Here is a 57,042-nt window from a genome sequence, read left to right as displayed (position 1 = left end):
ACCCCAGCAGTCTATGGGCGGAAATTCGAAGCATGCGACTGTTGCGCCAAGTACACCCGGTACAACCGCGAACGTTCACAAGGGAAAGAACATCAGCAGCGCCACACCGGGGGTTAGGGGGAGCTATGGCCGTCGTATGAGTCACGGAGCAAACCTCCGCGGGAACGTCTGGCTAATTCTTCAATGAGAATGTCGCTGGGGAATTGAGCCAGTCGGACCGCCGGGACTTCTTTTCCCGGAACTCCTGCTGGCTTTCCGCCCTGGGCCAGTCTGTTTAGCTCCATCCGCTTATCGTCTGGGATGGTATCTCCTCGCTCCCAGCGCCGAAGGCAAGCAACACTGGCACCGAGGGCCGCGGCTAAGTCCTGTTTCGTGAGTCCTGTTTGTTCAACAAGCCGTTGAACGGCGCTCTTTTCCATGCCCTACAGACTACGGCTCGCCGGGAAACCGTTTCATGACCGTTGAGCAGAGAACCGTCATGTCCTAAAGGACCTTCAACATTTCTTCGAGCGTTTTCAAGATTTTGGTAAGGGCCATATTATGGGCCGATTGCTCATTTTGCGTCCTAAATAGCTCTGACAGCAGTCCCTTTGTCTCTGCCGACCCGGCTTCATGGATGGCCTTGATTGAGTAGGTCAAGCGCCGTTGACGAACCTCGTCCTGGTCCGCGGTACCGGCGGGAAGATGAAGTCGTGCCTCAGACAGTTCCATCGGAATCTTGCCCACGAGGTCGATTAGACCGGCGCGAAGGCGTGCCCTTTTTCGGGAGGAGAGCTTGGGCAGCTCACGAAGAATGGATTCTGCAAGCTCATCCTGTCCCTCTGGGCCAGCATAGCGTCGTGGAAATGCGTCTGTTCGAAAGACTTCGTCGTGGTCATAAAGCAGCTGGGCACGGTATGAGTTGAGTACCCCGCGAATAACAGCGCCGGCTTCATAACGTTCTTTGGCTCTGATACCGAGAACTGCGATGCGCCCGGCGGTGGCCATGCCTCCGAGGGCCCCGCCGAAGAGGCCAAAGATGACGCTAATAATCACACGGCCATCAGATGAAAACCAATCCACCGCAACTCCTTCTCATGTCCCGCCACCCCGGGACTTTGGCTCAAACATAGCTTGAAGTTCAATGCGGTCCCTTCTGCCGTCCTGCCGGCGTGGCCCAGCCGGAGCCGGCTAAATCTGTAGCCCAAGTAAAACGTAGAGAACCTACTGTTGCTATTGGACCCCGAATATCTGTCACAACTATGGAAATCCTCGATCGTCAGTTTCCGAGTACGGGATTACTCAACGGCAAGCTATTGAACAGGCCATCGCAGCACACTGGGGAAAGCAATAATCATAGTTATTCTTGCGGTGCCTTCGTTTCTGGTGAATAAAAATTGCTCAATCCCCACGGTTCGGAAACTGGAATCTCTCCTGCTCCGCTATTCCAATCTCCTAACCAAACTTGAATGAGCTGATCATCCTGTGGTTGAAGTCTAATCTCATAGCCTTGGGCGTTATCTTCATTAAACTTCTGATCAACTTTATCGGCGTTTGCTATTACTACATTTGGGTGAAACATGGTTGCAGCCCCAAGATTGTATGAACTGCCGAGTATATTGACCTTCAGTCGTATGAAATTGCTTGTGTACGGTCCTCCCTGGTGCAAGAGCCGCTCTAAGCCACCACCCTTTAGCCCTGAGAGTACTGCTGTAAGGCTCGTTCCTGGTGGCATGACCGTTCTCTTTCCCTGTAACAGTAACCGCGCGATTCGAATATAGGCTCGATTTTTTGCAGTTACCTCTGTTGGCAAGCTAAAGGAAGTATCGGTTAGCTTTCCTTGTAGAAAGAGTAGATCCGATAAAAGTTCTCTGGTGTAAATGTCTACCTCTGAAGAAGCTTTCAATTCGCTCCCCAGCTTTACTCTTCCCTTCTTCTTTCCGTTCCAGTAGAACTCGAGTGTGGCCCCAGGCTGCATAGAATCCAACAGCTTGATCGCTTGTTCTGCATCTGTGACGTTCGGTTCATCAAGGGTAAAATTTAGGACTATGGAGCCGGGGTCGCTTAGGTCTGAGGTTGTAGGCGTGGAGATGATAGCCGTAGCAATGTTGGCGAAGCGAGCTTTTGCGGAGTGCCCCATCCTTCCCTGAGCTCTTTCCAGAATTTTTCCGGGAAACCTGCCAACTGCGCAACCATGCTCATCGAGAACGTTAATTGTTATGGGTTCCTCTTTTTCTAAGATTGTATTTACCGGCTGAATCTCCAAAAAAAGGTGCTCGAGTTTGGGGAATGGCTGGATCCAAGCCGGTCCCGTTCGTTTGAATGCTGCAGCGGATCCCGGAAGCCTGATCGGCGCGAAAGCCCCGTAGTTTATTGAGTGAGCTATTTGCTCATGAATATGCTGATCTTCCGGCCCAAGACTTATAGTAATAGTTTCGCGGATGGGCTCCCTTTCTATCGCGTCATGTCGCTTGGGACGGTATGACTCTGTTAACTCTCCGTCTTGAACGCTGACTTCTGTAGCCCAGTACTGGCTACGGGTTTGGAGCTCTTCAACCATTCCCTTGAACAGGGTCTGAGCATCACCCGAGCTGGCCAGTGCAGCTCTTTGTTGGCCAAACTGGCTGAGTACGGCAACTACGCCGTCATGGAGGGCGGCCTTCTCAATTTCAGGGTGTGCCGCGAGACCCCTATCCAGATGCGCCTGTCCCCACATATGAATCTTGACTTGCTTGCCGTCTCCGAGCTTTCGAACCCATGCCAACTCGTTCTTATGGGGATTGGAGGGCATGATGAGAATCCAAGTTCGTGGCTTGTGTTTGTCCCACGCCATGTTGAACGACTTCTTGATCTGGCGTTGTCTAGTATCACGATGACCCCCGGTGAAACCGCCCGGGAAAAACTTCAACTGAAAAATTATGTCTGGATCGTCCGCTTCATCACGAACTACCACGTCAATACCGCCGTCCCCACCCTCACCACGAAGTACTTCCACGTACCTCGGCTCGACCTAGAACATGGCAACAAGAAGTGCTTCCACGACTCGATCGAAGTCGTGACGTTTCACCGTCTCCCAGTCAATTCGGTAGCGGTGCAAGTCTCCACCGAGGCTCATGAACTGGAGTCTGACATGGATATAGGCGCAAAATCCTGTGAGAGCAAGAAGTTCAAGGAGGCATGCTCACATCTCATCCGGGGCATCTACGTTGCCTGGTTCGTAGGTTTCTTCTCACTCGGCTTAAGAGTGCCGTCCTGCTGGTAGAGCCATCGAGGCGTGTTCTCACTGATCACATAAGGAACGCCATCATTCTGCAACGGCTGAAACTCGCCTAAGGTGTTCACCACTAGTGTCTGTCCATACCGGACAATTGAGGATCCGGTAGCGAAGGTAATTCGACCAGAACTTGCTACTGTCGGGATGCCGTTGAGCTGACCGGTGATATCGAGGGCGCCCGAGACTGTCGCGTTGCCGTTGAGCTGCCCAGAAAGATAGACGTATGCGTCGATTTCGACCGTTAGACGGCCGTTCATTTGTCCAGACAGATACAGTCGCGCACCTGAACGGACAACTCCGCCTCCGTTGGCTTGGCCGCTGAAGAGCAGATCATTTGTCACGTCAAGGAGTGCACGGAGTTGGCGAGCGTCATTCATCTAAAAAGGATACGGGGCGTCAGCAACCGGACTGCATTTGCCGTTTACCATTGCAAGCTCAGATCGACCGGCTGCGGTGATAAAGGTGTTCTTGGGGTGTACTCCAAGCTGACGTCAGGGTCCAGATTTTTCACATGTCAGATTAGGGTCGTTATTCAGTTAGTTTGACAGGCACCTGCGCGGGTCTCAGATTTCAGTCTGACACTACGGGCAGGAATTGGGATGACTGGGCAGCGAATCGGATACATCAGGGTCAACACCCTGGATCAGAACACCCAACGGCAGCTCGAAGGGGTGCAGTTGGATCGGCTCTTTACGGATAAGGCCTCGGGGAAGGACGTGAAGCGTCCCCGGCTCGTGAAGCTGGTGAAGTTCATTCGTGAGGCTGACACCTTGGTGGTGCACAGCATGGACCGTCTCGCCAGGAACCTTGATGATCTCCGGGCCCTGGTGCAGAAGCTCACTGCCAAGGGAGTGCGGATTGAGTTCGTGAAGGAGAACCTGAGCTTCACGGGAGGACTCACCGATGGCTAACCTGATGCTCTCAGTGATGGGCGCCTTCGCTGAGTTCGAGCGAGCGTTGATAGGGGAGCGGCAGCGAGAAGGCATTGCCCTGGCCAAGAGCAAGGGCGTCTACCGCGGCCGGGCCAAAGCACTCTCACCCGAACAGGCCGATACCCTACGAATGCGGGCCGCCGCGGGGGAACAGAAGGCCGCCCTCGCCCGAGAATTCGGGATCAGCCGGGAAACGCTCTACCAGTATCTCCGAGCCAGTGCGTGAGCGATCTTCCACTCATCAATCACGCCCAACACCCCTTAGCAACCTAGTGGGGCGGCCGCGACCATCGGCACAATGGCGTGGGCTGATATGGATCTCGAAGGCTATTGTTATGCCATCGTCCACGCTGCTCTGGGTTGGATGGGCAGTAGTGACGGATCTATGAAAATCGAAAATGGGGGGACATGAAGGCTTACCTACCTGGCATCTTGGCGGCCATTCTCATGACAGGAATCGCCGCCTGTGGAAATGGAGAGTCGGCGCCTGCACCGGCTACGTCCGCTTCCACCGCAGCCAAAGCCACCCCGACACCGAAGCCGCCCAAAATCGTGCCTGAAGTAGCCGGTAAGCCCTACCCGGACGCCAGCAAAGCTTTGACCAGCACCGGATTTCGCACAACGGTTCCAATAGGCCCGGACGGTAAGAAGTGGGTGACCCTGAACCCAGGGAATGATGTTCTGGCTGTCTCCTCCGACCCAACGGCAGGAACTACTTCAAATGAAGAATCCGCTCGGATCACAGTGGACCGCAGTGAAGAAGATCAGCGGGCCATGAACATAGCCAAGGCCCAAGCGTTGATGCTGGAGTCACGGTATGAGTACAAGTGTGGCGACTATGACCCCAATGCCCCTAAGTTCAAGTCCTACAAAGATGTTTGGGCGAGCAAATACTATGCAGGTTCCGCGACCTGCACTGTGAACATTGACCGCAAGCATACATCAACGAAACAACCCCTAGTACCCACGGAACAGTCCCTGGTAGACCTGATCGGCGCCAAGGGCGGGGATATCAGCTTGCCAACTGCGACTGTTGGCAAAATCATGCTGATGTGTGCCAAGGTCTCTCCGAATTTTGCTGACGAGGTCACGGCCAGGATGGACTGGCGGAGAGCTGACATTGAAGGCGCCCTGTCCGTGTGCCCGGATGCTCCACATGCTGGGGTGCTGAGGGAGGCCTTGACTTCCGTGAAGGTGGGGCCGGGAACGAAAGTTGTAGGAGCAACCATGGAGGCCGGAACCTACCGGACCAAGCCGGGGGCAAAGGACTGCTACTGGTCACGGACCACCGGGGGCGGCGACATTATTGCGAACGACTTTGTTGGGTTCGCCCCCGACGGAGTTGCAGTCACCGTATACGCGGGGGAGGGCTTCCAATCAGAACGCTGTGGCGTCTGGACCAAAGTCGGGTAGTGAAACTGTGCAGGCTGATTCCTGCAAACATCCCTCAAGCGGCGTGGCCAGACGTTTCGGCTTTCAGGGCTTGTTAGCATCTGACTACCTCAAAGAGGTTGTTTGAAGTCGCGGCCAGAGCCCAACGCACAGCGGCTGAAGAGTCGCGCTTGGCTGCCAGGGAATTGGCGGCCAGTGGACTTACTGTTCGTGATGTGGGCGCTGTGCTGGGCGTTTCGCATCAGCGCGCTCACCAGTTGATGAAATAGCAGGGCATCTCGGTTCTACCCCTCGTCCACATGGGCACGGCAAAAGCCATCCGCTCCGCTGCTTTTCCCGCACACATGGGGACGACGGGACCCACCTGACCGGCTGCACACAACCGCCAGGTCACCGGTAGCCGGCATGTCACCATAGCGGCCGGCGATCATGCACACCCTCGACCTCGATTGTGGGAGTTTTGCAACGCAGCCGTTCGATCCAAATTCATTCACGCCTCCGTTGGGGGAGCAGAGAGAGTGGTTGCAGTGGGAAAAGGTAGTCGTCTGCGTAAGAAGGAAGTGCCTAACGGCGCTGCGGTTTACTGGCATGGTGGTGCTGCCGGCAGGGCTGTTGGTGAGGCGTTGATCCCAGGTGTGCAGGTTCCCGGTTACCGACACGTGGTGGCTGCGTTCACTCCCCAGGGCTTTGCAGAATATCGGCCAGACTTTGCTTACATCACCACTGATCGTGACCTTGCATTCGACTATGCAGTTGAGTACTACAAGCTGGGTTTGGGGCCTTCCTCTCTCTACAAGGTTGTTCCCCTGGGCAAATCGACGCATGATCCTGACTACCCGACGGGCGTTTCCTTTCGATGCAAAGGCTCCAGAGTAGTCGCTGTTGAGCTGGACGAATTTACTGTTTTGACAAAGGAAACGGGAGCGGCGCTCAGGTATCGTACCTGGGACGATAATTCCCCGTTGTTCGACAACGACGGCTACCCCTTGCCAAACAAAGTGCAGAAGCACTTTGGAGTGACAGCCGAGGACCTCAGAAATCTCGGATATGGTGCTGACTTCTCAGCAATTCATCAACGATGCATGGAACTGGTTGGGATTCGGAATCCGGGCATCACTCAAGCAGATATAGACAGGGTGATAGCAAAGGGCTAGCGGACGGGTGCTCCCGTCTTTTTTGGGTTACTGCCGGCCTACTGCGTTGGGGTGAATGTCGAAGCCGAAGATGGTCCCGGCTTCGCCAAGGGCATGATTCCGCCCACAGACAGCAACCATCGTCCACAAGCGCTCAACAGTGTCCGCGATGCGTTGGTTGATGGATGAATAAAGCTGGTCCCACAGCACGTTGTTTGAGGAGTCATTCATGGCCGCGGCATATGCCGCGGCTATCTCCGGTTCATCGGTTACCGCGTCTTCAATTCGCTGCCAATAATCTTCGGGGCTATCCCAAGGTTGGGGAGCGTCACCAAGCCTGTCGAGATGGTAAAAGCGCCCAGACTGACCGTATCTGCCGAGAGTGGCAATGAGTGGAATGACGGCGCCATCAGTCTGAACATCTGCCAGCAGACCGCGTACGTATTCAGTTCCGGTGGCCGTCCGATTCGAAAGGTCAGCCATGACGTACGTGTGCATATCGGCCAGGTTATGGCCGAAGGCCCTCATCTCACCCTTGGTAGGCCAGGACTGGTTAGCGTCCAGTGCCGAGAGTCCGAGCGTGAGCTTGTAGAGCTTTTCCACACCGATGGAAAGCATGGTCAAAATCGGGTCCCGCGTTGTGTCAAGGAACGCTGCGGTACGAATGACGCGCGTTCCATATGCCAGCAAGTTTCTGGTCGATGTCATCTCTTCTATGAAAGCGAACGCCTGCTGGTCGTCTAAGTGAGCTATCGACATGAGGTCACCTTACCGGCGGGCAGAAGAGACCCACGTTGTTCCAATTCGACGGTTTTCGCGATCCGGGGAAACAGTGCTGATTGCTATTCCTGCAGGAGCCCCTGATCGCGGAGTAGCTGGGCGGGCATTTCGTACTCGTGCCGTATCAGGTGCCGGACGAACTTGTCCAGGCCCGTGGCTTCCGCTTCTGTGACATCGTCGTAGTCTTCAGGGTGGGCTCCTTCGTTGCCCAGTTGGTTGAGATGGTCAGCCCAATCCCAGAGTGAACGGTGAAGATCGCCGTCATTCTTCATGTGTTTGAGGGCAGATTTCAGGTGCCTCTCGTTTTGAGCTTTGGCGCTGCCCTTGTCCTTGACAAAGAGGTGCAGAGCGGAGCGGAACATGACTGCGGCCGCACGGAATGCCCCCACAGTGAGGGACCGCATTCCTTCGTCATAGGCCGAGGCCACACTTTCGTTGACTTGAGGATCCAGGATGCCAGCACCAGGGGCTGGCCACCACGTCAGGCCGTTTCCGAGGTTGTTCGTAACAACGGCAGTGCCTTTTTTGCAGCCTTGACAGGTCAGGGCTGTCACAGCGCGGTCGGCAAAATTCGAGCCCCAGGACAGGACAACCTGTTGGCCCACAACAAAGTTGGAGACCCGTCCGCACCATGGACAAGGCCCCGTGGGATCAAAGGGCGTCGGAAGGGTGTCTGGATTCGAATCGGCCATCCTCCAATCTCCCCAGAACGGCTTGGAACGCTTCTCTCTCCACACCCCAATACCCGGCACCGGATGCACGTCAATAAGGGCAGCCATGTTTGTGGTCATGACAAGCGGCTAAGCGCCGAGCTTGGCCCTAGCACGGCGATGACGGGTGCCGGCCTGCTGTTGGCCTCAGTGTGAGGGTATATGTTTCCCTTGAACTAGGACGGACTGTGTACCAGCGCGGCAGTATGGATTGCGGGGTCGGTTACCGCCGGTGCCGTAGGAGTGCTTGTGCTGGGAGCTGCCTTTTTCGAAGCCGGGACAGCTGTTGTGTTGTTCTTTTGATCACGCGGTTCAGATAGCTAGCCCGAGTTACGGCCTCGGATGAAGTTAATTAGTCCTCGCCCCCCGCGTGCCATTGCAGTATCCGGACCTTTGGATCCGCGAGTGGGGCTTCTGGTGCAGCCGTCCCGGTACCGTGAGCAAAGCCCGGACAGCGATATTCACCGCCAGGCAACTTCACCACCAGGTTCTCTTCATCAGAGGTGGTTTCTTCGCCTTTGCGAGGCCCGTCAGCGAACCAGTATGAGTAAGTCATACTGCGAACGCTATCGGGTCCACCATCATTGCATTTGGTACCCAGTCCTTGCTGACGAGGCAATCGAGGATGTGCGCGCATCAAAATGCCGGTAGAGCGTTGAGCGCCAGGACTAGTTGGTTCATGGTGTCGTCTTTGGCGGTCGCGTCGATCTTGAAGGGGTCGGCCGGCGTCTTTGGGCCAATACCCAGGGCGTCGAGCTCGTGAACGATATTCAGGGTGTCCCGCACAGTCAGGCCGGAGCGGTCGAGCGTATGAACCACCAGCACAGCTCCGTCCCTGGCATACTTCAACGCTTTGGTGAGCCCTTGCAGCTCCGGATTTTTCGTCCAGGTGGATATACCGGGGATCGACGCCCGGCAGCCGCCAGGGCGTCCACCTGCCGGCTTAGATCCTGTTTCACGGTCGAGACGCGAGCGTAGCCGATATTCATTCCCGCCCCGTATCTAAATCCTGTTCCGCGCAGAGCTTTGTGGTAGGTGTTTTGGCATTGATTTTGAGACAGTCAAGTTACGCGGCATTTCACGGGACCAGGCAGCGGGGGAGCGTCCCACCAGGATCGTCCTAGTTCCATGGAAATGGAACACAGATGCGTGCCGGCTGGATCAGGCCACTCCGTTATGTTTAAGGACCAGGTCCCGCACGAAGTACTCCAAAGGCCAGATGAGTTCACGAATGGTTTCGGCAGCGGGACGCTCCAAGCTTCCGTGCACGAGGGCGCTTCGCGCGTTGTAGCAGTCTCGGAAGAACCGCTTTGGTGACTTTTCCCCATACGGCTGGCTTCCTAGAACGGCCGCAAGCCGTTTAGCCGCCGAGTTGATTGATTCCTTCTTCAACCCATTAAGTGTTTGTGCCAGTGATTGCCGGTCACCCTCAGGGAGCGACAGGGAAGCGAGATGATCGATCAGCCCCTCAATCGCGTTCATCTGTTCAGCTGAACGGTTTCCGGTCTCGATTAATGCTTCGACAGCAATCATCAACATTAGAAAACGTGAGTCGTCGGACGGCATGAAATGCGAAGCGGCGTACATTTCGCACGCTAGGAGACTGCGCTTATCAGGGTCTGCTTCTTGACCGTAGGTTTCCCGCGCGTGTGCAGCGATAGCATCGCCATTTTTGAATCCGATGCCGTTGGCTTCGGCTCGGACGAAAACTGGCGGAGGGCTTTGGGGGACTACTTGGAGTCCTGTGATGTCGGGGTAGGCCTGTGCGTCGGGGTTAGCAGGCTTGACCCATTCCAGTACTGCCTGCGTAAAGAAGTTCGGCGCGCTGCGTTCGCTGAACTCGATGCCTACGAGTTCAGAGATCGTTCCAAGGGTGAGTGCACTGATCCAGCGCTTTCCCTCGGCCTCTGCTTCTGCCTCCCTTGTATAGCCCTCTCCCCGCATTTCTAGTTGGTCGGCATCATTCACCAACTGCCCTTCAACACGAGACCTTAGAAAGACCCGCACTTCATTGGTTTCACCCAGTATCAGTTCAGTGACCTGGGCGCCGATTCGAGTATTTGGGCCGACTTTGAACCGAACGCGGAACATGTACGTCATGACCAAAACCTAGTCCTCATTCGTGAGGATTTGGATTATCTGGGCGAGGTTGCTGCGCCGCGAATGCGTTTGTGTCGCGCAGGGTGGCAGGCAAGCGTGGATGGATCTGAACGCCGGGGAACGGTCCGCCGTGCAGGCCCCGGAAGCGGTCCAGGCCGCCGCGCAGCGGTGGGCGATCATGGAACAAAGCCCCGACTATCAGGACCATGTATTGGGCCAGGTTCAGGCTAACTCTCCCCAGGCTAAGGAACAGTTGGTCAAGGACTGGCTGGCTGCCGGTTCACCCCAGGTCCGTCCCTTTGACCCGGAGTTCCTTGCAGCGCAAAACGGTTCGAGAACCGGGAGCCCGCCCGTGCTGAGGAACGCGAACGCCAGGCAGAGCAGCGCCGCCAGGAGTACCTAACGCGTCAGGGACGCACCCCGGAACAGGCCCTCGCCCAGCCAAATACGGCCGGGTCCACGGAGGCCAGGAAAGACGCCGAGGGCTATAAGGCGGTGGCCGTGGCCGAGTATGCACGTTCGGACCAGGCCAAGGATGAATCCGCCCGGGTGGCCCGCAGCGGCCCCGGAGCCTTGGAAGAGGAGTGGTACCGGGACGAGTTCCTGACCCGTCACCCCGAGGTTGTTGACGCGGATGTGAAAGCTGACGCCACCGCTCACCAAGGGGCGGCACACGAACGATCAGGGAACGTCGCAGCCGACAGAGCAACAGCTGCCTACGGCACTGCGGAGCACCGGGAAGCACTGGAAAGCCAGCTGGTCACTGCTGGTGTCCCCGAACAGGCCGTCAGAGCCCGTATGCAGGGCGAGAAGATCCAGAAGTACCCCATCACGCACGCCGCCGCCGGCAAGGGAGCCAAAGCCGGGAAAACCCGCGGATCCAGCCACAACCAGGCACAAGTCCGGACGAAGAATCAGTCCAAAGGACGCTAATAGTTGAACCACAGGTAGGTTCGAATGATGAATTTTTACTCAGACGGAAGAGCGTGATGACGGAAGAAAAGTGGGTGCCCCTTGGCGTCGAATCGGACGATGAGGTGGCAGCCTATGACGCACTCCATGATGGCGTCCCGGAATGGATGAGGAGTGCTTACTGGGCGTGGGTCATGTCGAGCCTCGGCAAGCAGCGACGGTACAGCGATGGCAGTGGAAGCGTTCAAAGCCTCAACATCGACTTAACAACCGAACTTGCTCAAACACTTCAAATTCCTCTTCCGCCGCTTTCGGACACTATGCGTCCTTCTCCGGAAAGGGCCAAACATCTACGTTTTCAGGCTCTGAAGGTGCTTGAAAACTACACGCATCCACTTCGTATTGCGGACTACATCCTTGCCCACCAGAAGCAGGTTAACGTTGAAAGTTTGGAGGGCATTCTCAAACGTTGCAAGTCTCTATACGAGGTTGGCGAGCGATTCGGACGGCCCGGTCTGGTACGGCGAGTTCCGCTTGGAGTCAAGATCAACGCTGATGCCGTGATGAGGGACTCAGGGCAAAGCGGTATACGTCTCGCTCAGGCTTGGGAATCCTTATACGGGATCACACCTGATGCCAGCCGTGCGTATGCCCTTGCAATAAAGGCTGTGGAAGATATTGCCGTTCCTCTCGTCGCCCCGTCTAACGGTAGAGCGACCTTGGGGACTTTGATTAGGCAGATGGAGGACCAGGGAGATTGGGGCCTTCCTATGGCTCGCGAACCACAAACCGCGACGTCGTCGGTTGCGTTACTCACGATGATGAAACTGCTTTGGCATGGCCAGCATGACCGTCACGGGGGGCAACCCTCGGCGCCTGGCAATGTCAGCTTTGAAGAAGCTCAAGTAGCTGTGTCGCTGGCGGCAAATCTTGTGCAACTGTTCGCGGCCGATCTCGTTGCCCGGGCGCAGCCGTAAAACATCCATAGATATCAAAAACATGTGCAATGAGGCCCGCAAACCAGGTGGTATGCGGGCCTCATTTTCGCGTAGGTGTCAGTCTTGCGCGGGGATGTCGCCGAGGGCGGTGACCATGATGCGGCGGCCCACGGTGGGCCTGGTTCTGAGCTTCAGCTCGAATCCATGCGTAATGCTCTGCAACAGCTCGTAAGGGTCTACATCGTGGAGCCTGAAATCTGTTACCGGGATGTGGCCGTACTCGTTGATCAAGTATTCGAAGATGTTGCTCGTGTTTTGGGGAACGGTATCTTTGTCCACGGCGACAACGTTTATGGCATGTCCGTTTTCGCCGCCACCGATGTCTATACCAACGACCAGCCATCTATCTTGATCTATGCCGGCAAGGGTGAACCCGCTCGTGCCCGTGATCTTCTTGTCCATTTGCGCGGTCCCCTGGAAATCGGGAAAGCTTACTTCTGCATCTCGCCATTCGTACGGTTCCATTTCGCCTCCCGGCATAGCCCCATTGCGGTGAACCCGCCAATGACCAGATTACTGATTTTGCAGAAGTGAAGGGTCATAGGTCCACCGGGTTAGAGAGGAGCGCATTGATGTTCGCACAGCGTCCGCCCCAACTTTCCCGTCTTGGACATCCCTCCACGCCTCGAATAAATCCCGTGTGTCAATGAGTGCACCAGACGCGTCGGTAACCGGTCTTAGGTCATCGTCGTTTGGGATCGCAACGGGGCGGGTGGACGGTGGTTTTCCCCGCCACGTATTCACGATGTGCCATACGGTTGAGGGGTAGTCGCCGGTTTCTTTCGTGAACGCAGCAACGGGGCGTCCAGTGATTTGGGAGACGTCATTTACCTTGGCGCCTTTGGTGTACCCCTTTACTTCGGCCAGGCAATGCCAGTCGGGTTCGGAGGGGTCGTCCACGCGGAGGTCTTCAAGTTTCGCACCGGTTTTTTCGTCATGGTGATCATCCATGTCCTGAGCGCTGAACCCCAGATCCTGGAGTGCTTCCAGGACAGCTGCTGTCAGTGCATCACCGTCGGCGGTGAGCAGTCGCCCAGGTCCTGCCTCGGCCCTTTGGACAGCAAGATTCAGATCACCGTTCAGAGCCTGTTCCCGAGCGTGGAACTCAAACATTGCCCTCTCGCGCTCATCCTTGACCGTTTGTATGGCGCGGATGAAGCCGCCGACCTCCGGAGGAGACCATCGTTCGCTGGTCTTCCACTCAGCTTCCGGGGGCACACTAACCGGATCGATCTCAGCCACCAGATCGAGAAATAGCCGTAACCACTCAGCGGGTTCCCGCGTGATTTCCGGCAAGGCCACTTGCAGGCCGCCCTTGCTGCCATCACGCCGGTTGCGATAAGCGTAGACAAACTTTTCCTTGCCCAGATGGAGCAAGGGGGAACACTGTCCGCGCAAATCGTCTGTGTCCACGTGTTGCCACTCACGATCCTCAACGAACAAGACTTGCCAGATGTTTTTTGGACCCTCAGGGATGTGGGGGATCACGGTTTTTTTCAGTAGTGCAGCGATTGGCGATTGGACACCAGAACTAATTGTCACCTCGTTAGCGAGGGTCTCAGTCTTTCGGTCAAAAAGGTACTTATCTGAGGGCGTACCCATAATGGCCCCGAAAGAGAGAACGTGAAGATGCTTTGCACGCGTCCCAGCATCGTATGCAAAAGTAACCAGGATGTCGTACTCAGTCTCATGCACATCTTCGTTTACATTAATGATTTTGTAACTGGGTACCAATCGAACGAGTTCATCGATTTTCTCTTTGGGGACTGCTTCGAAAAGTACCCGTGGCTTCGGCTGGGCGTTGAAAGTGTTCACCTTGAAACACTATCCGGACGGCTGAAGCTTTAGGTCCGCTACGCCCGCTACGGAACGGTGGTTGCGTCGAGGTTGTTGCCTTCGGGGAGTGGGTCGGTGGGGTAGCGGGTCATTTGGTGGTCGTGGTTTGAGCGGCATTCGGAGAGGGGTCCGCCTTCGGTCATGATCCGGTCGAAGTGGCGGTCTGCGTGGTCGAGCATCCAGGTGCTCATGGCTCCGCCGCCTTCGGCGTAGGCGACTTCGTAGGCCTGCCATAGGGCGGTTAGGCGCATCATGACGGATTCGTGGTTCCACCATTGCCGGCACCATCGGATGGCTGTGGTGCCGCGTTGGGCGAGTACGCCGGGGCTTGAATCGTAGTGCTCATACAGGGGCCCGTAGACCCCTTCATAGAAGTCATAGACGGTACGGAAAGCAGGCTCAGGAGCCTCCTCGGATTCCTCCACAATAACGGCGGGTTCAGGGGCAGGGACTGGCGCGGGAGTACCACTGGCACTGGTGGCCGGCGGCTCGGCAGCCGCGTCCTGCCCTGGGTCGGTGCCATCGAAGAGCAGACCGATTCCCGGAAGGTGATCTTCCGGGAACTGGCCGTCCTGTGCAATGGCGTCGGTCATGCCGGCACCGGGGTGGTGTCAGGGTTGCGGCGGATTGGCTCGGCTTCGGTGACCGCGTTATGGATGGTCGTTTCGGCCTGGGGGTCGCGGGAGCGAAGGGACGCTTCGAGGGCTTCTTTGTGTTTGGTCCACATCCAGGGGGTGGACTTGACCAGGGCCGCCCGGTTCTGGCCGGTGAGCAGGATGCCCCTTCCCTTGGGCAAGGCGGCGAGCTCGGCCACATCGAAGATGCGGTCCCGGTGTTCTTGTGCCGGGCCGCGGGGTGCGTTTTTGGATCCGGGTGAACCGGGGGTGGTGTAGTAGTAATCCCCAACCGCTTCTGAGGTTTTGGACAGGAACGGGCCGGGCTTGTTCCCGCCGAGGTACAGGACCCAGTTGGCTGCTTGGTAGAGCGCTTCCATGCCTTTTTCGCCCCACACGGATTCGCCTTGGGAGTAGGACTGCAAGATGGTGGCCACGAGGATTCCACGGGAGCCAAAGTGGGAGTATTCCTTGGGGAGTTTGGACCAGCGGCAGACATTGGCCGCTTCGTCCAGGATGGCCGAGAGCGGGACCGGCATCCGTCCGCCGGGGCATTCGGTGGCGTACTCGACGGCGGCTTCCAGGACGGCCACGGCCATGGCCGTGACCAGGGCGCGGCCGCCGCCGGCTGAGTCCTTGGACAGTGAATAGAGCGTGTCTTTGCCCCGGACGAACTCTGCCGGGTTGAAGTGCCGGCGTCCCCGGTACACCGAGCCGGGAACCCCCGTAGAAGGCGACTTCGTCACCTTCTACGGGGTTGACCCACCGCGCGATTGCGTGGCTTGTCAGGCATTCGGTCATGATCTGGGCGGTGGAGAACACACCGGAGCGTTCGGGCAGGGAGTCCGGGGAGAAGATGCTGGCCAGCTGGTTCAGGACTTCGACGTGGCGGGTTTCGTTCAGGATCGCGATCGATTCGGGTTCGCGCACGTCCCGGTCTGAAATCCATTCCTGCACCGTGGACAGGGGCAGGCCCTTCACCGCGGCTGCGAGGAAGAACCCGCGCAGCAGCTGCGTGGCGCGGAGTTCGAAGAACTGGAATCCCTTCTCGCCCACGGCTTCCATTTCGGCTTTGGCGAACGTGTCAGCGAGGGTCCAGGCGCTGGCCGCGTCGTGGACCATTGAGAGGGAATTCCACCACCAGGTGGGTGCTTCCCCGACAATCCGCTGGGGATCAAAAACCCAGATGTCCCCGCCGTTCCCCGCCCGCACATCACGGGTGGCGTCGGTGAGGAACCGTTTGTTCTCGGTGACCATGACCGCACCGGGAGCTTCGAGGATGAACGGGACAGCGTAGGAGGCGGATTTGCCGGCGCGGGGGCCTGCGAAGATCAGGCCGACCAGTTCAGCGTTCGCGTACAGCGGCTGGGTGGTGGGGACGATCTTGCCGAGCTCGAACCCGGGCCAGCCGTCAGCCTGGCATTTCATCTTCCGGTTATCCGCGACCGTGGCTTTCGCCGAAAGGGATTTGACCTCTTTGAAGGAGGCCATGTGCCGGGCTGCCGGGTCCACCCAGGAGGACTTGGGTGAGGCTTTGCGGGCCAGGAGGAACCCGCCTACAAGGGTGGCCGCTATCAGTGCCGCGACGGTGCCCATCCCGGCGATGTACACCCCGGAGAACTCACGCGGACCTTTTAAGAGCTCCTGGATGACTTTCTGAGGCCCGGCCCAGGTTGCCGTGGCGTAGAACCCGCCGACGCTGATTCCGGCCACCACGGAGGCCAGCACACTGATCAGGATGGCCGCCCCGATCATTGACATGCGGTTTTTCTCGCGGAGGTACCGCGCTCTGGTTGGTGCTCCCATCAGGGGGCCTCCGCATCCTTGGCGACGACGCGGTTGCTGCGTTCGTCGGTGTTGTGGTGCTTTTTCTCTATGTCGGTCAGGGTCATCTGCACCGGGATGCCGACCCGGCCGGGAACCTTCAACAGCATTTTTCCGGCGCCGGGAGGGGCCGCCGGGGTCCCGTCAGCGTTCAGTTTCGGCTTCCAGTCCGGTGGGGTGTTGAACCCGGCTACCGTCTCGATTTCCTTGGCGTTCAGCGGCTGGACTGCGCTGAGCTCGTTCAGGTCATCCAGGGACAGGGCCATCAGGCCCAGGATGCCGCTGCGCTGGGCGAATCCTTTGGCCGTGGCCCGGTCTTTCCCGGAACGTGTGCAGTGCCATACTGGGGGCACGGGCGGGCGGAGTTTGGGGGACCTCGAAGACATGGTTTTGGATACGGAGACCCTCCGGCTCTCATTCGGCATAATGGCGCTGGCCCTCGTTGTGCTTTTTTACTTCTCCGCCTACCGGGTGACGCGCTCGCCGTACAGTGGCTGGTGGTGCGTGGCCCTGCTGTTTTTCCTGGCGGGCTCGGCGTGCTTCCTGCTGGACGGCACCGCCCACCAGGTCTGGGCCAATCCGTTGGGCAACACCCTGCTGGTGCACGGCGGCGTGGCCGTGTGGGCCGGGGCCCGTTCGCTCCGGACAGCTGCCCCGAACAAGTGGGCCTTCGCGGCAATCCCCGTGGTCACCCTGGTGGCCTCCGTCCTGGACAACCCTGCCACCAACGTGTGGTCAGGCGGCCCCGTGTTCCTGTTTGCCATGGCCCTGACCATCGGCCTGGGCTCCCGAGAACTGTGGCGCCTTGAACCGGGCTACTCCCGCGTCCGGATCCCCATGGCCACGGCTGCGGGCGGGCTGGCCCTGTTTTACTTCCTCCGCTGGGTGGCCTTCCTGCTGGAAGGCCAGAACGGCCCCACCTTCACCACCATCTTCGGCTCAGCCGTGACCACCATGATCACCATGGTGCTCCTGGTGGTGGTCTCCTTCAGCATGGCCGCCCTCAGCAGCGAACAGCAGACCCGGGCCCTGCGCGTGGTGGCCACCCGCGACGACCTGACCGGCCTCTTGAACCGGAAGGCCTTCCTGGACCTGGCCGCTGAACAGCTGTCCGACCGGGCCATCACGGGAGGCTCCGGTGCCTTGATCCTGGCCGACCTGGACCACTTCAAAGCGGTCAACGACACCTTTGGGCACGCGGCCGGGGATGTCGCGCTGAAGGCCTTCGCCACCGCCTGCACGGATACCGTGCGGACCACCGACCTGGCGGGGCGTTACGGCGGCGAGGAGTTTGTCATCCTTATCCCCGGTGCCAGCGCCGAACGGGCGGAGCTGATCGCCGGGGAAATCAGCCGCCGGCTGGCCGCCTCGCCCACGGTGGACGGCATGGTGATGCCCACCGTGAGCTACGGCATTTCAACGTACGACGCCGGTACCGCGGACATCGACGACGTGATCGTCACAGCGGACGCGGCGTTGTACACGGCCAAGTCGCTGGGCCGGAACCGGATTGCCCGCAGCGACCACCGCGGCCTCAGCTGACCGCAGGCTCCGGGACCGTCAAGGGAACCAGGGCTGGCCGCGCCGCGGTGCTTTCAATGGCCACGGTCCTGCCCGTCCCGGCGGCCACCAGGACCGACTCCATAACATCCAGGACATGGTAGGCCAGCCGGCCGCCTGCCCGCGGCTCGCTGCCGGGCGGGGTGGCGGCGAGGTCCGCCAGGCCGGCGCCCCGTCCTGCGTCCACAAAGCCTGCTGAGACCGGAAGCACCTCCCAGCCGGCGGCGCCCAGCGCGAAAAGCTCAACATCGCCGTCGAACCGGTTGGGATCCGGGACCACCAGCGAGCCGCGCTCGCCGTGGATTTCGAGGTTGGGCGCCTTGGTGCGCACGGCGTCGAAGCTCATCACCAGGGTGGAGATGGCACCATCGGCGTGGGTCAGCATGGCTGCGACGTGCGAGTCAACGGCCACCGGAATCACCTCGCCTTCGCGGGCGCCTGAGCCGATGATGCGCTCGGTCCGGGTCCGGCTGGCGGCGCCGGTCACTGACACCACCGGGCCCAGCAGGTTCACCAATGCACTGACGTAGTACGGGCCCATGTCCAGGAGCGGCCCGCCGCCGGGCTGGTAGTAGAAATCCGGATTCGGATGCCAGGATTCGTGTCCCGGCGTTGCCATCATGGCCGTGGCCGACACCGGCCGGCCGATCCGGCCGTCGTCGATCGCTTTCCGCGCCGTCTGGATGCCCGTGCCCAGGACGGTGTCCGGCGCGCAGCCCACCACAACGCCGGCCGCATCTGCCGCGGCCAGGACATCCTTGGCCTCGGCCAGGGTTGCCGCCAGCGGCTTCTCGCCGTAGACGCCCTTACCGGCGGCAATGGCTTGGAGCGCCACCTCGGCGTGGACGGCGGGGATGGTCAGGTTCAGCACCACATCCACCGCGGGATCCGCCAGGAGTTCCCCGACCCCGACGGCGCGGACGCCCGGGTGGGCATCGGCCACCGCCTGTGCGCGGGCAGGATCGATATCCGCCACGGCCACCAGGCGGATCGAGTCGTCCTTGGTGAAGGTGGCCAGGTACTGGGTGCTGATCGCGCCGCAGCCCACCATTCCGATGTTCAACGGCTTGCCCACAGCATGCCCCTTTCAATGATGGTCCGGACGTTGGTGTCCTGGAGGACTTCCACGCGGTGACCCGGTGTGCTGACGAAGATCCTGCCGGCACCCCATTGCCGGGTCCAGATGGCGGGGGAGGTCACTTCCCGCTGCCAAGGGTCCCAGGACCGGGCCTTCTGAGTGGTGGTGGCCAGTACGTCGATGTAATCGTCCGAGAGGACCCAGTACTGCTCGGTTTCGAGCTCAAAATCGGCGATGCCCTCGGTGATGGGGTGTCCAGCAGCCGCGGGGAGCATGTTCACCGTATACGGCACGTAATTGTCCGCCTGCTCACCCTTGAGTTCGTCGGCGTGCTTGCCAGGATGGCAGGCGAATTGGCCCCCGATCAGGTGCAGGTAGTCCGAGGTGTTCCGGTAGGAATCGGCGATGCCGCCGTGCCAGCCGGCCAGTCCGGTGCCGCTTTCGACGGCCGCCCGGAGTCCCCTAAACTCATCATGCTCAATGGTGGACATGGTCATGCACTGGACGATCAGGTCCACCCTGGCCATGTATTCCGGATCGGCATATATTTTGGCTGATTCCTCCACGCGCACGGTGTAGCCGTTTTCTTCCAGGAACGGGATGAAGAGCTCCGTGGCTTCGACGGGCTGGTGGCCGTCCCAGCCGCCGCGGACCACAAGCGCATTTTTGCTGCCGGTCATTAATATTCCTCTAACTGCATGTATCTGTCGGGATTGCTGGTGGGTTAGTTCAGACGCTGTGCCATTGCGACGACGCTTCGGCGCTGGCCTCCACAGCAGCCAGGACGCGCTGCACCTGGAGTGCGTCGGCGAAGGAGGGCTCGGGCTGCTGACCGGCCGCAAGGGCGGTGACCAGGTCCACCACCTGGTGCGTGAAGCCGTGTTCGTAGCCCAGCCCATGGCCCGTGGGCCACCAGTTACCCACGTAAGGGTGCTCGGGCTCGGTAACGATGATCCGGCGGAACCCGGCATCCGGGCCTTCGGCGGCGTCGTAATAGGACAGGACGTTGTTGTCCTCGAAGTCGAAGGCCAACGAGCCCTTGGTGCCGTTGAATTCAAGCCGCATCGCGTTCTTGCGGCCCAGTGCCATCCGGGTGGCCTCAAAGACGCCCACCGGCCCGCCGTCGAACCGTGCCGTGAAGATCGCGGCGTCGTCCACCGTGACGGTTCCCCGCGGTCCCTCGGCCGCCGTATTGCCGTGGCCACCGAGCCCCACGAGGTCTCCGCCGAGCGGACGGTCCGGGACGAACGTCTCCAGCAGCGCTGACACCCCGGTGATGTGGCGGCCCAGGATCCACTGCGCGGCGTCGACAATGTGGGCGCCAATGTCCCCGAGTGCGCCGGAGCCTGACTTCGACTTGTCCAGCCGCCAGGTCATGGGGGCGTTCGCATCGCTGAGCCAATCCTGAAGGTACTGCGCCCGGACGTGCCGGATGGTACCCAGCCTGCCTTCGGCCACCATACGCCGGGCCAGCGCGAGGGCAGGGGTCCTGCGGTAGGTGAACCCGCACATGGCGAAGATGCCGTTCCGGGCCGCGGCCGCAGCAGCCGCCGTCATTTGTTCAGCCTCGGCCACCGTATTGGCGAGGGGCTTCTCGCACAGCACGTGCTTGCCGGCGGACAGGGCGGCGATGGCAATCTCGGCGTGCGTATCGCCGGGGGTGCAGATATCGATCAGGTCAATGTCGTCGCGCTCCAGCAGCCGCTGCCAGTCAGTTTCCACCGAAGCCCAGCCCATTTTGGCTGCGGCGGCTTCGACCGAGGCTGCGCTCCGGCCGGCGACTGCTGTCAGTTCGGGCCGGAGCGGCAGGTCGAAAAAGCGGGGGGCGGTGCGCCAGGCGTGTGAGTGGGCGGCACCCATAAAGGCGTAGCCCACCATGCCAACACGCAGCGGGGATGGAGTGGTCATAGGTCCTCGTTGACTCAGGTTTCGAAACATTTCGAAAAGATGTACGCTTTTCTCTTATTGAAATCTATTACCAATAAGCTGAACCGGTCAATGCCACGGACGTCTTCTTCATTTGAGCAGCGAATGTTTTCGAAAGGTTGGTCATGGCGGAAGAGCAATCGAAGTGGACTCTGGCGCAGCTGGCCCATGAAGCGGGAGCGTCGGCCTCCACCGTCTCCAAGGTCATCAACGGCAGGCCAGACGTTTCCGCCGCGACCCGTGCCAGGGTCCTGGCAGTGCTGGACCGCACCGGCTACAGGTCTCCGGTGCAGCAGCGGCGCGCCCTGGCAGACGTTCCCGTGGTGGAAGTGGTGCTCGATTCGCTCAACTCCGCCTACACGGCTGAGGTGGTCACCGGAATCCTTGGCTGCGCCGCGGACCAGGGTGTGGAGGTGCTGGTCACTGCCATCGGCGCCGGCGGCTCCCGGCCCTTGAATCCGGAACAGCGAGCCCAGCGCATTGTGGACCAGGGGCGGACCGGCCTGATCCTGGTGACGTCAGCCTTCGGCAACGGTCCACTGGACGCATTCCACCGGCGCGGGGTTCCCGTAGTGGTCATCGATCCACTCAATCCGCCGCCGGACGAGGTGGTAAGCATCGGCTCGACGGACTGGACGGGAGCCAAGGATGCCACCAGCCACCTGCTGGGCCTGGGCCACCGGCGGATCGCGTTCCTCAGCGGTCCGGAATCCATGGAGTGCAACCAGGCCAGGCTGCACGGGTACCTGGCTGCCCTGCGGGCGGCCGGGGTGGCGGTGGATGGCCGCCTGATCATCCCCGGCAGCTTCAGGACCGACGACGGCGCCAGGCGGCTGGGTGAACTGCTCCGGCTGGAGCCACGCCCCACAGCCGTTTTCGCCGCCAGCGACACGATCGCCCTCGGAGTGATGTCCGAGGCGCTGCGCCGGCAGCTCCGGGTGCCTGAGGACCTCAGCGTGGTGGGCTTTGACGGAATCCGCCAGGGCGCGGAGTCGGTACCGGCGCTGACCACCGTTGCCCAGCCCCTGCGCGAGATCGGCCGGGCCGCACTCCGGGTGGTCCTCCGCCAGGTCAAGGGCGAGGTCCCCGATTCGCGCCGGGTTGAGCTCGCCACCCGGCTGCTGGTCCGCGAATCCACCGCGGCCATCGAATAAACCTCAATTTGTATACACAGGTGGCGTGATTGACGGATTCCCTCGCTGCTGATGGTCGCTGTGTATACACTGAGGATATGCGTGCAAGCGAAAGGGCCTATACCGGCCTGCGGGGGGACATCCTCGACGGGCGGCTGCCTCCCGGTACCGTCCTCGCCGAGGTGGAGCAGGCCGAGCGTTTGGGCGTCTCCCGTACCCCGCTGCGCGAGGCGCTGCGCCGGTTGGCCGCCGAAGGCCTGGCCGCACCCGGCGGGCGGGGACTGGTGGTCACGGGCGTTCCGCTGGCGGCCATCGACGAACTCTTTGAGCTGCGCGAAACCCTTGAATGCCGGGCGGCGGCGCTTGCCGCCGAACGCGGGGATCCAGCCGTCTTCCGCGGCCTGCAGGAAGAGCTGCTGGCCGCTCCACTGCTGATCTCCGGTGACGTGCTTGAGCTGGCCGGGTACTACACGTTGGTGGGCAGGCTGGATACCGCCATTGATGCCGCCATTGCCAACGCCTATTTGGCCCAGGCCATGCAGGGCCTTAGGGTCCACCTGGTCCGGATCCGCCGGCTCGCGGCCGACGACGCCGGCCGGCTGACCGCCGCCGCGGCGGAACACGCCGCCATTGCCGAGGCCATTGCGGACCGCAATGCGCACCTGGCCTCGGCAGCAGTAACACTTCATCTGCACCGCAGCCTTACGCACATCAAAGCAACCCACACGTCCTAGAAGGAGTCCCATGGTTCAGGAGCATCACGTCCGGGTTTACCGGAGCGAGGAAAACCTTGCCCGCGAGGATCAGCTGGCGCACAAGATCGCCGTGGTTGCAGCTGATCCCGTCGAGGTAAGCGCGGAGGTGACGGAGATGGTGATCAACCGGATCATCGACAATGCCTCGGTGGCCATCGCGTCGCTGAACCGGGCCCCTATCGTCGCGGCCAGGGCGCAGGCGCTCACGCACGGCCCCAGTACGGGCGGGAAGGGCGCCAGGGTGTTTGGCATTGCGGAACGTGTTTCCCCGGAATGGGCGGCGTGGGCCAACGGCGTTGCGGTCCGCGAACTGGACTACCACGACACGTTCCTCGCAGCGGACTATTCCCACCCGGGGGACAACATCCCGCCGATCCTGGCCGTGGGCCAGCACGTGGGCTCCTCCGGCCGTGACCTGGTCAGGGCGATCGCCACCGGCTATGAGATCCAGGTGAACCTGGTGAAGGCCATTTGCCTGCACAAGCACAAGATCGACCACGTGGCGCACCTCGGCCCGTCGGCGGCCGCCGGGATCGGCACCCTCCTGGGCCTGGATGTGGAGACCATCTTCCAGTCCGTGGGTCAGGGCCTGCACACCACCACTGCCACCCGGCAATCCCGCAAGGGCGAAATTTCCACCTGGAAGGCGCACGCCCCGGCGTTCGCCGGCAAAATGGCCGTCGAGGCGGTGGACAGGTCCATGCGCGGCCAGACGTCGCCGGTGCCCATCTACGAGGGCGAGGACGGTGTGATCGCCTGGCTGCTGGACGGACCGGACGCCTCCTACACGGTCCCGCTGCCGGTACCCGGAGAAGCGAAGCGCGCCATCCTGGACACGTACACCAAGGAACATTCCGCCGAGTACCAGGCCCAGGCCTGGATCGACCTTGCCCGGAAACTGAACCGCGAACACCCCGAGGCCACCGACCCCGCCAACGTGGCCTCCGTGCTCATCAAAACCAGCCACCACACGCACTACGTGATCGGCTCCGGCGCCAACGATCCCCAGAAGTACTCCCCAACGGCCTCGCGGGAAACCCTTGACCACTCCATCCCGTACATCTTCACTGTGGCCCTGCAGGACGGGTCCTGGCATCACGTTGATTCCTACGCCCCCGAACGCGCCGCCCGGCCGGACACCGTGGAACTCTGGCACAAGGTGTCCACCGAGGAAGACCCGGAGTGGACCCGGCGCTACCACTCGCTGGATATCAATGAGAAAGCCTTCGGCGGTTCCGTGGAGATCACCCTGAACGACGGCACGGTCATCACTGACCAGATCGCCGTGGCCGACGCCCACCCGCTCGGCGCCCGGCCTTTCGCCCGCGAGCAGTACGTGCACAAGTTCCGTACCCTTGCCGCCGGGCTCGTTGAGGAGGCCGAAATCGACAGGTTCCTCGCCGCCGTCGAACGCCTGCCCGAACTGGCTGCCGGCGAACTGGACCAGCTGAACATCGAGGCAGCACCGGGGATCATCAACCCCGCCGGCGCACCCAAGGGACTGTTCTAAATGCTGTACTCGGCTGTGACCCCCGAACAGAAACGGATCCGGTTCCGGGAGCTCCTCGCGGCGGATACCATCGCGCAGTTCCCCGGCGCGTTCAACCCGCTCTCGGCCAGGCTGATTGAAGAAAAGGGATTCGAGGGCGTCTACATCTCCGGGGCCGTCCTGGCCAACGACCTGGGCCTGCCGGACATCGGCCTGACCACCCTCACGGAAGTGGCCACGCGCGCCGGCCAGATTGCCCGGATGACGGACCTGCCCGCGATCGTGGACGCTGACACCGGCTTTGGTGAGCCCATGAACGTGGCCCGCACGGTCCAGGAGATCGAAAACGCCGGCCTGGCCGGACTGCACATCGAGGACCAGTTCAACCCCAAGCGCTGCGGGCACCTGGACGGGAAGAACGTGGTGGACCTGGACACCGCCGCCAAACGCATCCGGGCCGCGGCGGACTCCCGCCGGGACCCCGATTTCCTAATCATGGCCCGCACGGACATCCGGGCCGTTGATGGACTTGCGGCCGCGCAGGACCGCGCCAAAGCCCTGGTGGACGCCGGTGCGGACGCGATCTTCCCCGAAGCGATGGCCACGCTGGCCGAGTTCCAGGCCATCCGGGACGCCGTGGACGTGCCCATCCTGGCCAATATGACCGAATTCGGCAAAAGCGAGCTCTTCACCACCACCCAGCTCCAGGGCGTGGGCGTGAACATGGTCATTTATCCGGTGACCCTGCTCCGTAGTGCCATGGGCGCTGCCGAGCGTACGCTGGACTCGATCAAGGCGGACGGAACGCAGGAAGCACAGGTTGGCGCCATGCTGACCCGTGCACGGCTGTACGACCTCGTGGACTATGAGGGCTACAACCGGTTCGACTCGGGGGTCTTCAATTTCCAGGTGCCCGGGAAGCACTGACCCGCACCCACCGCCGGCCACGGCCGGCATCCGACAGGCGACAGGAACAAAGGAGTTTCAGCATGGCTGAACAGGACATCAAAAAAGGCCTCGCCGGCGTGGTGGTGGACTACACCTCCGTCTCTGCGGTCAACTCGGACACCAACTCGCTGCTGTACCGCGGGTACCCGGTCCAGGAACTCGCCGCCCGATGCAGTTTCGAGGAGGTGGCCTACCTGCTGTGGAACGGGGAACTGCCTAGCGCGGAGCAGCTGGCGCAGTTCACGGCGCGGGAGAAAGCAGGCCGGGCCCTGGACCCCGTGGTGAAGCAGGTGATCGACGCGTTGCCCGAATCGGCACACCCCATGGACGTCTGCCGGACGGCGGCCTCGGTCCTGGGCGCCCGCCACCCGCAGGCCGAGGACCAGTCCCGCGAGGCCAACATGGCCAAAGCGATCGACCTCTTCGCCGCCATGCCTGCGGTGGTGGCCTACGACCAGCGCCGCCGGCACGGCCGGGACGTGGTGGAACCGCGCGATGACCTGGGCTACTCCGCGAACTTCCTGTGGATGACCTTCGGCGAGGAAGCCGTCCCCGAAGTGGAGGAGGCGTTCAACGTCTCGATGATCCTGTACGCGGAGCACTCCTTCAATGCCTCCACCTTCACCGCCCGGGTGATCACCTCCACCCTCGCGGACCTGCATTCGGCCGTGACGGGTGCCATCGGGGCGCTGAAGGGCGCGCTGCACGGCGGCGCCAACGAGGCCGTGATGCACACCTTCGACGAGATCGGCATCCGCCCGGACGAACCCCTCGAGGAGGCTGCTGCCCGTGCCAAGGCGTGGATGGAGGACGCCCTGGCGCAAAAAAAGAAGGTCATGGGCTTCGGCCACCGCGTCTACAAGCACGGGGACTCGCGCGTGCCCACCATGAAGGCGGCCCTGGACAAGATGATCGCGCACTATGGCCGGCCCGAGCTGCTGGGGCTGTACCAGGGCCTGGAAACGGCAATGGACGAAGCCAAGGCGATCAAGCCGAACCTGGATTACCCGGCAGGGCCCACGTACCACCTCATGGGGTTCGACACCCACACCTTCACCCCGCTGTTTGTGGCCAGCAGGATCACCGGCTGGACCGCGCACATCATGGAGCAGCTCGAATCAAACTCGCTGATCCGGCCGCTGAGCGAATACAACGGCCCGGCGGAACGGCACCTTCCGTAGGGCCGCGCCGGCTGCGGGAGTCCGACGGCGTCAGCGGGCTGCGCCGAGCGGGGCGTAGCGTGCGTTCCTGAGGGCCAGCCCCGGCCCGTCGGAGACAAGGTTGATGGACTCCACGCCGGCCCCGGGAAACACCAGCGACGTCAGGGCCTGTTCGCCTCCGTTGACAAAGACCTCGACGGAGGAATGGTCCACAAAAACCGTCAGGTCCACGCTGCCGTCCCGGGCCGGTGCCCGGGCGGTCCGGCGTTCCGTGAACAGCCGGCCCAGGTTGGTCCCGTCGGCTGGCTGTTTCCGGCTGACGGAAGCCGTCCCCGCGGCGAAGTCGTAGCCGATGGTGGCGTAGACGGCCTCCCCGCGGCCAAGTTGGAGCAGTGCCGTGGCGTCGCCGGCACCCGTTTCGCGGCCGCCGTCGGCTTCCAGGGTCAGGTCCAACCGGTAGGCGCTGCCGTTCACGGCGGGCAGGCCGGCCGTTCCGTCCGGGGTGATGGCTGCCGGCCCCGACGTAACGGGAGGGCCCTCAAGCCCGGCCAGCGCCCGGGCCGGCGTGGAAACCAGAGTCGGTTTGCCCCTGACGGTTTTGAGCCGGAGGTCGCGGACTATGGAGTCCATTCCGCCGTGCCAGTCAGCGGTGGGCAGTTTCCGGGCGTAATCCCAATTGTTGACCCAACCGATGGCCTGGCGGGACTGCATCCGCTGGCCTTCCGTCAGCCGGGGGTCGTCCCAGGTCACGGCCGCGTAGAAGTCGGAGCCGGCATCCAGCCACTGGTGCCCGTCGCCAGCGGGGGTGAAAGTGGTCCCGTCCCAGCCGCCGGTCCAGTAGGCCACGCCGGTGGTGCCGCCTTCTCCGGCGCCGTTGCCGCTGGCAGCCAGGACCCAGGTCCTTTTGGCTGGGTCGCCGTCGAGATCGAGCTGGAAAAGATCCGGGCATTCCAGCGTGCCCAGGCCGGGCAGTTCAACGCTGGAGGTGTACCGCCAGGACTTGAGGTCCGTCGAGGTGTAGATGCCCAGTTTTCCACCCTCGGCCAACGTCATCAGCCATTGCCCGTTGGCCTCGTCCCGGATGATTTTGGGATCCCGCCAGTGGGTTTCACCGGGATTTTCCATGACGGGATTGGCGTCAAAGGCGGTGAAGCTGTAGCCGCCGTCGGTTGAGTGGAACAGCGACTGCCGCTGGACGCCCTGGTCCTGCTGCGTCAGGACGGCGATCACGGCGCCCTCCCCGAACCCGGCCGTGTTGTTGTAATCCACCACCGTGCTGCCGGTCTCAATGTCGCCCAGTCCATTTTTGTACTTGGGGATGGCAACGCCCTCGTCCTGCCAGGTCACCAGGTCGGTGCTGGTGAGGTGGTACCACTCGGTGCCGTTGCCTTCCGGGTAGTCGGCGTTGTAGAGGTAGTAGTAATGCCAGCGCCCGGCCAGGAAAAAGGGCCGCTGGGGATCGTTCATCCAGTCCTGTCCGGGAGTGATGTGGTACGCCGGGCGGTGCGGGGACGCGCCGGCGGGACGCTCCGGAACAGCCGCGGGGGTGGCCGGTGGGTCCGTTTTGCCCAGATCGGCGAGCATCGCCGCCGTTGCCTCGGGGGTGATGCAGTCAGGCCTGCTGATCTCCCGTTCCACTGCCTGGCGCGTTGTGCCGTCTTCGCTGGACCGTACAAAATACCTGCCGTTGGTCCGTGCCGCGGCGACCCAGCCGTCCGCGCAGCTGATGCTGCGCAGGTCCTCCGCGCCGGCCGGGTCGACGGGGCCGCCGGCCTCCAGGGTCCGGTCGCCGCCCGCCAGCCAGTACGTCCCGTAGGCGTCCCGGGAGGCTTTGAGGCCGGCCTGGGCTGCTGCGACACTCCCAAGGGCAGTTTCGGCGCTTTCCTGGCCGGCATCAGGTGTCCCGGTGCGGGGCAGGAATGCCAGCAGCCCCACCAGCAGGATGCTGAGGGACAGCGCCACGGCCAGCCAGGTGCTGCGCGTGGCGGTGGCGGGGGAGGGGAGCCAATTCTTGGGCATCGGGACCGTTCGGGTTGAGGCCGGTACCGGCAAAGGAGCGGGGCCGCCTTGAGGGGGTCCCCGCTCCTTCCGGTGTGCGGGCCGGTGCGTCAGGCAGCAGTCCGCCGGGCAGGCTTACTTGTAGAGGCCCTTGCCGCCGACTTTGAGGTTGGTGGGCAGGTAGCCGAAGGGACCCAGGCCGTTTTTGCCGAAGCTGCGGTCCACTTGTGAGACGCCGTCACGGAAGTTGATCTTGACGGTGGGGGAGAGGGACCCGCCCCGCACGCCGTTGACGTTGTCGATGAACGACTGCACCAGGCCGCCGGGCTGGACGTAGTGCGAGTACGCCTGGAACTGCCGGCCGTTCTGGTTGGGCGTGGGAGCCTCGGGGGATTCCGACGGAAGGTTCAGGTCCGTGGGGGAGCCAAGCGCCAGGCCGCTGTTGTTCATTGGCTGGTAGTCGGAGCGGATGCCGTTGCCCACGAAGCCGTACACGCCGTCGGGGCCGCGCATTCCGGCTGCGTACGTGAACTGGTGGCTGATGGTGAAGAGGTAGTACTTGTTTTTCCCGCCTTCATTCTGGATGAAGATCTGGGGGCGCTCAGTCTGGTCGTTCACGCAGTTGGCGGACAGGATGGGCGGCAGGAACGACCACTTGGTGAGGTCCTTGTTATCCGCCACGGCCAGGCCCACATTGGCGGTCTGGAAGTAGGCGCCGGCGCTGTTGACTTCAGCCACCGATTCGGCCTGCGCGTCACCTGGGCGGTAGCCCAGGTCTTCAGCCTTGCACTTGTAGTCGCCGCGGGTGCCGCCGGTGTTTCCTTCGAACACCATAAACGTCTTGCCGGGGTGCGCCGGGTCGGCGAAGGTGTACGGGTCACGGAACGCGAAGCCGGGGTTCTGCGCCTTGTTCTGGTACATCTTGCCGTCCGGTTCCAGCAGCTTGGTGTGTTCAAAGCCGTCGAACGTGACGCCGTTCTTGTCGGCGTGAATTTTGCCCAGCGCCTTCGCGATCGCCGCATCCGGGGCGATGCCGCCGCCGCCCGCGTTGCGCTCGGCCACGTCGTAGAACGTGGTGGCGGTGTAGAAGACGTTGACCTGGTTGCCCTGCATCAGGCGGGTGGAGCCCGACCATTCGGTGTTGCCGATCGACGCGCCGTCAGCGAAGACGTGGCCGCCGTAGTTCCACTTTTCTGCCGGGTCGGCATTGGTTTTGCGGAAGAAGTACCCGATCCGGGCGTTCCAGTGGCGCTGGTCGAAACCGTACCCGGCGTGCCGGTCGGCCACCAGCGAGAAAATGACGTCCCAGCCCTTGTAGCTGATCTGGTTGGCGTTCTCGTCGGTCAGCGACCAGGTGTCCCACACCCAGACGTCGTCGTTCATGGTGGGGAAATCCTCGGGGATTTCCGGCATGGTCACGTCAGGGCTCATGGAGTTCACGCCGGGGGCAACCGCGGGGTCGCTTTGCGCCATGATCTGCTTGGCGTCGGCACGGGTCCACTTGGAGGTGAAGTCCGACGCCGGGTCGAACGCCTGCTGGGAATGCCCGGTGGGGAGGGGGAAGCCCGGCGCCGGGGCCGGCATCTGCTGGCTTGCCGGCGGGTCTGACGGCTCGTTGGCCTGGGCGGCCGGTACGGCGAGGAACGTGGTGACGGCGAAGGCCGCCACCAGTGTCGCTGCGGCTGACCGTTTCCGGAGCCGGTGGGGTTTGTTGGGGTGCGTAAGCATGATGCTCTTCTCGGGGGTTTGTTGCCATGGGTGGAAGAAAGGGCTGGTGCCCGGTTCCAGAACTCCGGCATCCCCAAGACAAAGAGCTGCCGCCGGGACGCCTTCGTTGTGGGGTGAAGGGTCGTTGTGCCCTTCGCAGAGGCGGCTGGGGAATCCCTGTGCTGCGCCTGTCAACACCCTAGGCACAGTTGCGGAAGGGGTTCAAACCTCTTTACCCGGCGGAATTCCGGCGTTAGCGATCACAAAATGTAAGCGCTTGCATTAAGAATCCTGCGCGCGTTGCATGAGCCGCCGTAAGGAGTCAAATATGTCAGGCATCTCCGGAAATTGGGGTCCGGACGGTCCGTTGCGGGTGGCGCAGGCTCAGCCGCCGAGCGCCTGCGCCGCGATCTCCGCTAGCCTGTGGTCCCGGGTTTCCTCGTGTGCGGTAATGGTGATGACGGCGTTCCGGGCTGCGTCCACGATGACGTACTGGCCGTACTTGCCGTCCAGCCGCCAGCTGCCGCCGGGGCCGTCCCAGACGGCCAGGCCGTACCGCTGGTAGGGCGGTCCGCCGCCGGTGTCCACCCAGTGGGAATGCATCCGTTCGATCCACGCGGAGCTGACCAGGTGGCGTCCGTCCCACCGGCCGCCGTCGCGGAGCAGCCGGGCGATCCGCGCGAGTTCTTCCGTGCGCAGTTCCAGTCCGGAACCGCCGACGATCCACCCCTTCGGACAGCGGTGCCACTGGGGATTGTGGATGCCCAGCGGGTCAAACAGCCGCGGCTGGAGCCAGTCGCGGACATCGCCCACCACGGCGCCGAGCAGGCGCATTGCCACGTAGGTGCTGGCATCCGAGTACTGGAAGGCGGTTCCGGTTCCGGTGGCCGGCCTGCGCAGCATTTCCTGGCCGAGGTCCGGCCAGGGAGCGGGCTCGTGACCGAACCACGCGAAATCGATGCCGCTGGTCATTGTCAGCAGGTGCCCCACGGTGACGTGTTCGACGCCGGGCCCCAGGACCATGCCCGGCAGCAGTTCCGGCACCCGGGAATCCAGGGTCAGGAGGCCGCCGTCGACCGCCATGCCCACGGCCAGCGCGCACACTCCTTTTGACGCCGAGTAGATATTGACCCGGTCATCACTGCGCCACCGGTGCTGTGCCGCGTGGTCACCCACCAGGACGTGGACGCCGTAGGCACCCAGGCCTTCCGCGTCCACGGCGGCCACAACGGAGCCGAGGACTGCGGCGGCGGTTGGCATCTGGCTGGTCTCCTGTCCGGTCAGGCGTGGGCCTGCGCCCGCACCGAAGTGCGTTCCACCGGTGGGCAGTGGATCCTGGTCGGTGCCTCGGCCGGAGCTTCGTCGATGCCCAGCAGGATCCGCACGCCGGCGGCCCCCAGCTCGTAGTGGGGAAGGGACACCGTGGACAGCGGCGGGCGCAGGTGCGCGGCGATCACTTCCTGGTTGTCGAAACCAACCACTGCCATGTCGTCGGGGATGGACAGGCCGCGTTCGCGCAGCCCGTCATAGAGGCCCATGGCCATACGGTCGTTGTAGCAGTACACGGCCGTGGCGCCCCGTGCCAGGAGCCCGGCCGTGGCGCGGTAGCCGCCCTCCTGGTCCGGGTAGGCCTCCAGCACCAGCTCGGGATCGAACGGGATGCCCGCAGCCGCCAGGGCATCGCGGTATCCCTTCAGCCGGCCGTCCTTGGCCGGAGCCGGGATGGTGGCGTTGATAAAGGCGATCCGGCGGTGGCCGTGGCCCACCAGGATGTCCGTGGCTGAGCGGCCGCCCTGCTCCTCGTCGGGGACCACCGCACGTGTGCCGGGTTCCTCCGAGAAGCAGTTGACCAGCACAAACTCCGCTTCGCGGAGCGATTCCGGGATGCTGGTGGCCCTGTGGAACCAGGTGGAGTAGAGGATGCCGCGCACCTTGTACTCAAGCATCATGGCGATTGCGTCCTGCTCAAGCTCGGTGTTGCCTTCGGTGTTGGCGATCAGCAACGCGTACCCGTGCTTCCAGGCCTCATCCTGGGCGCCGTGGATGATCTGGCCGGCGAACGGGGTGGTGGCGACGCCGTCCGCCACCAGGCCGATGAAGCGTGAGGTGCCGCTGACCAGGTTCTTGGCCATCGCGTTGGGGCGGTAGCCGAGCGCCCGGATGGCGTCCTTCACGCGCTGGCGGGTTTCTTCCGCGATCCGAGCCCCTTTTTTTCTGTTCACCACCAGGGAGACGGTGGCGGTGGAGACCCCGGCGGCCTCCGCGACTTCCCGGAGGGTTGCGGGGTGGCTGCGTTCCGGCGGCTGGACCGGGCGCGGCAAGGGGGCCGGCTCACCGGAACTTTTCGTCTCTGAAATCATCTGCCCTCCGTCAGGAGTATATCCGTCAGTTGTGGGACTCATCCCTTGTTCGCCCCGCTCTCCAGGCCCTGGATCATGGCCTTGTTCAGGACCAGGAACACCAGCAGCAGGGGGGTGATGGTGACGCAGACGGCGGCAAAGGTGGCAGTCCAGTCGACTTTGCCCATGGCCCCGATGTAGTTCTGCAGCCCCAGCGGAATGGTCTTGAGGTCCTCGGACAGGACAAAGGTGTTGGCGAAGATGAAGTCGTTCCAGATGAAGATGCTGTTGACCAGCACCACGGTGACCACAGTGTTTACGGACAGCGGCAGCGTGATGAGCCCGAAGATCCGGTACGGGCCGGCGCCGTCCAGGGACGCGGCCTCATAGGTTTCGCGGGGGATGTATTCGAAGAATGAGGAGAAGAGGTAGATGGACATGGGCAGGGAGAACCCGGCGAGCGGGATGATCATGGACTGGTAGGTGTCCAGCAGGTTCACGGCGGAGTAGTCGATGAACAGCGGCACCAGGGCAATCTGGACCGGGACGATGATTCCGACCATAAAGAGGCCCCGGATGATCCTGCTGTGCCGAAAACCGAGGACCTGGAGGGCGTAGGCGGCCATCATGCCGAACAGGACAATCAGGATGTTGGCGCCCATGGTGACAATGAAGCTGTTCAGGATGTTCCTGCCCAGGTCCCCTGTCTCGAATGCCCTGGCGTAGTTCTCCCAGGTCAGCGAGCTTGGCAAGGCGAACGGATCCCCGGAGGCCAAGTCCTGTTCGGTGCGCAGGCTGGTCAGGAACAGCCAGGCGAGGGGGTACACCTGGACGATGACGATGAGCATGATCAGCACGCGGGACAGGGTGCGGGAAAGGCTCGGTTTGCGGCGCCGGCGCACGGCGACGGGGCTGGGCGGCCGGATGGTGGGTGGGGCGGCCGGGCTGGTCTGGGCGATCATTAGTCTGCCTTCCGCTTGAGCAGGAAAAGGATGAGGCCGACGGCGACGAGGCACTCGATCACGATGAAGACGGAGATGGTGCTGGCATAGCCGAAGTCGGTGCTGGTGAACGCCGTTTTGTACATGTAGGTGGTCAACAGCTCGGAGGATTGGCCGGGCCCGCCGTTGGTCATCAGGTAAGGGATGTCGAAGCCGCGGAGCCCGTACGTGGTTGCCATGATGGTGGTGGTGATCCAGACGGGCCGGATGTACGGGAACCGGATTTTGGTGAACAGGGTCCACTTCGAGGCGCCGTCCAGGACGGCCGCTTCCTCGAGTTCCTTGGGGACGGCGATCAGCGCGGCGTAGATGATGAGCATGTACAGCCCGGTGAAGCGCCAACCCTCCGGTGCGGAGACGGCGGCCAGGACGGTGTTGACGTCCGAGAGCCAGGGCCGCTCCAGGCTGCCGAGCCCGATCCAGTGCAGCAGCTGGTTCAGCAGCCCCACGGGGTCGATCGAGTAGATCCGGACAAACAGGAAGGCGATGGCGACGGTGGAGATCACGGCGGGAAGCAGGTAGAGCGTTTTGATGAGCTCCCGGCCCCGTCGCAGGGACGTGAGCAGGCTGGCCACCACCAGGGCCCCGCCCAGCTGCAGGACCAGGCAGATGGCCAGGTAGACCAGGGCGTTGAGGAAAGCGCGCCAGAAGATATCGTCGGCGACGAACATCCGGACGTAGTTGTCCAGGCCAACGAATTCCATGTCGCTGATGCCGTTCCAGGAGAAGAAGCTCAGGAACAGGGACTGGAGGATGGGAAAAAGGACGGCTGCGCAGTAGAGCAGCAGGGGCGGGAGCAGGAAGACGAGGACCGAGGTCCGTGACCTGTTGGGAAGCATGGCGCGCCTTTCGGACGGGGGACCAAATGATCCCCCGCCGCTGTGGTTACTTGAAGAACTTGGGGGCGTTCTGCCCGATTGCCTTGTCCATGGTTTCGGTGAACTGGGCGGGGGTGATGTCGCCCTGGACCAGGAGGACGAGTTCCTGCTGCAGCCTGCCGTTGGTGGTGGGGTCCAGCTGGGTGTCCCACGGCATGGCCTGCTTGGCGCCGAGGTTGTTGGCCTGCTCCAGCGCTTTTTTGTACAGCGGGGTGGCGTTGGCGGGAACGGCGGTTTCGACGTCGGTGGTGGGCGACAGTGCGCCGGTGGCGGCGTATTCGGCGGGGTACTTCTGCAGTGCGAATTTCAGGAAGTCGCTTACCAGCGGATCGTAGGTCTTGGTGTTCACGGCCATGCCGATGCCGGAGGGGGAGACGAACTCGTTGGCCGCCGTCGCCGATCCGCTGGTGGTGGGCAGGGTGAAGAAGTCGATGTCGTCGCGGACTGCCGGGTTCAGCTTGTCCGTGGCGAGGCTGGGCAGCTCCCAGGTTCCGATGTTGTACATCGCCGCCTCACCGTTGGTGAACAGGTTCTGCGCGTCGGAGTAGCCCTGGGCGGAGAAGCCCTCCTGGAAGCAGTCCGCCTTGCCCAGGTCTGCCATCCAGTTGACGGTTTTCTGTCCGGCTGCATCCGCAAAGGCGGCGTCGCCCTTCTTCAGCTGCTGGACGAAGTCCGGTCCGGCTTCCCGGAACGGCTGGTACGCCACATAGCGCTCCAGCGGCCACTGGTCCTGGCCGTCAATGGCGATCGGGGTGATCCCCGCGCTGCGCAACGCGGTGCACATGGCCGGAATATCGTCCAGCGAGGTGGGCACGGAGACGCCCGCCTTTTGCAGCAGTGCCTTGTTGTACCAGATAAATTCGAGCTCGAACTGGAACGGAATCATAAAGAGGGAGCCGTCGTCGAACCGCTGGTAGTCCAGGGCGCCGGAGCGGTAGCTGTCGTAGAGGTCCAATGACTTCAGCAGCTTTTCGGCGTCGACCATCTTGCCCTGCCTGGCCAGCTGCTGGGCGAAGGGGGTGGCGTCGGTGTCGAACAATTCCGGGAGTTTGTTGGCTGCGGCCAGGGTTTCCAGTTTCTGGATGTAGGACGGCCGGTCCGGGGTGGTGATGAGGTTCAGCTCGAACCCCGGGTGGTCCTTGGCGTAGTCATCGGCGAGCTTCTTCATGATGTTGATGACGGCGCCATCGGCGGGCCGGGACAGCAGCCACGATATTTCGCGCGGTTTGATCTCACCGGTGGGCGCTACGTTGGCGGGGTCGGCGGAACTGCCGCCACCCCCGCAGGCAGTCAGGGCCAGGGCGGTGGCGGCTGCGACGGCGGCAGCGCGGAACAGTTTCTTCATTGCGGCAATCTCCCTTGATTGGAACGGAGGATGGGTTGGGATGCGGGTCTTCAGTTGTTGGTGCGCCGGCGCACTTCAAAGTCGGTGACGGTGACGGAACCTTCGCCGGCAAACACGCCGATCCGTCCTGTGGGCAGGTCGTAGATCCTGGTGCTCAGGGCCACCTGGCCGTCCACGGTGGCCACGCAGAGGTCGCCATCAACAACCACCTCCAGGGTGTGGAGTCCGGCACTGAGCCTGCAGGGTCGCTCCAGTTCCAGCGCGAAGGGCACGTCGCCCGAGACCTGCCATTGGGCGTCGCCGGTGCGGGTCCGCGGCCACCGGTCAAAGACCAGCCGGCCACGCTTCGGTTCCAGGCGCAGGACGTAGGAGTGGTCGCCGTCCGCGCCGGCCCGCAGCAGGAGGCCGCATTCGGTGGTGCCCGCAGCGATGTCCAGGACCGCCTTCGCGTAGAACTGGGCGGGCAGGTCCTGGTCCGAAACGAGCGCCTCGTAGCCGTCCGGTACGTCGAGCCGGGCTGGCAGCGCGCGGTCGAAAGTTACGGGGACCTCGTCCCAGAAGCTTTCCACCACCTCGTCGGCGAGGCCGAATCCCAGCGTCCCGTCGACGTTCTGGCGCATCTCCAGGACGGCCATGGTGCCCGCCCACTGCCAGGGTCCGGCGTCGTGGTTTCCTTCCTTGCTGGCGATCCAGCCGAAAAGGAATCGCCGGCCGTCCCGGGCCGCCGATTTTGAGGCGTAGAACGCGCGGCCGTCGATGCTGTCCTGCTCCGGCACGGTCCACGGACCGTCGGGGCTGGTGGCCATCCGGTACCGGGTGGTGAAGCTTTCGGAGAATTCGGAGTAAACCATGTACCACCAGCCGCCCCAGGCAAACACGTCGGGGCATTCGTGGGTGATGTAGCGGCGCGGGTCCCAGAACGGTTCGGTGTGCCGCCACGTGAGCAGGTCGTCGGAGACGCACTGGGCGATGACGCCGCGGCGGCGCCCGGGGCCGGACCCGTGCCGTGCTGCCAGCAGCATCCGCCACCGACCCTGGCTGCCGTCGCGGAATATAAAGGGATCGCGCCAGTCGCCGGGTTCATAGCCGGCAGGTGCCCCGAACGTCAGCTCCGGGTGCTTGACCCAGGTCTGCATTCCGTCAGTGCTGGTGGCGTGCATGGCCAGCTGCAGCGGCAGGCCGTCCGGTCCCAGGTTGTCCGGGTTCTGCCCGGTGTAAAAGACGTGGTGGACTCCCGCATCGTCCAGCACGATGCTGCCGGTGTAGGCATTGAAGTCCAGGTCCGTGCTGCTGCCATGGGGGAGCGATACGCCGTGGTCCTGGAACTGCGTAAGGTCCTTGGTGGTGACCAGGTGCCAGGCCGTCCCGGGCTTGGGATCGGTGCGGACCTCGTGAAGGTAAAAGAGCCAGAATTCGCCGTCCTTCTCGAACGGGATAAGGTCTCCCACCCATCCATCGGCGGGCTGGAAAAAGACTGGATGATTCATCGGCGCTGACGTCCATTCTGCTAAAGCGTTTGATCACTCAAAGGCTAGCGCCGGGCCCACGTTTGATCAAGCGTTTTAGCAAATTTCTTTTGGGCCCTGAAGCCGGGCTGATTAAACGCTTGATCAAGACGCTGTCTGCGCAGCCGGGATCGGAGCCGCCACCCTCTCCTGGAACCGCCGTCCGGGAGTTCGCTCGGGGCTGGTGGTGTGGTGCGGGCGTGCTCGTTTACGGCCGGGCGCTGCTGCGGCAGGGCGGGCTGGCAGGGCCGCGGTCAGACTTCCAAGTGGCTGTAGTCCGGCAGCTCGATCTTGTCCGCAGGAGGCGTAAAGAGCCGGCTGCCCACCCTGCCTGCGAACGGAGTCGCGGCAATCTTCAGGGCCAGGCCAAACACGGCAATGCCCAGCCGGCTTTTTGGGTTGGCGGCGCGTGGCGTGCCCGGCGGCAACTGCTGCGCCTGATTCACGTACGGGCGCATGATCCGTTCGTACCCGGCGAACGCGTCCAGGTGGTGGCGGTGTGCTGCAAGTTCGCCCGCGAGGACGTAGGCCCCGGTGATCGCCAGGCTTGTCCCCATTCCGCTGACCGGTGAGGCGCAGTACGCCGCATCACCCAGCAAGGCCACCCGTCCGTTCGACCACCGTGGGGCGAGCACCTGGCCGACTGATTCAAAATACAGGTCATCGGCGTCGTCAAGCGCGGCAAGGATACGCCCCGTTTCCCAGCCGGCGTCGCCGAACTGCGCACGCAGCCTGGCTCGCTGCTGCTCCAGGGTGCGGGAGCCGGCTTCCCGGCGGCCCTTGTCGGTAATGCGGTTCAGGGTGGCGCGGATGGTGCCTTGGCTGTCAGGCCGTAAGGTGACGGACCGCCCGCCGGGGGCGTTGTACCAGCGCCACCAGTCGTCGTCGGCGGCTGTCCGCGGGATGGTGGCGTAGGTGATCTCCAGGCCCAGGGGGCGGATTTCGGCTTCGTCCCCGAACGCCAGCTGCCGGGTGCCGGAGCCGATGCCGTCAGCCGCGACCACCAGGTCGAATCGTTCGTCGGGGGAGTTTTCGAAGCTGACCGTGACGCCATCACCGTCGTCCCGGATGCCGGTGATGCTGTCGCGGAAGCGGTAGTCAGTGTTGGGTTGGGTGCAGTCGACGAGGATTTCCGCCAGGTCGCCGCGCAGGATTTCCAGTTCCGCCGTGGCGCCCCCTGAATCTGAGGTTCCGGCCGGGAACTCCGCCACTGTTTGCCCCCCGGGGCCCAGGAACCGCGTGCCCACTTCCCCGGTGGTTGCGGCCCGGATGCTGTCCTCGAGGCCCATGCGCCGCGAGACTTCCCGGCCGGCCCCGCGGACGTCGACGTTTTGCCCGCCCCGCCGCAGTTCCGGGGCGCGCTCCACAACTGTGGGCTCGAAGCCATACCGGTGCAGCCAAAACGCCAGCGCGGGTCCGGCAATGCTTGCTCCGGCGATCAGGACTCGTGGTCCGGGCATGATTCCTCGATTTTCAGGGGGAGGGGGGCGTGCGCGAATTGGATGAAGGCACGTGGACCGGAATCAATAAAGCGTATTCTTCGGCGGGTGCGCCACGAGGAACACATCCACGGCGTCCTCGCGCTCAAGTTCAAAACCGTGGCGCTCGTAGAGCCGCCGGGCCGGGCTGCCCTGCAGGACGTTGAGCCGGAACGGCCGGCCATCGGCGTGTGATTCCATCACGGCGGCCAGGACCGCGCCGCCCAGGCCCTTGCCCTGCTGGTCGGGGGCAAGGTAAAAATGCTCAACCCACAGCCCGTCGGGTTCGGGGCGGACGGCGATGGCACCCACGCCGGTTCCGTCCGCCTCGATCACGAAGGTGTGGCCGGGCACAAAGCCGGCCAGGAACCTTTGCCGCACCCGCACGGGATCGAACCGGCCCAGCCGCTCAAGGTCGGGGCGGAGCACCACGGCGCGGAGCCCGGCGATCCAGTCGGCATCGGCGGGACGGCTGGGGCGGAGGGACCAGTCCGGAAGCATACGGCCATTCAACCGCAACGGACCGGCATGGCCGAAACTCAGTTGAGCTTCCCGGCCAGCCGCTCCCGCATGGTGACGCTGGCGGAGTTCAGCCCGATCAGTTCCACCTCGCGGCCGTGCCGCCTGTATTTCTCGGTGACGGCATCAAGGACGGCGATGGTGGAGGCGTCCCACAGGTGGGAGGCGTGCAGGTCCACCACCACGCGGGCGATGTCCGGCGATGCGTCCAGGGCGTAGTCGAACTGTGTGTAGAGGTCGTTGGAGGAGGCGAAGAACAGCTCTCCGTCCACCGTGTAGGTGGCCACATTTTCGCCGTTGAGTTCCAGGACCGTCCGGTCGACAGTCACAAAGTGCGCCACCCGCCGGGCAAACATGGCCATGGCGGCGAGGACCCCTGCGCCCACGCCGATGGCGAGGTTGTGGGTGGCCACCACTACGGCCACGGTGATGACCATCACGGCGGTCTCCGACTTCGGCATCCGGCGCAGGGTCCGCGGCGCAATGGAGTGCCAGTCGAAGGTGATGGCGGAAATGAAGACCATCACGGCCACCAGCGCAGCCATCGGGATCAGCCCCACCACGTCGCCCAGGACCACCACCAGGACCAGCAGGAAGACGCCGGCCAGGAAGGTGGAGACCCGGCTCCTGGCCCCGGAGCCCTTCACGTTGATCATGGTCTGCCCAATGACGGCGCAGCCGCCCATCCCGCCGAAGAAGCCGGTGACGATGTTGGCCACACCCTGGCCCCAGGACTCCCGGGTCTTGTTGGACCGGGTGTCCGTGATGTCATCCACCAGCTTGGCGGTCATCAGGGATTCCAGCAGCCCCACCAGTGCCATGGACAACGCGAAGGGGGCGATGATCTGGAACGTTTCCCCGGTCAGGGGCACGTTGGGAACAAACAGGGACGGCAGGCTCTCCGGCAGCTGCCCCTTGTCCTGCACCGTGGGGACATCGACGCCGGCCACTACGGCGAAGAGGGTGAGTACCACGATGGCCGCCAATGGCGAGGGGACCGCCGTGGTGATCCGGGGCAGGCCCACCACGATCAGCAGGCCAGCCGCCACCAGCGGGTAAACCATCCACGGCACCCCGAAAAGCTCCGGCAGCTGTGCCATGAACACCAGGATGGCCAGCGCATTAACAAACCCCACCATCACCGAGCGGGGGATGAAGCGCATGAGTTTGGTGACCCCGGCGACGGCCAGCAGGATCTGGAAAACGCCGGCCAGGATCACTGCGGCAATCAGGTAATCGAGCCCGTGGCTGCGCATCAGCGGTGCGATCACCAGCGCCACCGCCCCGGTGGCAGCGGAAATCATTGCCGGGCGGCCGCCCACAAACGAAATGGTCACCGCCATGGTGAAGGACGCGAACAGGCCAATGCGCGGATCAACGCCGGCGATCACCGAAAACGCGATGGCCTCCGGGATCAGCGCCAGGGCCACCACCAGCCCGGCCAGGGCCTCCGTCTTCAGCCGGCGGGGCAAGCGCAGCGTGGCGCGGACTGATTGCAGCTGATGCGGCGGGACCGTTGCCTGCGTGGTGGTTGGCGCGGCCATTACTGGCTCCGTTCGGAATCGGGATGGGCTGGCGGGCGGCGGCCGGTCACCGGCGATGCCGGGAAGGGGCGGTTGTGCGCCGGGGTGGCCTGTACGGCCGGAAGCTAAACCCTACCCTAACGTAATGGTAGGGTTTAGGCCGAATGTAAGGAGCAGAAGATGGACACCATGCACATCGGCGAGCTGGCCGAACGGACGGGCCTGTCCCTGCGCACCATCCGCCACTACGACGAGGTGGGCCTGCTGCCGGCCGCAGCCCGCACCGATGGCGGCTTCCGGGTCTACACCGAGGATGACTTCGGCCGGCTGATGGTGATCCGCCAGATGAAGCCGCTGGGCTTTTCGCTGGAGGAGATGGCGGACATGCTGGCCCTCCTGAAGCCCGACGGCGGCACCGCCGGCGGGGAAGCGGCCACCGGCGGTGCCGCCGCGGAAAAGCTGGCCGGCTACCTGGGGAAGGCCATCCACGAGCGGGAAAAGATGGTGCGGAACCTCGCCCAGGCCGACGAACTGATCGAACGGCTCCGCTCCGGGGCCTGAACCGGCGTGGGGCCGCCGCGCTGGCCCGGCCGGCATCGCTGCACGTGTTGCCGAATTGTGCCTTTCCACAGCGGCCCCCCCGGGCCGCGGCAGGGAGCCTGCTGGTAAAATGGCCGGGTTGCGGAGGGCCGTAATGCGCGTCCACCCAGCGCCGTAACGAAGTAGGGGACCAACACAATATGACGGCAGGCGGGTCACACCTCGGGACTTCGGAGAGCACGGCGGGCGCACCTGCCGCCGCCTCCGCACCCGTAAAGCGCCGCGCCTACGTTGCCACCCTTGAAGGGTTCGTCGGCGCCCTGATGATGTTCGTAGGCTCCATCGGCACCGGCTGGATCGCCAACGGCTCGCCCATGATCCGCCAACCCGTGGTCATCGCCCTCCGCACCGAAGGCTGGGGCGTCACCGTATCCACCGTGCTGCTCACGGTGGGGGCCATGCTGCTGATCCGCTCCTGGCTGCGGCTGGGGCAGCGGCTGGGGGACTGGGGTACCCGGTCCCTGCGGTCAGTGGTGATCGCCATTTCGGCGTGGTCCTTGCCGCTGCTTTTCTGCGTGCCCGTGTTTTCCCGGGATGTCTATGCCTACACGGGGCAGGGGCGGCTGGTTATGGAAGGCCAGGACCCCTACGAGGTGGGCATTTCCACCCTCAACAACTGGTTCGCGCTCGGCGCGGACCCGGCCTGGGCCGAAAACCGCACTCCCTACGGGCCCTACTTCCTCTGGCTTGCCCGCGGCGTGGTGGGACTGACCGGAGCCCAGCCTGACATCTCGGTCCTGCTGTTCCGGTTGCTGGCCGGCGTCGGGGTGGTCCTGTGCGTGATCTACGTGCCCAAACTGGCGGAGCTGCACGGCATCAACGGCGCCCGCGCCCTGTGGATCTCCGTGGCCAACCCGTTGTTCCTCATCAGTTTCATTGCCAGCGCCCACAACGATGCCCTGATGGTTGGCCTGGCCGTGGCCGGGGTCTACTTCGCGGCCACGCGCCGCTACATCCTGGGCATATTGCTGGTCACCGCATCCATCGGCATCAAGCCCGTCACCATCCTGCTGCTGCCGTTCATCGGCGTGATGTGGGCCGGGCCCGGCGCCACCTGGCTGCGGAAATTCCTGATCTGGGGAGCCACGGCAGGCATCAGCTTCGGTGTGCTGGCCCTCAGCGGGATCCCCTACAACCTGGGCATGGGCTGGACCTGGGCCATCCTGGACTCAACGCCCGGCTACACCGGCTATTCGCCGTCGGGCTTCCTGGGCCAGCAGGTGGAGTTCCTGGGCAACGTCCTGGGACTGCCCGGCGGGACCTTCGCCGACCTGCTCCGGACCGGAATGAAGTGGGCTGCCATCGGCCTGGTCCTGCTGCTGATGTTCCGCGGCGACTACTCCCGGGCGGTGCGCCGGATGGCCCTGGCGTTTGCCGCCGTCGTGATGCTTTCACCCATCATCCAGCCCTGGTACATCCTCTGGTTCGTGCCGCTGCTGGCCGTCACGGGGATCCGGGACGACTGGCAGATCAGGTCCCTCTACGTGGGGGTGACCTTCTTTGTGGTGTTCGGCGCGCAGGACCAGCTGTCCGTCTGGTCATTTGTGGAGCTGCCCATCGATGCCTCGTCACTGGCGTTTGTGACGGCGCTGGCCTTCACGTTCTACCTGTTGTTCCTTGATGTCCACACCAGGACGCTGCTGATCGATGGCAGGCCGCTGGACCTGGCCAAACGCGCGTGGCAGTGGCTGCTGGCCAAACGGACCAGGCTGCAGCGCACCGGCACGCCTTAGCGTTCAGGCTCCGGCCGGGACTGTGGCAGGCCTGCGGCCCAGCTCAGCGGTCCGCTGCACGGACCACCAGAGGAGCACCACCAGCAGTACGTTCCGGGTGGTGAGGACGGCAGCCATGACCGGGTGGGCATGGATCAGCGGCGTGTAAAACAGTGGATAAATGACAAACGTGGTCATCGCGATGCCCATCAGCAGCGCCGCGGGGACCTTCCAGCGGTCCCAGTCGTGCGCCAGGCCGGCCACAATCACCGGTGCCAGCCAGATGATGAACTGCGGCGAGCCCACCTTGTTGAACACGATGAACGCGGTGACCATCATCAGGGCACCTTCGAGGACCAGCTCCTCCCGCTCGGCGCCGCGGTTCAGGGCCCGGACCAGCAGGACGGCGGCGGCCACGGCCGCCAGGATCAGCAGCGGCTGCATCAGGAACGCAGCGACGCTGGCCCCGGGGCCGTACACCTCCGTGGAGTTGATGGCCGTATTGTCCGCCATCCTTGATCCTGCGATGTTGAAGACGCTCAGCCAGACCCAGGGTGTGGAGAACGTCGCCTCAAGCTGCATGCCGCGCTCGCCCTGGTTGGTGAGGAAGTCCAGGATGTGCGGCAGGCCGCCGGAAAGCCAGGTCCCCACGGCCACGACGGCCGTCACTGCCACACCGGACAGGAGCACCTGGATCCGCTGCCGGCTGGCGATCACAAACGGCACCAGCACGGCGGCCGGCCACACTTTGATCCACGTGGCGATGCTCAGCAGGAGCCCGGCCACCACGGGGCGTTCGGCCGCGTACAGCAACGCCACCAGCACAATCGGGGCTGTGATGCCCTCCACCCGGGCAAAGCTGAGGTAGCCCATGAAAACGGTGAAGAATAGCCACCACCAGGCCGGCGCAATCCCGGATTCCGACCGCCGGCCGCGGGTCAGGAACCACAGGCCCGCAGCGTTCAGCGCCGTAATGATCAGGGTCCAGACCAGCAGGTACAGGCCGGGGCCGGCGATGTTGGCGAGGAAGATCGGAATCTGCGCCAGGACCGGATAGACCCAGGGGCTGATTTTGCCCTCCAGGTCCGCCGGGTTGTAGCCGTCCATGGCCCACTGGCGGTACTGCTCAGTGTCGCTGAACGTGCCACCGCCAAGGAAGAAGGATGCCATCCAGCCCAGGAAGTAGAGGTGCACGACGGCGAATCCCCACCACACGCTGGCAGGGGTGGCGAACCAGCCCACCACGTTCGCCGGGAGGAGCCGGGTGCGGACGCTGACCAGGTGGTCGAAGAAGCGGGTAGGAATGTCAGCTCTCCTTGAGTGCGGGAGCGGCGGCCGGCGTCTTGCGGCCCAGGAGGTACAGGCGGCGGACGCTCCACAGGAACAGGACCACCAGCAGGACGTTGCGGATGGTCAGCACCAGCGCCATCCAGGGGTTGTTGTGGCTGAGCGCGTCGTAGAAGAGGGGGTAGATGAAGTATGTGGCCACCGCGATGACGATCAGCATGGCGGCCGGGACGCGCCATTCACGCCAGCTGTGGGCCAGACCCACGGCAACAGCGGGGGCCAGCCACACCATGAACTGGGGGGAGCCCACCTTGTTGAACACCACAAACGCCGTGGCCAGGGTCAGGGCACCGGCCAGGAGCAGCTCGGTGCGGTCCACCCCGCCGCTGACCTTGCCGTTGTGCAGGGCCCAGAACGTCAGCCCCGCCACCAGCAGCGCCGCCAGAATGAGCAGGGGCTGCATCAGCACGGACATCACCGCCGTGCCCGGCCCGTCCACCTGCATGGAGTTGATGTCCGTGTTCATGTACATCCGCGAATCGCCCACGTTAAGCACGGACAGCCAGAGCCACGGGGTGGTGAACGTGGCTTCGAGCTGCATGCCGCGGTCACCCTGCTGGGTGAGGAAGTTAAGCAGCTTGGGGACACTGCCAAGGGCAGCGGCCAGCGCAACGACGCCCGCCGTCGTCGTAATGCCTGCAAGGACCACCAGGATCCGGTTCTTGACCACGGCAAACAACGCCAGCATGACCGCTGCCGGCCATACCTTGGCCCAGGTGCCGATGGCCAGCAGGATCGAGGCGATGAACGGCCGGACCACCCCATAGGAAAGGGCCACCAGGACCAGCGGTGCGGTGAGGCCGTCCACGCGGGCGAAGCCAAGCCAGCCCATCAGGAACGTAAAGACCAGCCACCACCAGGCGGCGGGGATGGCCTGGCTGTCGCGGCCGCGGTTGGTGAGCTTGAGCAGGGCCCAGGCGTTCAGGAGGGTGGTCATCAGGACCCACAGGAAGAAGAACGGCGCGGGACCGGCAACGCCCGCGATGGCCATGGGGATCAGGGCCAGGATGGGGTAGACCCAAGGGCTGGGCCCGCCGCTCAGGTTGGCGTCGTTGAAGCCGGCCAGCGCCCACGCGCGGTAGATGCCTGTGTCGCTGAACGCCTCGCCGTTCAGGGAAACGATACCGGCGAAGATCAGGAACACCAGGTGCACCACAATGAATCCGGCCAGCAGGCCGCGCGGGGTGTTCAGCCAGGCCCGCGCACGGGACGGGATGACGACGTTACGGATCCGGGTCAGATTGCCGAAGAAGGCGTCGGTGGAAATGGCGGAATCCTTGTCGTCGTGGCACCGCCGGCTGCAGCGCAGAAGAGGCGTTTGTCATGCCGCAGGGCGGGTCTCGGGAGCAGTGGAGCCGTTTTGCGCGCGGCCTCCGCTCCTCGTCCAGTCTAATTGACGGCGCCGCGCTGCCGGTCAAGGCCCGCCCACCCGGCCGCTTTTGTCTGGTGTGACCTGCGGTTACCCGCCGGTAGTTAAATAAAGTTGCTTGCTGTGACTTGACGGTAGATTATGTTCTGGGCACACATATGCCTGATTGCGCCGGCGGCTTGGGGGAGCGGACCGGCGCGGACCCGTATGCACCGTCCCCACCGAAGGTTCTCCCAATGACTGCTGACTTCCCACTGACACTGACCATCTCCGATCGCCAGAGCATGGACACCGAACTTGAGGCTGCCGTCGCCGCAGCCAAGGACCACGCCCTCGCCGGGAAGCAGCACGGCATCCTGGTGACCCGGCACGGGGTGGACACGTTCACGGTGGCCCTCAGCGACGCTGTGCCCTTCGGCCTCACCCGCGAACACCAGGCCTGGTAGGCCGGTCCGCGGCTCAGGGCAGCCGGCTGGGCCGTAAAACGTGCGCGACGCCGGCCTGGCCGGGGTCCAGCGGTACCGGGCTGACCAGCGTGGCGGGCCCGCGGTGCAGCGTGCCGTCCGAAAGGGCCCGGCACCGGATCCCGCCCCGGCCCCGCATGGCCGCATGCGCTCCGTCCGCCAGCATCCGGTCCATCCACGCGCACGGATGCGCCGGCCGGCCGCCATGGAATTCCACCACGGAGCCACCGGATTCCACGGCAAAGTCCCGGCCCAGCAGCGGCGCGAGCTCAGCGCCGCGGAGCACCACGTTCCGGCGCGCCAGCAGTGGATCGAATGGCCCCGCACCAAGCTCCGCAGCCATTGCCTCCAGCGCCTCCACCGCCAACAGGGTCACCGCTGCATCCATGTGGGCGGCCTTGCCAAAAAACCGGTCCCCGACGATCCCCTTGCCCGCCACCACGTCCGCCTGCCCGGCGTCGATGGTGGGAACATCGGCGGCACCGTCCCGTGCCCGGCCGAAATAGGCATGTGCGGGGGACACCAGGACGTGCAGGATTTCGACGTCGTAGCGGTACATGTCAGCCATGCTCCCAAGCGTAGGGCAGGCAGCACCGGACGGCCTGCGGTGCAAAAGTATCTCCATGATGGAAAGATCTTCCCCATGAGCTCTCTTCAGCACGCGCCAACAACCCCCTCAACGCGCCGCCCGGTCCTGCACTGGGTGTCGCTGGCCTGCGCCGCCGCGCTGGTGCTGGTCCCGGTGGCGATGCTGGCCGGGAATCCGGCGGTGCTGGGCGGGCACCCGCTGCTGCCGGCGCTGCTGGTGGTCGCCGCCGTCGTGGGCCTTGCCTGGGGAGTGCTGGAATTACGACGCCGGCGCGAGGCCCGGCAGCGCGGGAAGCTCCGGTCCGTGGGGGCCTGGGCCGGTCGGATCGCCATCTTGGGGCTGGTGGCCGCTTTGGCGTGGCTCAACCCGTTCGCCTACCAGCCGGGCAGCGCGGCCGAGGCCGGGCCGATGTCCGACCTGACCGTCACCGAAACGCCGACGGCGATCACCATGGCACCTGACGGCGCCCCCGCCACCACGGGGCTCGTCTTCTATCCGGGAGCCCGCGTGGATGCGGCGGCGTACCAGGAGATCCTGGCGCCCGCGGTGGACGCCGGGTTCCTGGTGGTGATCCTCAAGGAGCCCCTGGGGTTGAGCCTGCTGGACGGCAACCAGGCCCGCGCCGCCATCGCCGACAACCCGGACATCACCACCTGGGCGGTGGGCGGACACTCGCTCGGCGGCGTCAGCGCGTCCACCTTCGCCGGGGACAACGCCGACGTCAGCGGCCTGCTGCTTTACGCCTCCTACCCTCTGGCTACGCTGCGCGACAAGCCGGACCTGGCCGTGCTGTCCGTCACGGGCACCGCCGACGGGCTCAGCACCCCGGACAAGATCGACGCATCCCGCGGTCTGCTGCCTGCAGACTCGGAGTTTGTGGCGGTCCAGGGTGGGGTGCACGCCTTCTTCGGCAGCTACGGCCCGCAGCCGGGCGACGGCGAACCCGGCATCAGTGCCGACGCCGCCAGGGACCAAATCTCCGCCGCCACGGTCACGTTCCTGCAGCGCGTCACGCAGTAGTTAGGACACCGGGCTTCACCGGCCCGGCACCGCCACCTCAACGTTCCCCGGCTCGTTCCGCGCTGCCCTGGTGGCCAGGACGCGGGCAAACACCAGCACCAACAACCCGGCCGCGGGCACAAACAGGAGGCCAACCCGCAGGGACGACGCATCGGCGATGGCCCCCACCACAGGCGGCGAGGCCAGGAAGCCCACCCGCAGCAGCCAGCCCACAATCGTCAGCCCGGCGCCCGGCCTGAACCCGGGAAGTTCGTCGGCTGCGTGCATCGCGGCGGGAATGAGGGTGGCCACCCCAAAGCCGGCCAGGCCAAAACCGGCCACCGTCCCCAGGACGCTCGGGAACGCCAGCGCGGCACCGGTACCCACCAGCACCAGCACACCGCCGGCCCTGGCAACGGCCCGCTGGCCGAAGCGGTCCACCATCCGGTCACCGAGGAGCCGGCCCACAAACTGCATGCCCTGCAGGGAGATGAAGCCCAGGCCCGCCATAAACGCGGACGCGCCCAGGCTGCCGGCCAGGTAAATGGCCAGCCACGAACTGCCGGCATCCTCCACGATGGCACCGGACGCGGCAATCGCCACCAGTGCCAGCAGGATCCCGTACCGGGCCGCGGCTCCTGGGATTTGCAGCGAATTGCCCGTTTTCGCGGAAGCGGAAGCCGTAGCCGCCGGACCGTCGGCGCTGTCAGTCCCTTCAGCGCCATCCGGCTCCGGCCCGGCCAGGAGCCAGCGGGCCGCGGCCAGCGCCGCCGCCCCGAACACCACTGCCGAGACCGCCAAATGGAGCAGGAGCGGGACCCCGGCTTCCGCCGCCGCCGCGCCCACCACGCCGCCCGTGACCGCACCGAGGGACCAGACAGCGTGGAACGAATTGATGATGGACCGGCCGTACAGCCGCTGCACCCGGAGCCCGTGCGAGTTCTGCGCCACGTCGGTCAGCGAATCCATGGCTCCGGCCAGGAAAAACGCCGCGGCGAGCACCGCCCAGCTGGACGCGGTGCCGGCCGCCAGGATCCCGACGGCGGTCAGCAGGGTTCCGGCGACGGCCACCCGGGAGGAGCGGAAACGGCGGATGAGGTGGCCGGCGCTGAGCCCAACAAGCAGGGCACCCAGCGGAAACGCGGCAACGGCAGCGCCGAACGCGGCGTTCCCCAGGTCAAGGTCCGCCTTGATCTCCGGGTAGCGCGGCAGGAGGTTGGCGAACAGGGCGCCGTTGGTGAAAAACAGGATTCCGACGGCGGTCCGCGCCCGGCGCGCCGCCGCCGGAACGGCGGCGCTAGGCACCAACGTACGCGGCGAGGTGCTTGCCTGTCAGCGTGGACTTGGCTGCCACCAGCTCCGCCGGGGTCCCCTCGAAAACCACCCTGCCGCCGTCGTGCCCTGCTCCCGGACCAATGTCGATTATCCAGTCCGCGTGCGCCATGACCGCCTGGTGGTGCTCAATGACAATCACCGACTTGCCAGCCTTGACCAGCCGGTCCAGCAGGCCCAGCAGCTGCTGGACATCCGCCAGGTGCAGGCCGGTGGTGGGCTCGTCGAGGATGTAAACGTCGCCCTTTTCGGCCATCTGGGTTGCCAGCTTGAGCCGCTGGCGCTCGCCGCCGGACAGGGTGGTGAGGGGCTGGCCCAGCGTGATGTACCCCAGGCCAACGTCCGCAAGGCGCTCCAGGACCTTATGCGCGGCGGGCGTCTTGGCCTCGCCGTCGGCGAAGTACGTCAGCGCCTGGTCCACGGACATCGCCAGTACGTCCGCGATGTTGCTGCCGCCCAGCGTGTACTCCAGGACGGCGGCCTGGAAGCGGCGGCCCTCGCAGTCCTCGCACGTGGACTCCACCGTGGCCATCACGCCGAGTTCGGTGAAGATCACGCCGGCGCCATTGCAGGTGGGGCAGGCGCCCTCGGAATTGGAACTGAACAAGGCCGGCTTCACGCCGTTGGCCTTCGCGAAGGCCTTGCGGATGGGCTCCAGCAGCCCGGTGTACGTGGCGGGGTTGCTGCGGCGCGAGCCCTTGATGGCGCCCTGGTCGATGGTGATGATGCCTTCCCGGTTGGCCAGCGAACCGTGGATCAGCGAGCTTTTGCCGGACCCGGCCACACCGGTGACCACGCACAGCATCCCCAGGGGCACGTCCACGTCCACGTCGCGGAGGTTGTGCTTCGCGGCGCCGCGCACTTCCAGCGCGCCGGCGCGTTCGCGGAAGGAATCCTTCAGCGTGGTGCGGTCATCCAGGTGGCGGCCGGTGACGGTGTCGCTCTTCCGCAGCCCCGCCACGTCGCCTTCATAAACGATTTCGCCGCCGCCGGAGCCAGCCGCCGGGCCGAGGTCAACCACATGGTCCGCAATCGCGATGGTTTCCGGCTTGTGCTCCACCACCAGGACGGTGTTTCCTTTGTCGCGCAGCTGCAGCAGAAGGTTGTTCATGCGTTCGATGTCGTGCGGGTGCAGGCCGATGGTGGGCTCATCAAACACGTACGTGACGTCGGTCAGGGACGAGCCGAGGTGCCGGATCATCTTGGTGCGCTGGGCCTCGCCGCCGGAGAGGGTGCCGGCCGGGCGGTCCAGCGAGAGGTAGCCCAGGCCGATTTCGGCGAAGGAGTCCAGCAGGTGCTGCAGCCCGGCGAGCAGGGGTTTCACCGACGGCTCCTTGAGTTCCCGGATCCACTGGGCCAGGTCGCTGATCTGCATACTGCACAGCTCGGCGATGTTCTTGCCGTTGATCCTGGCGCTGAGGGCTTCCGGCGCCAGCCGGGTGCCGCCGCAGTCAGGGCAGGACGCGAACGTGACGGCCCGCTCCACAAAGCGCCGGATGTGCGGCTGCATGGCCTCCACGTCCTTGGACAGCATGGACTTCTGGATCCTGGGGATGATGCCTTCGAATGTGAGGTTGACGCCCTCCACCTTGATCTTGGTGGGTTCGGCGTAAAGCATCGTGTCCAGCTGTTTCGGGGTGAAGCCGGCCACCGGTTTGTCCATGGGCAGGCCCACACCTTCGAACAGCCTGCCGTACCAGCCGTCCATCGAGTAGCCGGGGACCGTCAGCGCACCCTCCGCCAGCGTTTTGGTGTCGTCGTACAGCGCCGTCCGGTCGATATCGCTGACGTTGCCCATGCCCTCGCAGCGGGGGCACATGCCGCCCAGGTACGTGACCTCGCGGACCACGTTCTTTTCGACGCGGCCGCCCTTCTCGGTGCTCATCACGCCGCTGGCCTTGCGGGTGGGCACGTTGAAGGAGAACGCGGTGGGCGGCCCAACATAGGGTTTCCCCAGCCTGCTGAACAGGATCCGCAGCATGGCGTTGGCGTCCGTAGCGGTGCCCACGGTGGAGCGCGGGTTGGCGCCCATCCGCTCCTGGTCCACGATGATCGCGGTGGTCAGGCCTTCCAGCCGGTCCACCTCGGGGCGGGCCAGGCTGGGCATGAACCCCTGCACAAAGGCGCTGTACGTCTCGTTGATCATCCGTTGCGATTCGGCGGCGATGGTGGCGAATACCAATGAGCTTTTGCCGGAACCGGACACGCCCGTGAACACGGTGAGCCGCCGTTTGGGCAGTTCGACGCTGACGTCCTTGAGGTTGTTCTCCCGGGCGCCCTGCACGGTGATCAGGTCGTGGCTGTCAGCGACATGCAGCCCGTCGTTGCGGCGGCCCTGGCCGGCGGCGGTTGTGGTGTCCGTGCTCATTGCGTCTCCATCTGTGGGCCGTCGATTTCCGGGGCAAAGCCGTTGCGGCTTTTGTTCCCGGCGCCGCTGGATCCAATACTGTCAGGTCAGGGGTGCTGGTTGATACGGACGGTGTTGCCGGCGGGGTCCCGGAAGGCGCAGTCACGGATGCCGTAGGGCTGGTCGATGGGTTCCTGGACGACGTCGGCACCGGTCGCCTCCACGGCGGCGAAGGCCGCATCCACGTCCGGTGCGGACAGGATGACGGTGGCATAGGTGCCCTTGGCCATCATCTCGGCGATGGTGCGGTGCTCGACTTCGGTGATGCCGGGGCCGGCCGCCGGTGGGTAAAGGACGATTGAGACGGCGGGCTGGCCCGCGGGGCCCACCGTTATCCAGCGCATTCCGCCGTAGCCGACGTCGTTGCGGATCTCGAAGCCCAGGCAGTCGCGGTAGAACGCCAGTGAGGCGTCAGGATCGGTGTGGGGAAGAAAACTTGAGCTGATGGTGATGTCCATGCCAGTCATGCTAATTGCGGCTCCGGGGCGGGCGCTTCTCGATTCCTGACCGGTCTGGTGACCTGTTTGGATACGCATGACGGAAGCCCCGCCGTCGTGCCCGCTGCTTCCGCTTTGTAGGTGCTGGGCGGCATCCCCACGAGTTCGCTGAACCGGGTGCTGAACGTGCCCAGGGAGGAGCAGCCGACGGCGAAGCACACGTCTGTGACGCTGAGGTCACCGCGCCGAAGCAGCGCCATGGCCCGCTCAATGCGCCGGGTCATGAGGTAGCTGTAGGGCGATTCGCCGAAGGCCAGTTTGAAGCGGCGGCTCAGATGGCCGGCCGAGACGTGGATTCCGCGGGCCAGCGACTCCACATCCAACGGCTGGGCGTACTCCCTGTCGATCCTGTCCTTGACGCGGCGGAGCAGGGCAAGTTCACGCAGGTAGGGGCTGGGTGCGGTGCTCACCATTTGATGGTGCTACGGCCTGCAGGGGTTGTCCAGAGCCGGCAACGGCGCCCGGCCTCCGTTAAGGTAGCCGGGCGCCGTCAGTGGAACCGGTAGGAACTGCCTAGAATCAGCTGTCCTCGGCCACTACGGCGGTCCGCCGGCGGCGGATGACCACCAGCACTCCGCCGAGCAGCGCCAGGATGATGCCCACCCCGGCCAGCGTCAGGGTGGCGCCGGTGGTTGCCAGGTTGTCCGGCAGCTTGGTGTCGCTGGTGCCATTGCCCGCGTTGCCGCCGTCGGATCCGCCATTGCCTGCGCCGGGAACCACTGCCCCGTCGCCCGGCACAACGGTGCCGCCGTCGCCTGACCCGTTGCCGCCGTCGGGAATGTCAGCAGCCAGGACGGCGCGGCCCAGCGGCGCCGGTTCAACTACGGGGTGCGCCTCGAAGTACTGGACCGTGGCAACCAGGTCGCTCTGCCCCGTGTCCGTGACGCGCCCGCCCTGGGCGAAGGTGGTGAAGTTGTCGCCGCCGGCGGCCAGGAAGGAGTTGGTCACCACGCGGAAGACGTCCCCGTCCGCCACGGCCTTGCCGGCGAACTCCATGGAGACCACGTGGCTGCCGCGCGCTGCCGCGGGGTCATAGACGTAGCTCAGCCCGTCGGAAATACCCAGGTGCAGCTTGGGCCGGGACGAGCCGTCCGGCTGCCACTGCTCCTCCAGGACGGCTTTGAGCTGGGCCCCGGTCAGGTCCAGCGTCACCAGCGTGTTGCCGAACGGCTGCACCGCCGCGACGTCCTTGTAGGTCAGCACGCCGTTGGTGCCGTAGAGCAGGTCTGCGCGGAGCCCGCCCGGGTTCATGATGGCGATCTGGGCCGCCTCGCCAGCGAATGACTCGTTGGACGTGGCCCAAAGCTGGATGTCCGCTGCCAGGTTGCCCAGCGATGATTCCACGCCGCGGTCCGAGCCGTTGGTGCCGCCGCGGAGGATGTCCGCGGTAATGGAACCGACTTCGACGGCGCCGGCCACCTCCGCCTGCGCTGCCGCCTTGGCCACGGTCTCCGCCACGGTGGCGAGGGGTTCGAACGCCCCGACGATCTGGGCGTCATCCCCTTCGCCGACGGTGGTGGTCAGGGACAACAGTCCGCCGGCCAGGGAGACGATGTCCTTGGTCGTCGGATCCACCTCGATGGTCAGCTGGTCCAGGGTGGTGCCGTACTGGTGTGCCTGCAGGACCGGGCGCTCGAGTCCGGCGCCGCCCTTGACCGGGAAGGAGCAGGCGTAGGACTGGTGCGTGTGCCCGGACAGGATCGCATCGATGTTGGGGGAGGAGTCCCGGACGAGGTCGCCGTAGGTGGTGTCCTCGGCTGCGATGGCTGCGCAGTCACTGCCTGCTGACCCGTCGTGGGCCAGCAGCACAATCACGTCGGCCTCGCCGTTTGCCGCGTCGCCGTCCGAGAGGTTGCGGGCCACGCGGTTTGCGGCGGCTGTCTGGTTCCCGAAGTCGATGCTTTCGATGCCGTCCGGTGAGACCAGCGCGGCGGTCTGCTCGGTCACGGTTCCGATGAAGGCGACCTGCACACCATCAACCTCCCGGATCGCGTACTCCTTCAGCGCCGGCGTTTCGGTGCCCTTGAGGTAGACGTTGGCGCCCAGCGCGAAGTCGGCGGCTTCCGCGCCCGCTGCGGGGTCGCCCGCGGCTGCGGCGTAGCGGGGGATAACGCGGTCGGTGAGGTCGGCGAAGCCGGCATCGAATTCATGGTTTCCGACGGCGGACACGTCCAGCCCGGCCTGGGCCAGCGCATCGATGGTGGGGTTGTCCTGCTGGGAGAAGGAGGTGAATGTTGACGCGCCGATGTTGTCGCCGGCTGAAACGAACAGCGTGTTCGGGTTTTTGTCCTTCAATGCCGTGACGGCACCGCCCAGGACGGCGGTGCCTGCTTCGGCTCCGTTTGCTTCGATGCGGCCGTGGAAATCGTTGATGCCCAGGACCTGGATGGTGGTGGTGTCCTTCGGCTCCCCAACCCCCAGCCCGTCGATGCCGAACAGGGTGGTGGTCCCGGAGACCTCGTTCCCGACGGCGAGCATCGGCTTACCGGTGGGGGAATCCCCGGCGGGGATGAAGGCCAGGCCTTCGGGACCCAGGTCGCCCGCGGCACCAAGCGTGTCCACGCCGTCGTCCTCGACCGAGACGGCGAAATCACGGTTGTTCACGTACGTCACGAACGTGCTGTCCTTGGGGGTGGAGATGTCGTAGACGGCGACGCCGCCTACGCGTTCGAAGCCGACGAACGCGTAGGTCCGGCCGCCCACCTCGCCGATCGCCAGGTTCTCCGGTTCGGGTCCCTTGTCGTCCGAGCGCCCTTCAAGGTTCGATTCGGAGTGGTTTGAGTTGAAGAACTCCGGGTTGGCGGCGTGGCTGATCCGCTCGAAGTCGTCGCCGGAGTCGAAAACCTGCCGCCCGTCGGTGGTCCAGATGGAGAAGGAGCGGGAGCCGAACGAATACAGTTCCCCGTAGCAGTCACCGGCGGCACCCAGGCCGGTGGCGGTGGTGACGGTGAGCCGGCCCAGGTCGCCGTCAGCGGTCAGGTCAGCCAGCGGGCTGTCTGCGCAGATTGGTGCCAGGCCGTCCTTGCCGAGGTCCTTGACCCGGGCGCCTTCCACGTAGTCGCCCCATTCGCGGGCATCGCCCTCGTTGGCAGTCACCAGGTAGGTGGCGCCGCCGGCGGTGTAGGCGTTGATCCCGTCGGGCATGTACATGCCGTTGAGGCCCTCGAAAGTGCGGATGTTGAACGCCGGGGCGTCTTCGGGGTCGCGGTCCGAGGCGTCGAGTCCCTGGCCCGCGAGGCCGTGGTCCTTGAAGCCAAGCGGCCAGACGTCCTCCACCGTTGCCGTGGCCAGGTCCACCACGGCCACAGCGTTGGCTTCCTGCAGCGCGGCGTAGGCTTTGCCGCCGTCGATCGCGATGTACTCGGGTTCGAGGTTGCGGGATACCGGGTGGTCGGCGCCGTGCGGGGTGGGGCCGAAGACGCGGACGTCCGCCGGCAGGGTTTTCGTCCCGCCGGCCTCGAAGGGGTGGAAAGTGGCGGTGCGGACAGCGGACTGGGCGGGTGCCGCCAGGCCGGTGGGAAGGTCGACGACGGAGACCGAACCTTCGGGGTCCACCGTGAAGTCGTCCGAGGGTTCGCCCTCATTGGCGACGACGGCGCGGCTGCCGTCCTTGGCGATGGTGACCATGTCCGGAAGGGCTCCCACAGTGACCCGTCCGAGGGCGACGGGGGCGTCGGCGGTGGCGTCGAAGAAGAGCAGGGAGCCGGCGTCGGTCTTGGTGGGTGCCTCCAGGGCTATGGCGCCCAGGCCGTCCGCGCGGATGGCGACGGAATTGGCCACCCCGCCGCCGGCGTCGCCGATCGAGAAGAGCTTTTTGGGGGCGGCCGGGTCCGCGATGTCCAGGACATCCACGACGGCGGCCTGCGCGTTGACCACAAACAGCCGCTGGGTGGCCGCGTGGTAGGCCACGATTTCCGCCGCGGACTCATCGAACTGGCCGGTTTCATAGGACCCGAGGGCCGTCAGCGAAAGGGCTGAGCCGGCGGCCGGGTACGTGATGGGCGAGGGGACGACGGCGGCCGAGGCCCCCGGTGCCACGACGCAGGATGCTGCGAACAAGAGCGCTGCAGAGGCCACCACGGCGCGGGCAAGCCCGCGTGGTGCGCGTCTGGATATCGGCATGGGTTCTCCCAGGAAAGGACGAGTGATACGTCCTGTCTAACCACGCCAGGCGACCGGAGGGTGAACGGCGGGTGTCCGGGGCCCCGGACGGTGCAGGTCCGGGTGCCGGTGGCGGCCGGGGAGAAAGCAGGAAAGGGAGGGCACCCAGGGTGCACTCCCTTTCCTGCGCTGACCCATCAGTACGGCCGGTCAGCAGTGGTATGTCCGTGCCTTAGTTGCTGAGGTAGCCGTTCGGATCGAGGACGTATTTGGTGGCGGCGCCGGCATCGAATTCGGCGTAGCCCCGCGGTGCGTCCTCAAGCGGGATCGAGGTGGCGTTGACGGCCTTGGCGATCTGGATCCGGTCGTGCAGGATGGCCATCATCAGCTGGCGGTTGTACTTCATCACGGGGCACTGGCCGGTGGTGAAGGACAGCGATTTGGCCCAGCCTGTGCCCAGGGACAGCGACAGGGAGCCCTTCCGGGCTGCCTCGTCCGAGGCGCCCGGGTCCCCGGTGACGTAGAGGCCGGGAATGCCCACGGACCCGCCGGCTGCGGTGAGGTCCATCAGCGAGTTCAGGACGGTGGCCGGTGCTTCGGCGGCGCCGTGGCCGTGGCCGCGGGCCTCGAAGCCGACGGCATCGATGCCGGAATCGACTTCCCGGACGCCGAGCAGCTGCTCGATTTGGTCGGCCGGGTCGCCGTCGGCAACGTTGACGGTTTCGCAGCCAAAGGAGCGGGCCTGGGCCAGGCGGTCCTCATTGAGGTCACCCACGATCACCACTGCGGCACCGAGGAG

At 64.2% G+C, this 57,042-nt stretch carries 52 protein-coding genes and 3 pseudogenes (1 of these 55 only partly in view); 16 read left to right on the top strand and 39 right to left on the bottom strand.

The window, feature by feature from the left end:
- The 5 genes from ACU18_RS19740 to ACU18_RS19730 form a co-directional block, all read right to left on the bottom strand.
- A protein-coding gene (locus tag ACU18_RS19740; RefSeq protein WP_157407758.1) for a hypothetical protein crosses the window boundary here: on the bottom strand, positions 1–2 show a 2-nt sliver of it. Its footprint begins 1,081 nt before the window's first position; just 2 of its 1,083 coding nucleotides fall inside the window; only part of the start codon is in view: it crosses the left edge, with 2 bases visible at positions 1–2; its stop codon lies off the left edge, out of view.
- A gap of 111 nt (positions 3–113) precedes the next feature.
- Positions 114–419, bottom strand: coding sequence for a helix-turn-helix domain-containing protein (locus ACU18_RS20470; protein WP_082178365.1), 306 nt, complete (start codon positions 417–419; stop codon positions 114–116).
- Positions 420–483: 64 nt separating this feature from the next.
- Positions 484–1,062: a hypothetical protein gene (locus ACU18_RS15390; RefSeq protein ID WP_157407756.1), complete on the bottom strand. Its 579-nt coding sequence runs from the start codon at positions 1,060–1,062 to the stop codon at positions 484–486.
- A gap of 277 nt (positions 1,063–1,339) precedes the next feature.
- Positions 1,340–2,974, bottom strand: a complete 1,635-nt coding sequence (locus ACU18_RS19735; RefSeq protein WP_157407754.1) for a hypothetical protein — start codon at positions 2,972–2,974, stop codon at positions 1,340–1,342.
- 206 nt (positions 2,975–3,180) lie between these two features.
- A complete protein-coding gene (locus ACU18_RS19730; RefSeq protein ID WP_157407752.1) occupies positions 3,181–3,630 on the bottom strand; it encodes a hypothetical protein in 450 nt (149 codons plus the stop codon).
- Between the two features lie 222 nt (positions 3,631–3,852).
- Here ACU18_RS19730 and ACU18_RS15380 point away from each other — a divergent pair.
- From ACU18_RS15380 to ACU18_RS19725, 3 genes and pseudogenes are all read left to right on the top strand, one after another.
- Positions 3,853–4,411 (top strand): annotated as a pseudogene (locus ACU18_RS15380) (recombinase family protein).
- Positions 4,412–4,593: 182 nt separating this feature from the next.
- The gene (locus ACU18_RS15375) at positions 4,594–5,598 is read left to right on the top strand and encodes a hypothetical protein (protein ID WP_157407750.1); all 1,005 of its coding nucleotides are present in this window, start codon (positions 4,594–4,596) and stop codon (positions 5,596–5,598) included.
- Between the two features lie 506 nt (positions 5,599–6,104).
- On the top strand, positions 6,105–6,731 hold the full coding sequence (locus ACU18_RS19725; protein ID WP_157407748.1) for a hypothetical protein: 627 nt from the start codon (positions 6,105–6,107) through the stop codon (positions 6,729–6,731).
- 27 nt (positions 6,732–6,758) lie between these two features.
- Here the strand turns inward: ACU18_RS19725 and ACU18_RS15370 are convergent, their stop codons facing one another.
- The 5 genes from ACU18_RS15370 to ACU18_RS15355 form a co-directional block, all read right to left on the bottom strand.
- On the bottom strand, positions 6,759–7,469 hold the full coding sequence (locus tag ACU18_RS15370; protein ID WP_050686930.1) for a hypothetical protein: 711 nt from the start codon (positions 7,467–7,469) through the stop codon (positions 6,759–6,761).
- Positions 7,470–7,552: 83 nt separating this feature from the next.
- A complete protein-coding gene (locus ACU18_RS15365; protein ID WP_082178364.1) occupies positions 7,553–8,281 on the bottom strand; it encodes a DUF4145 domain-containing protein in 729 nt (242 codons plus the stop codon).
- 555 nt (positions 8,282–8,836) lie between these two features.
- Positions 8,837–9,070 (bottom strand): recombinase family protein, encoded by a 234-nt coding sequence (locus ACU18_RS20360; RefSeq protein WP_442853717.1) that lies wholly within the window; start codon positions 9,068–9,070, stop codon positions 8,837–8,839.
- Positions 9,046–9,189: a recombinase family protein gene (locus tag ACU18_RS20465; RefSeq protein ID WP_197273598.1), complete on the bottom strand. Its 144-nt coding sequence runs from the start codon at positions 9,187–9,189 to the stop codon at positions 9,046–9,048. Before ACU18_RS20465 ends, ACU18_RS20360 begins: the two co-directional genes overlap by 25 nt.
- A gap of 172 nt (positions 9,190–9,361) precedes the next feature.
- Positions 9,362–10,300 (bottom strand): hypothetical protein, encoded by a 939-nt coding sequence (locus ACU18_RS15355; RefSeq protein WP_157407746.1) that lies wholly within the window; start codon positions 10,298–10,300, stop codon positions 9,362–9,364.
- A 100-nt stretch (positions 10,301–10,400) separates the two neighbouring features.
- Here ACU18_RS15355 and ACU18_RS15350 point away from each other — a divergent pair, with 100 nt between their 5' ends.
- The 3 genes from ACU18_RS15350 (at position 10,401) to ACU18_RS15340 (ending at position 12,189) form a co-directional block, all read left to right on the top strand.
- Positions 10,401–10,703 carry a hypothetical protein gene (locus ACU18_RS15350; protein ID WP_050686922.1) on the top strand — a complete coding sequence of 101 codons (303 nt, stop codon included), beginning with the start codon at positions 10,401–10,403 and terminating at the stop codon, positions 10,701–10,703.
- 98 nt (positions 10,704–10,801) lie between these two features.
- Positions 10,802–11,233 carry a hypothetical protein gene (locus tag ACU18_RS15345; protein ID WP_157407744.1) on the top strand — a complete coding sequence of 144 codons (432 nt, stop codon included), beginning with the start codon at positions 10,802–10,804 and terminating at the stop codon, positions 11,231–11,233.
- Between the two features lie 56 nt (positions 11,234–11,289).
- Positions 11,290–12,189, top strand: coding sequence for a hypothetical protein (locus tag ACU18_RS15340; RefSeq protein WP_050686919.1), 900 nt, complete (start codon positions 11,290–11,292; stop codon positions 12,187–12,189).
- A gap of 78 nt (positions 12,190–12,267) precedes the next feature.
- Here ACU18_RS15340 and ACU18_RS15335 read toward each other — a convergent pair whose 3' ends face one another.
- The 6 genes and pseudogenes from ACU18_RS15335 to ACU18_RS15300 all read right to left on the bottom strand — a co-directional run bounded on the left by ACU18_RS15335 (position 12,268) and on the right by ACU18_RS15300 (position 16,837).
- A complete protein-coding gene (locus ACU18_RS15335) occupies positions 12,268–12,612 on the bottom strand; it encodes a hypothetical protein (RefSeq protein ID WP_050686917.1) in 345 nt (114 codons plus the stop codon).
- Between the two features lie 111 nt (positions 12,613–12,723).
- Entirely contained in the window at positions 12,724–14,025 is a 1,302-nt protein-coding gene (locus ACU18_RS19720) for a hypothetical protein (RefSeq protein WP_157407742.1), read from the bottom strand.
- Positions 14,026–14,072: 47 nt separating this feature from the next.
- Positions 14,073–14,639: a DUF4913 domain-containing protein gene (locus tag ACU18_RS15320; RefSeq protein ID WP_050686911.1), complete on the bottom strand. Its 567-nt coding sequence runs from the start codon at positions 14,637–14,639 to the stop codon at positions 14,073–14,075.
- Positions 14,636–15,406 (bottom strand): type IV secretory system conjugative DNA transfer family protein, encoded by a 771-nt coding sequence (locus tag ACU18_RS15315; RefSeq protein WP_157407740.1) that lies wholly within the window; start codon positions 15,404–15,406, stop codon positions 14,636–14,638. The genes ACU18_RS15320 and ACU18_RS15315 overlap by 4 nt, the downstream gene beginning before the upstream one ends.
- Before the next feature lie 34 nt (positions 15,407–15,440).
- Positions 15,441–16,151: pseudogene (locus ACU18_RS20460) on the bottom strand (type IV secretory system conjugative DNA transfer family protein); the annotation flags it as partial.
- Between the two features lie 314 nt (positions 16,152–16,465).
- On the bottom strand, positions 16,466–16,837 hold the full coding sequence (locus tag ACU18_RS15300) for a hypothetical protein (RefSeq protein ID WP_157407738.1): 372 nt from the start codon (positions 16,835–16,837) through the stop codon (positions 16,466–16,468).
- Between the two features lie 31 nt (positions 16,838–16,868).
- On the opposite strand from ACU18_RS15300, the gene ACU18_RS15295 reads away from it, so the two are divergent.
- Complete coding sequence (locus tag ACU18_RS15295; RefSeq protein ID WP_050686901.1) at positions 16,869–18,026, top strand: GGDEF domain-containing protein; 1,158 nt, start codon at positions 16,869–16,871, stop codon at positions 18,024–18,026.
- Here the strand turns inward: ACU18_RS15295 and ACU18_RS15290 are convergent.
- The 3 genes from ACU18_RS15290 to ACU18_RS15280 are packed head-to-tail and all read right to left on the bottom strand — an operon-like array spanning position 18,019 to position 21,030.
- Positions 18,019–19,119: a Gfo/Idh/MocA family protein gene (locus ACU18_RS15290; RefSeq protein WP_231686103.1), complete on the bottom strand. Its 1,101-nt coding sequence runs from the start codon at positions 19,117–19,119 to the stop codon at positions 18,019–18,021. The genes ACU18_RS15295 and ACU18_RS15290 overlap by 8 nt on opposite strands.
- On the bottom strand, positions 19,104–19,802 hold the full coding sequence (locus ACU18_RS15285; RefSeq protein ID WP_050686899.1) for a ThuA domain-containing protein: 699 nt from the start codon (positions 19,800–19,802) through the stop codon (positions 19,104–19,106). The genes ACU18_RS15290 and ACU18_RS15285 overlap by 16 nt, the downstream gene beginning before the upstream one ends.
- A gap of 49 nt (positions 19,803–19,851) precedes the next feature.
- Positions 19,852–21,030 (bottom strand): Gfo/Idh/MocA family protein, encoded by a 1,179-nt coding sequence (locus ACU18_RS15280; RefSeq protein WP_050686897.1) that lies wholly within the window; start codon positions 21,028–21,030, stop codon positions 19,852–19,854.
- A 143-nt stretch (positions 21,031–21,173) separates the two neighbouring features.
- Between ACU18_RS15280 and ACU18_RS15275 the strand changes: the two genes are divergently transcribed.
- From ACU18_RS15275 to ACU18_RS15255, 5 genes are all read left to right on the top strand, one after another.
- Entirely contained in the window at positions 21,174–22,202 is a 1,029-nt protein-coding gene (locus tag ACU18_RS15275; RefSeq protein WP_050686895.1) for a LacI family DNA-binding transcriptional regulator, read from the top strand.
- Between the two features lie 77 nt (positions 22,203–22,279).
- Positions 22,280–22,915: a GntR family transcriptional regulator gene (locus tag ACU18_RS15270; RefSeq protein WP_050686893.1), complete on the top strand. Its 636-nt coding sequence runs from the start codon at positions 22,280–22,282 to the stop codon at positions 22,913–22,915.
- Positions 22,916–22,925: 10 nt separating this feature from the next.
- The gene (locus ACU18_RS15265) at positions 22,926–24,446 is read left to right on the top strand and encodes an MmgE/PrpD family protein (RefSeq protein ID WP_050686891.1); all 1,521 of its coding nucleotides are present in this window, start codon (positions 22,926–22,928) and stop codon (positions 24,444–24,446) included.
- Entirely contained in the window at positions 24,447–25,352 is a 906-nt protein-coding gene (prpB, locus tag ACU18_RS15260; protein ID WP_050686888.1) for a methylisocitrate lyase, read from the top strand.
- Between the two features lie 62 nt (positions 25,353–25,414).
- Positions 25,415–26,554, top strand: coding sequence for a bifunctional 2-methylcitrate synthase/citrate synthase (locus ACU18_RS15255; protein ID WP_050686886.1), 1,140 nt, complete (start codon positions 25,415–25,417; stop codon positions 26,552–26,554).
- 30 nt (positions 26,555–26,584) lie between these two features.
- On the opposite strand, the gene ACU18_RS15250 is transcribed toward ACU18_RS15255, so the two are convergent.
- From ACU18_RS15250 to ACU18_RS15200, 11 genes are all read right to left on the bottom strand, one after another.
- Positions 26,585–28,552, bottom strand: a complete 1,968-nt coding sequence (locus tag ACU18_RS15250; RefSeq protein ID WP_050686884.1) for a glycoside hydrolase family 32 protein — start codon at positions 28,550–28,552, stop codon at positions 26,585–26,587.
- A gap of 114 nt (positions 28,553–28,666) precedes the next feature.
- Positions 28,667–30,259: a glycoside hydrolase family 68 protein gene (locus tag ACU18_RS15245; RefSeq protein WP_050686882.1), complete on the bottom strand. Its 1,593-nt coding sequence runs from the start codon at positions 30,257–30,259 to the stop codon at positions 28,667–28,669.
- A 363-nt stretch (positions 30,260–30,622) separates the two neighbouring features.
- Positions 30,623–31,498: a serine hydrolase domain-containing protein gene (locus ACU18_RS15240; RefSeq protein ID WP_050686880.1), complete on the bottom strand. Its 876-nt coding sequence runs from the start codon at positions 31,496–31,498 to the stop codon at positions 30,623–30,625.
- Positions 31,499–31,518: 20 nt separating this feature from the next.
- On the bottom strand, positions 31,519–32,598 hold the full coding sequence (locus ACU18_RS15235) for a LacI family DNA-binding transcriptional regulator (protein ID WP_082178362.1): 1,080 nt from the start codon (positions 32,596–32,598) through the stop codon (positions 31,519–31,521).
- Between the two features lie 38 nt (positions 32,599–32,636).
- Positions 32,637–33,539 (bottom strand): carbohydrate ABC transporter permease, encoded by a 903-nt coding sequence (locus ACU18_RS15230; RefSeq protein WP_050686877.1) that lies wholly within the window; start codon positions 33,537–33,539, stop codon positions 32,637–32,639.
- Entirely contained in the window at positions 33,539–34,417 is an 879-nt protein-coding gene (locus ACU18_RS15225; protein WP_050686875.1) for a carbohydrate ABC transporter permease, read from the bottom strand. Before ACU18_RS15225 ends, ACU18_RS15230 begins: the two co-directional genes overlap by 1 nt.
- Positions 34,418–34,463: 46 nt before the next feature.
- Positions 34,464–35,801, bottom strand: coding sequence for an ABC transporter substrate-binding protein (locus ACU18_RS15220; protein WP_050686874.1), 1,338 nt, complete (start codon positions 35,799–35,801; stop codon positions 34,464–34,466).
- Between the two features lie 50 nt (positions 35,802–35,851).
- Positions 35,852–37,288 carry a GH32 C-terminal domain-containing protein gene (locus ACU18_RS15215; protein ID WP_050686872.1) on the bottom strand — a complete coding sequence of 479 codons (1,437 nt, stop codon included), beginning with the start codon at positions 37,286–37,288 and terminating at the stop codon, positions 35,852–35,854.
- Between the two features lie 272 nt (positions 37,289–37,560).
- Positions 37,561–38,766: an FAD-dependent monooxygenase gene (locus ACU18_RS15210; protein ID WP_050686870.1), complete on the bottom strand. Its 1,206-nt coding sequence runs from the start codon at positions 38,764–38,766 to the stop codon at positions 37,561–37,563.
- Positions 38,767–38,829: 63 nt separating this feature from the next.
- The gene (locus ACU18_RS15205) at positions 38,830–39,285 is read right to left on the bottom strand and encodes a GNAT family N-acetyltransferase (protein WP_050686868.1); all 456 of its coding nucleotides are present in this window, start codon (positions 39,283–39,285) and stop codon (positions 38,830–38,832) included.
- 38 nt (positions 39,286–39,323) lie between these two features.
- Complete coding sequence (locus tag ACU18_RS15200) at positions 39,324–40,847, bottom strand: SulP family inorganic anion transporter (protein WP_050686866.1); 1,524 nt, start codon at positions 40,845–40,847, stop codon at positions 39,324–39,326.
- Between the two features lie 159 nt (positions 40,848–41,006).
- Between ACU18_RS15200 and ACU18_RS15195 the strand changes: the two genes are divergently transcribed.
- Positions 41,007–41,387, top strand: coding sequence for a MerR family transcriptional regulator (locus ACU18_RS15195; protein WP_050686864.1), 381 nt, complete (start codon positions 41,007–41,009; stop codon positions 41,385–41,387).
- A 179-nt stretch (positions 41,388–41,566) separates the two neighbouring features.
- Positions 41,567–43,159 (top strand): polyprenol phosphomannose-dependent alpha 1,6 mannosyltransferase MptB, encoded by a 1,593-nt coding sequence (gene mptB, locus ACU18_RS15190; RefSeq protein WP_050686862.1) that lies wholly within the window; start codon positions 41,567–41,569, stop codon positions 43,157–43,159.
- A 3-nt stretch (positions 43,160–43,162) separates the two neighbouring features.
- Here the strand turns inward: mptB and ACU18_RS15185 are convergent, their stop codons facing one another.
- Both ACU18_RS15185 and ACU18_RS15180 read right to left on the bottom strand, forming a co-directional pair.
- Positions 43,163–44,383, bottom strand: coding sequence for a glycosyltransferase 87 family protein (locus tag ACU18_RS15185; protein ID WP_197273597.1), 1,221 nt, complete (start codon positions 44,381–44,383; stop codon positions 43,163–43,165).
- Positions 44,384–44,444: 61 nt separating this feature from the next.
- Complete coding sequence (locus ACU18_RS15180; RefSeq protein WP_442853716.1) at positions 44,445–45,725, bottom strand: glycosyltransferase family 87 protein; 1,281 nt, start codon at positions 45,723–45,725, stop codon at positions 44,445–44,447.
- 365 nt (positions 45,726–46,090) lie between these two features.
- Between ACU18_RS15180 and ACU18_RS15175 the strand changes: the two genes are divergently transcribed.
- On the top strand, positions 46,091–46,300 hold the full coding sequence (locus ACU18_RS15175) for a hypothetical protein (RefSeq protein ID WP_050686857.1): 210 nt from the start codon (positions 46,091–46,093) through the stop codon (positions 46,298–46,300).
- A 13-nt stretch (positions 46,301–46,313) separates the two neighbouring features.
- On the opposite strand, the gene ACU18_RS15170 is transcribed toward ACU18_RS15175, so the two are convergent.
- Entirely contained in the window at positions 46,314–46,886 is a 573-nt protein-coding gene (locus ACU18_RS15170; protein ID WP_050686856.1) for an MOSC domain-containing protein, read from the bottom strand.
- A 75-nt stretch (positions 46,887–46,961) separates the two neighbouring features.
- Between ACU18_RS15170 and ACU18_RS15165 the strand changes: the two genes are divergently transcribed.
- Positions 46,962–47,927, top strand: a complete 966-nt coding sequence (locus tag ACU18_RS15165) for an alpha/beta hydrolase (RefSeq protein WP_050686854.1) — start codon at positions 46,962–46,964, stop codon at positions 47,925–47,927.
- Between the two features lie 15 nt (positions 47,928–47,942).
- Here the strand turns inward: ACU18_RS15165 and ACU18_RS15160 are convergent, their stop codons facing one another.
- The 6 genes and pseudogenes from ACU18_RS15160 to ACU18_RS15135 form a co-directional block, all read right to left on the bottom strand.
- Positions 47,943–49,211: an MFS transporter gene (locus ACU18_RS15160; RefSeq protein ID WP_231686102.1), complete on the bottom strand. Its 1,269-nt coding sequence runs from the start codon at positions 49,209–49,211 to the stop codon at positions 47,943–47,945.
- A complete protein-coding gene (locus ACU18_RS15155; protein ID WP_050686850.1) occupies positions 49,204–51,606 on the bottom strand; it encodes an ATP-binding cassette domain-containing protein in 2,403 nt (800 codons plus the stop codon). Before ACU18_RS15155 ends, ACU18_RS15160 begins: the two co-directional genes overlap by 8 nt.
- An 86-nt stretch (positions 51,607–51,692) precedes the next feature.
- Positions 51,693–52,112, bottom strand: coding sequence for a VOC family protein (locus ACU18_RS15150; RefSeq protein ID WP_050686848.1), 420 nt, complete (start codon positions 52,110–52,112; stop codon positions 51,693–51,695).
- Entirely contained in the window at positions 52,109–52,555 is a 447-nt protein-coding gene (locus ACU18_RS15145) for a helix-turn-helix transcriptional regulator (protein WP_050686846.1), read from the bottom strand. Before ACU18_RS15145 ends, ACU18_RS15150 begins: the two co-directional genes overlap by 4 nt.
- A 106-nt stretch (positions 52,556–52,661) precedes the next feature.
- Positions 52,662–56,264 carry a choice-of-anchor I family protein gene (locus ACU18_RS19395; protein ID WP_082178361.1) on the bottom strand — a complete coding sequence of 1,201 codons (3,603 nt, stop codon included), beginning with the start codon at positions 56,262–56,264 and terminating at the stop codon, positions 52,662–52,664.
- A gap of 211 nt (positions 56,265–56,475) precedes the next feature.
- Positions 56,476–57,042, bottom strand: a pseudogene (locus ACU18_RS15135) (formaldehyde dehydrogenase, glutathione-independent); the annotation flags it as partial.

Source organism: Arthrobacter sp. ZBG10 (assembly GCF_001238605.1).
Lineage (GTDB): Bacteria > Actinomycetota > Actinomycetes > Actinomycetales > Micrococcaceae > Arthrobacter.
The sequence above is the reverse complement of the archived record's forward strand: the minus strand, read 5'-3'. Positions and strand labels throughout refer to the sequence as shown.

Bases quoted from the DNA above. Each gene is read 5' to 3' on its own strand.
- ACU18_RS20470 (WP_082178365.1), bottom strand. From the start codon at position 419: ATGGAAAAGAGCGCCGTTCAACGGCTTGTTGAACAAACAGGACTCACG.
- ACU18_RS19730 (WP_157407752.1), bottom strand. From the start codon at position 3,630: ATGAATGACGCTCGCCAACTCCGTGCACTCCTTGACGTGACAAATGAT.
- ACU18_RS15375 (WP_157407750.1), top strand. From the start codon at position 4,594: ATGAAGGCTTACCTACCTGGCATCTTGGCGGCCATTCTCATGACAGGA.
- ACU18_RS15370 (WP_050686930.1), bottom strand. From the start codon at position 7,469: ATGTCGATAGCTCACTTAGACGACCAGCAGGCGTTCGCTTTCATAGAA.
- ACU18_RS15365 (WP_082178364.1), bottom strand. From the start codon at position 8,281: ATGACCACAAACATGGCTGCCCTTATTGACGTGCATCCGGTGCCGGGT.
- ACU18_RS20465 (WP_197273598.1), bottom strand. From the start codon at position 9,189: ATGAATATCGGCTACGCTCGCGTCTCGACCGTGAAACAGGATCTAAGC.
- ACU18_RS15355 (WP_157407746.1), bottom strand. From the start codon at position 10,300: ATGACGTACATGTTCCGCGTTCGGTTCAAAGTCGGCCCAAATACTCGA.
- ACU18_RS15350 (WP_050686922.1), top strand. From the start codon at position 10,401: ATGGATCTGAACGCCGGGGAACGGTCCGCCGTGCAGGCCCCGGAAGCG.
- ACU18_RS15340 (WP_050686919.1), top strand. From the start codon at position 11,290: ATGACGGAAGAAAAGTGGGTGCCCCTTGGCGTCGAATCGGACGATGAG.
- ACU18_RS15335 (WP_050686917.1), bottom strand. From the start codon at position 12,612: ATGGACAAGAAGATCACGGGCACGAGCGGGTTCACCCTTGCCGGCATA.
- ACU18_RS15320 (WP_050686911.1), bottom strand. From the start codon at position 14,639: ATGACCGACGCCATTGCACAGGACGGCCAGTTCCCGGAAGATCACCTT.
- ACU18_RS15295 (WP_050686901.1), top strand. From the start codon at position 16,869: ATGGTTTTGGATACGGAGACCCTCCGGCTCTCATTCGGCATAATGGCG.
- ACU18_RS15285 (WP_050686899.1), bottom strand. From the start codon at position 19,802: ATGACCGGCAGCAAAAATGCGCTTGTGGTCCGCGGCGGCTGGGACGGC.
- ACU18_RS15280 (WP_050686897.1), bottom strand. From the start codon at position 21,030: ATGACCACTCCATCCCCGCTGCGTGTTGGCATGGTGGGCTACGCCTTT.
- ACU18_RS15275 (WP_050686895.1), top strand. From the start codon at position 21,174: ATGGCGGAAGAGCAATCGAAGTGGACTCTGGCGCAGCTGGCCCATGAA.
- ACU18_RS15270 (WP_050686893.1), top strand. From the start codon at position 22,280: ATGCGTGCAAGCGAAAGGGCCTATACCGGCCTGCGGGGGGACATCCTC.
- ACU18_RS15265 (WP_050686891.1), top strand. From the start codon at position 22,926: ATGGTTCAGGAGCATCACGTCCGGGTTTACCGGAGCGAGGAAAACCTT.
- prpB (WP_050686888.1), top strand. From the start codon at position 24,447: ATGCTGTACTCGGCTGTGACCCCCGAACAGAAACGGATCCGGTTCCGG.
- ACU18_RS15255 (WP_050686886.1), top strand. From the start codon at position 25,415: ATGGCTGAACAGGACATCAAAAAAGGCCTCGCCGGCGTGGTGGTGGAC.
- ACU18_RS15250 (WP_050686884.1), bottom strand. From the start codon at position 28,552: ATGCCCAAGAATTGGCTCCCCTCCCCCGCCACCGCCACGCGCAGCACC.
- ACU18_RS15245 (WP_050686882.1), bottom strand. From the start codon at position 30,259: ATGCTTACGCACCCCAACAAACCCCACCGGCTCCGGAAACGGTCAGCC.
- ACU18_RS15240 (WP_050686880.1), bottom strand. From the start codon at position 31,498: ATGCCAACCGCCGCCGCAGTCCTCGGCTCCGTTGTGGCCGCCGTGGAC.
- ACU18_RS15235 (WP_082178362.1), bottom strand. From the start codon at position 32,598: ATGATTTCAGAGACGAAAAGTTCCGGTGAGCCGGCCCCCTTGCCGCGC.
- ACU18_RS15230 (WP_050686877.1), bottom strand. From the start codon at position 33,539: ATGATCGCCCAGACCAGCCCGGCCGCCCCACCCACCATCCGGCCGCCC.
- ACU18_RS15225 (WP_050686875.1), bottom strand. From the start codon at position 34,417: ATGCTTCCCAACAGGTCACGGACCTCGGTCCTCGTCTTCCTGCTCCCG.
- ACU18_RS15220 (WP_050686874.1), bottom strand. From the start codon at position 35,801: ATGAAGAAACTGTTCCGCGCTGCCGCCGTCGCAGCCGCCACCGCCCTG.
- ACU18_RS15215 (WP_050686872.1), bottom strand. From the start codon at position 37,288: ATGAATCATCCAGTCTTTTTCCAGCCCGCCGATGGATGGGTGGGAGAC.
- ACU18_RS15210 (WP_050686870.1), bottom strand. From the start codon at position 38,766: ATGCCCGGACCACGAGTCCTGATCGCCGGAGCAAGCATTGCCGGACCC.
- ACU18_RS15205 (WP_050686868.1), bottom strand. From the start codon at position 39,285: ATGCTTCCGGACTGGTCCCTCCGCCCCAGCCGTCCCGCCGATGCCGAC.
- ACU18_RS15200 (WP_050686866.1), bottom strand. From the start codon at position 40,847: ATGGCCGCGCCAACCACCACGCAGGCAACGGTCCCGCCGCATCAGCTG.
- ACU18_RS15195 (WP_050686864.1), top strand. From the start codon at position 41,007: ATGGACACCATGCACATCGGCGAGCTGGCCGAACGGACGGGCCTGTCC.
- mptB (WP_050686862.1), top strand. From the start codon at position 41,567: ATGACGGCAGGCGGGTCACACCTCGGGACTTCGGAGAGCACGGCGGGC.
- ACU18_RS15175 (WP_050686857.1), top strand. From the start codon at position 46,091: ATGACTGCTGACTTCCCACTGACACTGACCATCTCCGATCGCCAGAGC.
- ACU18_RS15170 (WP_050686856.1), bottom strand. From the start codon at position 46,886: ATGGCTGACATGTACCGCTACGACGTCGAAATCCTGCACGTCCTGGTG.
- ACU18_RS15165 (WP_050686854.1), top strand. From the start codon at position 46,962: ATGAGCTCTCTTCAGCACGCGCCAACAACCCCCTCAACGCGCCGCCCG.
- ACU18_RS15155 (WP_050686850.1), bottom strand. From the start codon at position 51,606: ATGAGCACGGACACCACAACCGCCGCCGGCCAGGGCCGCCGCAACGAC.
- ACU18_RS15150 (WP_050686848.1), bottom strand. From the start codon at position 52,112: ATGACTGGCATGGACATCACCATCAGCTCAAGTTTTCTTCCCCACACC.
- ACU18_RS15145 (WP_050686846.1), bottom strand. From the start codon at position 52,555: ATGGTGAGCACCGCACCCAGCCCCTACCTGCGTGAACTTGCCCTGCTC.
- ACU18_RS19395 (WP_082178361.1), bottom strand. From the start codon at position 56,264: ATGCCGATATCCAGACGCGCACCACGCGGGCTTGCCCGCGCCGTGGTG.